At 38.1% G+C, this 57,671-nt stretch carries 53 protein-coding genes and 3 other annotated features (1 of these 56 running past the window's edge); of the genes, 49 read left to right on the plus strand and 4 right to left on the minus strand.

Annotation, left to right across the window (positions count from 1 at the left end):
- The first annotated feature begins 224 nt into the window (after nt 1-224).
- The 8 genes from ACVWXS_RS16380 (at nt 225) to hemL (ending at nt 11,428) form a co-directional block, all read left to right on the plus strand.
- Nucleotides 225-1,676: an S-layer homology domain-containing protein gene (locus ACVWXS_RS16380; RefSeq protein WP_456959115.1), complete on the plus strand. Its 1,452-nt coding sequence runs from the start codon at nt 225-227 to the stop codon at nt 1,674-1,676.
- 17 nt (nt 1,677-1,693) lie between these two features.
- Nucleotides 1,694-4,600 carry a vWA domain-containing protein gene (locus ACVWXS_RS16385; RefSeq protein WP_456959117.1) on the plus strand — a complete coding sequence of 969 codons (2,907 nt, stop codon included), beginning with the start codon at nt 1,694-1,696 and terminating at the stop codon, nt 4,598-4,600.
- Nucleotides 4,601-5,014: 414 nt separating this feature from the next.
- Nucleotides 5,015-6,379, plus strand: a complete 1,365-nt coding sequence (gene hemA, locus ACVWXS_RS16390; RefSeq protein ID WP_456959119.1) for a glutamyl-tRNA reductase — start codon at nt 5,015-5,017, stop codon at nt 6,377-6,379.
- 249 nt (nt 6,380-6,628) lie between these two features.
- Nucleotides 6,629-7,456, plus strand: coding sequence for a cytochrome C assembly family protein (locus ACVWXS_RS16395; RefSeq protein ID WP_368635768.1), 828 nt, complete (start codon nt 6,629-6,631; stop codon nt 7,454-7,456).
- 18 nt (nt 7,457-7,474) lie between these two features.
- Nucleotides 7,475-8,407 (plus strand): hydroxymethylbilane synthase, encoded by a 933-nt coding sequence (gene hemC, locus ACVWXS_RS16400; RefSeq protein WP_368635769.1) that lies wholly within the window; start codon nt 7,475-7,477, stop codon nt 8,405-8,407.
- Nucleotides 8,397-9,158 (plus strand): uroporphyrinogen-III synthase, encoded by a 762-nt coding sequence (locus tag ACVWXS_RS16405; protein ID WP_456959120.1) that lies wholly within the window; start codon nt 8,397-8,399, stop codon nt 9,156-9,158. Before hemC ends, ACVWXS_RS16405 begins: the two co-directional genes overlap by 11 nt.
- Nucleotides 9,155-10,135, plus strand: coding sequence for a porphobilinogen synthase (gene hemB, locus ACVWXS_RS16410; RefSeq protein WP_456959121.1), 981 nt, complete (start codon nt 9,155-9,157; stop codon nt 10,133-10,135). The genes ACVWXS_RS16405 and hemB overlap by 4 nt, the downstream gene beginning before the upstream one ends.
- Nucleotides 10,136-11,428, plus strand: a complete 1,293-nt coding sequence (gene hemL, locus ACVWXS_RS16415; RefSeq protein WP_368635772.1) for a glutamate-1-semialdehyde 2,1-aminomutase — start codon at nt 10,136-10,138, stop codon at nt 11,426-11,428.
- A 415-nt stretch (nt 11,429-11,843) separates the two neighbouring features.
- Here the strand turns inward: hemL and ACVWXS_RS16420 are convergent, their stop codons facing one another.
- A complete protein-coding gene (locus tag ACVWXS_RS16420; RefSeq protein WP_456959122.1) occupies nt 11,844-12,536 on the minus strand; it encodes a VC0807 family protein in 693 nt (230 codons plus the stop codon).
- A gap of 479 nt (nt 12,537-13,015) precedes the next feature.
- Between ACVWXS_RS16420 and ACVWXS_RS16425 the strand changes: the two genes are divergently transcribed.
- The 23 genes from ACVWXS_RS16425 (at nt 13,016) to ACVWXS_RS16535 (ending at nt 34,605) form a co-directional block, all read left to right on the plus strand.
- Entirely contained in the window at nt 13,016-13,462 is a 447-nt protein-coding gene (locus tag ACVWXS_RS16425; protein WP_374965770.1) for a CoxG family protein, read from the plus strand.
- Between the two features lie 242 nt (nt 13,463-13,704).
- Entirely contained in the window at nt 13,705-14,454 is a 750-nt protein-coding gene (locus tag ACVWXS_RS16430; protein ID WP_456959125.1) for a valyl-tRNA synthetase, read from the plus strand.
- Between the two features lie 277 nt (nt 14,455-14,731).
- Nucleotides 14,732-15,020: a binding site (T-box leader), on the plus strand.
- Between the two features lie 127 nt (nt 15,021-15,147).
- Entirely contained in the window at nt 15,148-17,793 is a 2,646-nt protein-coding gene (locus ACVWXS_RS16435; protein ID WP_374965772.1) for a valine--tRNA ligase, read from the plus strand.
- A gap of 403 nt (nt 17,794-18,196) precedes the next feature.
- Nucleotides 18,197-19,486 (plus strand): bifunctional folylpolyglutamate synthase/dihydrofolate synthase, encoded by a 1,290-nt coding sequence (locus ACVWXS_RS16440; protein WP_456959127.1) that lies wholly within the window; start codon nt 18,197-18,199, stop codon nt 19,484-19,486.
- Nucleotides 19,486-20,739 (plus strand): bifunctional folylpolyglutamate synthase/dihydrofolate synthase, encoded by a 1,254-nt coding sequence (locus ACVWXS_RS16445; protein WP_456959129.1) that lies wholly within the window; start codon nt 19,486-19,488, stop codon nt 20,737-20,739. Before ACVWXS_RS16440 ends, ACVWXS_RS16445 begins: the two co-directional genes overlap by 1 nt.
- 530 nt (nt 20,740-21,269) lie before the next feature.
- Complete coding sequence (locus ACVWXS_RS16450) at nt 21,270-21,917, plus strand: hypothetical protein (RefSeq protein WP_456959130.1); 648 nt, start codon at nt 21,270-21,272, stop codon at nt 21,915-21,917.
- A gap of 99 nt (nt 21,918-22,016) precedes the next feature.
- Nucleotides 22,017-22,610 (plus strand): Maf family protein, encoded by a 594-nt coding sequence (locus ACVWXS_RS16455; protein ID WP_456959132.1) that lies wholly within the window; start codon nt 22,017-22,019, stop codon nt 22,608-22,610.
- A gap of 34 nt (nt 22,611-22,644) precedes the next feature.
- Nucleotides 22,645-23,316 carry a RadC family protein gene (gene radC, locus ACVWXS_RS16460; protein ID WP_456959162.1) on the plus strand — a complete coding sequence of 224 codons (672 nt, stop codon included), beginning with the start codon at nt 22,645-22,647 and terminating at the stop codon, nt 23,314-23,316.
- A 656-nt stretch (nt 23,317-23,972) separates the two neighbouring features.
- On the plus strand, nt 23,973-24,992 hold the full coding sequence (locus ACVWXS_RS16465; RefSeq protein ID WP_068983771.1) for a rod shape-determining protein: 1,020 nt from the start codon (nt 23,973-23,975) through the stop codon (nt 24,990-24,992).
- 13 nt (nt 24,993-25,005) lie between these two features.
- The gene (gene mreC, locus ACVWXS_RS16470) at nt 25,006-25,920 is read left to right on the plus strand and encodes a rod shape-determining protein MreC (RefSeq protein WP_368635781.1); all 915 of its coding nucleotides are present in this window, start codon (nt 25,006-25,008) and stop codon (nt 25,918-25,920) included.
- Nucleotides 25,920-26,444 (plus strand): rod shape-determining protein MreD, encoded by a 525-nt coding sequence (mreD, locus tag ACVWXS_RS16475; RefSeq protein WP_068983769.1) that lies wholly within the window; start codon nt 25,920-25,922, stop codon nt 26,442-26,444. Before mreC ends, mreD begins: the two co-directional genes overlap by 1 nt.
- A 27-nt stretch (nt 26,445-26,471) precedes the next feature.
- Nucleotides 26,472-27,140: a septum site-determining protein MinC gene (gene minC, locus ACVWXS_RS16480; protein WP_223553552.1), complete on the plus strand. Its 669-nt coding sequence runs from the start codon at nt 26,472-26,474 to the stop codon at nt 27,138-27,140.
- 1 nt (nt 27,141) lies between these two features.
- Nucleotides 27,142-27,939, plus strand: coding sequence for a septum site-determining protein MinD (minD, locus tag ACVWXS_RS16485; protein ID WP_368635782.1), 798 nt, complete (start codon nt 27,142-27,144; stop codon nt 27,937-27,939).
- A gap of 94 nt (nt 27,940-28,033) precedes the next feature.
- Complete coding sequence (locus ACVWXS_RS16490; protein ID WP_368635783.1) at nt 28,034-28,588, plus strand: peptidoglycan DD-metalloendopeptidase family protein; 555 nt, start codon at nt 28,034-28,036, stop codon at nt 28,586-28,588.
- A complete protein-coding gene (locus tag ACVWXS_RS16495; protein WP_456959135.1) occupies nt 28,578-29,189 on the plus strand; it encodes a stage IV sporulation protein FB in 612 nt (203 codons plus the stop codon). Before ACVWXS_RS16490 ends, ACVWXS_RS16495 begins: the two co-directional genes overlap by 11 nt.
- A 45-nt stretch (nt 29,190-29,234) precedes the next feature.
- Nucleotides 29,235-29,310 (plus strand) — a sequence feature (ribosomal protein L21 leader region).
- A 14-nt stretch (nt 29,311-29,324) separates the two neighbouring features.
- Entirely contained in the window at nt 29,325-29,633 is a 309-nt protein-coding gene (rplU, locus tag ACVWXS_RS16500) for a 50S ribosomal protein L21 (protein WP_049667662.1), read from the plus strand.
- A gap of 16 nt (nt 29,634-29,649) precedes the next feature.
- Nucleotides 29,650-30,006 carry a ribosomal-processing cysteine protease Prp gene (locus ACVWXS_RS16505; protein WP_368635785.1) on the plus strand — a complete coding sequence of 119 codons (357 nt, stop codon included), beginning with the start codon at nt 29,650-29,652 and terminating at the stop codon, nt 30,004-30,006.
- Nucleotides 30,003-30,302: a 50S ribosomal protein L27 gene (rpmA, locus tag ACVWXS_RS16510; protein WP_053484817.1), complete on the plus strand. Its 300-nt coding sequence runs from the start codon at nt 30,003-30,005 to the stop codon at nt 30,300-30,302. The genes ACVWXS_RS16505 and rpmA overlap by 4 nt, the downstream gene beginning before the upstream one ends.
- A 298-nt stretch (nt 30,303-30,600) precedes the next feature.
- Complete coding sequence (locus ACVWXS_RS16515) at nt 30,601-31,128, plus strand: Spo0B domain-containing protein (RefSeq protein WP_456959137.1); 528 nt, start codon at nt 30,601-30,603, stop codon at nt 31,126-31,128.
- A gap of 5 nt (nt 31,129-31,133) precedes the next feature.
- Nucleotides 31,134-32,423 (plus strand): GTPase ObgE, encoded by a 1,290-nt coding sequence (gene obgE / locus ACVWXS_RS16520; RefSeq protein WP_368635786.1) that lies wholly within the window; start codon nt 31,134-31,136, stop codon nt 32,421-32,423.
- Between the two features lie 24 nt (nt 32,424-32,447).
- On the plus strand, nt 32,448-32,903 hold the full coding sequence (locus ACVWXS_RS16525) for an ACT domain-containing protein (protein ID WP_053484814.1): 456 nt from the start codon (nt 32,448-32,450) through the stop codon (nt 32,901-32,903).
- Nucleotides 32,904-33,315: 412 nt separating this feature from the next.
- Nucleotides 33,316-34,191, plus strand: a complete 876-nt coding sequence (pheA, locus tag ACVWXS_RS16530; protein WP_456959139.1) for a prephenate dehydratase — start codon at nt 33,316-33,318, stop codon at nt 34,189-34,191.
- A gap of 24 nt (nt 34,192-34,215) precedes the next feature.
- Complete coding sequence (locus ACVWXS_RS16535; RefSeq protein WP_456959140.1) at nt 34,216-34,605, plus strand: thiol-disulfide oxidoreductase DCC family protein; 390 nt, start codon at nt 34,216-34,218, stop codon at nt 34,603-34,605.
- 293 nt (nt 34,606-34,898) lie between these two features.
- On the opposite strand, the gene ACVWXS_RS16540 is transcribed toward ACVWXS_RS16535, so the two are convergent.
- A complete protein-coding gene (locus ACVWXS_RS16540) occupies nt 34,899-35,432 on the minus strand; it encodes a transcription repressor NadR (RefSeq protein ID WP_368635788.1) in 534 nt (177 codons plus the stop codon).
- 141 nt (nt 35,433-35,573) lie between these two features.
- On the opposite strand from ACVWXS_RS16540, the gene ACVWXS_RS16545 reads away from it, so the two are divergent.
- From ACVWXS_RS16545 to ACVWXS_RS16580, 8 genes are all read left to right on the plus strand, one after another.
- Nucleotides 35,574-36,611: a LysM peptidoglycan-binding domain-containing protein gene (locus ACVWXS_RS16545; RefSeq protein WP_456959142.1), complete on the plus strand. Its 1,038-nt coding sequence runs from the start codon at nt 35,574-35,576 to the stop codon at nt 36,609-36,611.
- Between the two features lie 70 nt (nt 36,612-36,681).
- A complete protein-coding gene (locus ACVWXS_RS16550; protein ID WP_456959143.1) occupies nt 36,682-37,479 on the plus strand; it encodes a phosphotransferase in 798 nt (265 codons plus the stop codon).
- A gap of 114 nt (nt 37,480-37,593) precedes the next feature.
- Nucleotides 37,594-38,214, plus strand: a complete 621-nt coding sequence (gene ruvA / locus ACVWXS_RS16555) for a Holliday junction branch migration protein RuvA (RefSeq protein ID WP_068983756.1) — start codon at nt 37,594-37,596, stop codon at nt 38,212-38,214.
- A gap of 18 nt (nt 38,215-38,232) precedes the next feature.
- The gene (gene ruvB / locus ACVWXS_RS16560) at nt 38,233-39,237 is read left to right on the plus strand and encodes a Holliday junction branch migration DNA helicase RuvB (protein ID WP_456959144.1); all 1,005 of its coding nucleotides are present in this window, start codon (nt 38,233-38,235) and stop codon (nt 39,235-39,237) included.
- A gap of 17 nt (nt 39,238-39,254) precedes the next feature.
- Entirely contained in the window at nt 39,255-40,295 is a 1,041-nt protein-coding gene (queA, locus tag ACVWXS_RS16565; RefSeq protein ID WP_456959145.1) for a tRNA preQ1(34) S-adenosylmethionine ribosyltransferase-isomerase QueA, read from the plus strand.
- A 58-nt stretch (nt 40,296-40,353) separates the two neighbouring features.
- On the plus strand, nt 40,354-41,499 hold the full coding sequence (gene tgt / locus ACVWXS_RS16570; RefSeq protein ID WP_068983753.1) for a tRNA guanosine(34) transglycosylase Tgt: 1,146 nt from the start codon (nt 40,354-40,356) through the stop codon (nt 41,497-41,499).
- Between the two features lie 173 nt (nt 41,500-41,672).
- Nucleotides 41,673-41,933 (plus strand): preprotein translocase subunit YajC, encoded by a 261-nt coding sequence (yajC, locus tag ACVWXS_RS16575; RefSeq protein ID WP_456959146.1) that lies wholly within the window; start codon nt 41,673-41,675, stop codon nt 41,931-41,933.
- A gap of 176 nt (nt 41,934-42,109) precedes the next feature.
- Nucleotides 42,110-42,745, plus strand: a complete 636-nt coding sequence (locus tag ACVWXS_RS16580; protein WP_427519904.1) for a DUF421 domain-containing protein — start codon at nt 42,110-42,112, stop codon at nt 42,743-42,745.
- Here the strand turns inward: ACVWXS_RS16580 and ACVWXS_RS16585 are convergent.
- Entirely contained in the window at nt 42,742-44,259 is a 1,518-nt protein-coding gene (locus ACVWXS_RS16585) for a putative polysaccharide biosynthesis protein (RefSeq protein ID WP_374965787.1), read from the minus strand. The two genes, ACVWXS_RS16580 and ACVWXS_RS16585, sit on opposite strands and share 4 nt — an antisense overlap.
- Before the next feature lie 93 nt (nt 44,260-44,352).
- Here ACVWXS_RS16585 and ACVWXS_RS16590 point away from each other — a divergent pair, with 93 nt between their 5' ends.
- Both ACVWXS_RS16590 and secDF read left to right on the plus strand, forming a co-directional pair.
- Nucleotides 44,353-44,661 (plus strand): post-transcriptional regulator, encoded by a 309-nt coding sequence (locus tag ACVWXS_RS16590; RefSeq protein WP_068983749.1) that lies wholly within the window; start codon nt 44,353-44,355, stop codon nt 44,659-44,661.
- A gap of 346 nt (nt 44,662-45,007) precedes the next feature.
- The gene (secDF, locus tag ACVWXS_RS16595) at nt 45,008-47,275 is read left to right on the plus strand and encodes a protein translocase subunit SecDF (protein ID WP_456959149.1); all 2,268 of its coding nucleotides are present in this window, start codon (nt 45,008-45,010) and stop codon (nt 47,273-47,275) included.
- Between the two features lie 279 nt (nt 47,276-47,554).
- On the opposite strand, the gene ACVWXS_RS16600 is transcribed toward secDF, so the two are convergent.
- Nucleotides 47,555-49,243, minus strand: coding sequence for a methyl-accepting chemotaxis protein (locus ACVWXS_RS16600; RefSeq protein ID WP_456959150.1), 1,689 nt, complete (start codon nt 49,241-49,243; stop codon nt 47,555-47,557).
- A gap of 320 nt (nt 49,244-49,563) precedes the next feature.
- Nucleotides 49,564-49,871, plus strand: a binding site (T-box leader).
- A 282-nt stretch (nt 49,872-50,153) separates the two neighbouring features.
- Here ACVWXS_RS16600 and ACVWXS_RS16605 point away from each other — a divergent pair.
- The 8 genes from ACVWXS_RS16605 to ltrA all read left to right on the plus strand — a co-directional run.
- Nucleotides 50,154-51,500: a chorismate-binding protein gene (locus ACVWXS_RS16605; RefSeq protein WP_456959151.1), complete on the plus strand. Its 1,347-nt coding sequence runs from the start codon at nt 50,154-50,156 to the stop codon at nt 51,498-51,500.
- Nucleotides 51,501-51,502: 2 nt separating this feature from the next.
- Nucleotides 51,503-52,534: an anthranilate phosphoribosyltransferase gene (trpD, locus tag ACVWXS_RS16610; protein WP_456959153.1), complete on the plus strand. Its 1,032-nt coding sequence runs from the start codon at nt 51,503-51,505 to the stop codon at nt 52,532-52,534.
- On the plus strand, nt 52,531-53,322 hold the full coding sequence (gene trpC, locus ACVWXS_RS16615) for an indole-3-glycerol phosphate synthase TrpC (protein WP_374965793.1): 792 nt from the start codon (nt 52,531-52,533) through the stop codon (nt 53,320-53,322). The genes trpD and trpC overlap by 4 nt, the downstream gene beginning before the upstream one ends.
- Entirely contained in the window at nt 53,319-53,933 is a 615-nt protein-coding gene (locus ACVWXS_RS16620; protein ID WP_402984681.1) for a phosphoribosylanthranilate isomerase, read from the plus strand. The genes trpC and ACVWXS_RS16620 overlap by 4 nt, the downstream gene beginning before the upstream one ends.
- Nucleotides 53,933-55,141, plus strand: coding sequence for a tryptophan synthase subunit beta (gene trpB / locus ACVWXS_RS16625; RefSeq protein ID WP_456959154.1), 1,209 nt, complete (start codon nt 53,933-53,935; stop codon nt 55,139-55,141). The genes ACVWXS_RS16620 and trpB overlap by 1 nt, the downstream gene beginning before the upstream one ends.
- Entirely contained in the window at nt 55,141-55,932 is a 792-nt protein-coding gene (gene trpA, locus ACVWXS_RS16630; RefSeq protein WP_456959155.1) for a tryptophan synthase subunit alpha, read from the plus strand. The genes trpB and trpA overlap by 1 nt, the downstream gene beginning before the upstream one ends.
- Nucleotides 55,933-56,076: 144 nt before the next feature.
- Nucleotides 56,077-56,367, plus strand: a complete 291-nt coding sequence (locus tag ACVWXS_RS16635; RefSeq protein WP_456959157.1) for a single-stranded DNA-binding protein — start codon at nt 56,077-56,079, stop codon at nt 56,365-56,367.
- Nucleotides 56,368-57,073: 706 nt separating this feature from the next.
- A protein-coding gene (gene ltrA, locus ACVWXS_RS16640) for a group II intron reverse transcriptase/maturase (protein WP_456959158.1) crosses the window boundary here: on the plus strand, nt 57,074-57,671 show its 5' end (the start). 1,292 nt of this gene lie beyond the right edge of the window; the window shows 598 of its 1,890 coding nt (coding positions 1-598); it begins with the start codon at nt 57,074-57,076; the stop codon falls past the right edge of the window.

Below are 57,671 nucleotides of genomic sequence, written 5' to 3' on the forward strand. Positions count from 1 at the left end.
GAGTGAAGCGGCTCATCGGACGCCCCCAGGAAGCTCTGCTCTGCGCGAAAGCGAAGCGTCAGCGGCAAATGTTTTATCTGTGCGAAAGCGAAGCGGCAGCAACAAAGCGCCCAGTCGGAACGGAAATCAACCACACGTTATGGTGATGAGCCATTTAAATAACAAATTTGACAACTTCATATATGAAGTATGCATTTGAATGAAAGAGAGGGACACAAAAACGAATGCGAAAACATTTATCTAAATTAATGTTAGTTGTTCTTGCTTTTGTAGTTATTGGAGTTACGATCCCAGTAAATGCATCAGCTGCTACATTAGAAACAACAGGTGCAGTAAAAAATGAGTATACATATGAGGAAGCTGTTTTTATTACAGGAACACCTATTATATTTAAAGGCACTAGTAAAGACATTAAAATTTCACAAAAAGAATCTAAAGGTAAGGTAACTGAAACACATAGTTTAAAGCTTACAGCAAGTAATGGTGCTACACTGACACGAAATATTGCATATGAATCTGATGTTGTAGATCATGCTTCGATTGGTCAAAAAACATCGAATGGTGTAGTGAAAAAGTATACAGAGAAAATTGTTGTTGGGAAAATAACATACACATTGGTAGATTACCAATTTTCTCAAGGTACAGTAACGGACAATCGTGCAGCCTCTGATTATTACTCAGGGAATGTGATTTCGAGAAAAACATATGCTTATCAGACTGGGACTGGGAAAAATGCAGTCAAAAATACTGTAACGATTGATACGGATAGTCGACATGCAGGCTATGAAAACTTCTGGGGAGCAACAGAAACGCAAATTACAGAATCTGTATATAATTATAGTGATGGTAAGACAAGTCATGTTAAAAATCGATTATCTACAAGTAAATCACGTGTACTAAACTACGAGGAAAATCTAGGGAGTTTAGGTAGCTTTGATGGAGGCTATGCAGTTGTCAGTAACAAGGATGTAATTTCTGAATATGCGTATGATTTATCCTCTGGACAAAAAGGTACCGTTGACTTAGACAAAGAATATATGCCAACAATTGAACGTTTAATCATTCCTAAGTTCCGTGATTTAACAAATCATTACGCTAAGGGAGCTATTGAAAAATTATACTCATTAGGTATTTACTCTGATGCAAGTAACTTCTTCTCGCCAAATACACCAATGAAGCGAATTGATTTTACAACGGCCATTGGTAAGGCAGTTGACTTGCGCGTTATGGAAGAAAAAAAATCGAAAAAAACAACGGCTACAAGTATCTTTAAAGATGTGAAACCTTCTTCAAAAGATTATGCCTATATTGAATCTGCGGTTAAAAAGGGAATTATTAAAGGTGTGACGCCAGAGTATTTTAAACCAGATAATCCAATTACACGTGCCCAAGCTGCTACGATTTTTGTGCGTGCATTAGGGCTTGAAAACAAAGCACCTGACCCAGGTTATGTAACAAAATTTACGGATGATGCGCAAATCCCATCGTACGCTAAAGACGGTATTTACATTGCAAATGAATTAGGTTTAATGACTGGTGATCCTGTAACAGGTCGTTTTAATCCAAACCAACCGTTAACACGAGCACAAGCATCTTTAGTACTAGAACGTTTCTTAAATTATTTAGAAAACGACTTAAAACAAAACTATCGCGACGATATCTTGTTCTTTAATTAAAGAAAGGACTGAAACAAATGACATATGCTAAAAAAGCATTTCTATCATTGCTTTGTTTCGTACTAGTCTTTGTGACAGCAACTCCAGCGGTTACTCAGGCAGCTACGACAATTAATGATGTACCAACAAATAATAGTAAATACAAAGCTATTTCATGGGCAGTCGATAATGATTTACTTTCATTGAATAGCGCTAATAACTTTTTACCTAGTGAACAGATCACTGAGCGAGAGCTTGTCGTAATGTTTGCAAAGCTTGATCGAAACTATGCATTAACATATAACGACAGTGTAGCTTATAATTTTTATAGTGATTTTTATTTACCTTTTAATGGCGCCTATACTACAGGCAATCGTTCAAAAGCTGTTACACGCGGACAGTTTGCACGTATATATGCTGCTTTTAAAGGCTTAGATTTAGATGAGCCTCAGGCAGTTCAATATTTATACACAAACGATATTTCAACAGGAAGCACTGGTAAAAAGACATTTGCCGATTTTAATCCTTCTACAAAGCTAACTCGTGGAGATATTGCTGAATTTTTATATCGTGCTGTGCAAAGCGGCAACTTTGCTGTACAAGGATTAAAACGTACTGCAGCAGGCCGTGATAACGATAAAATCACTTTACCACCAGGCTTCATGGGCTCAAACAACGCCGACTTTGAAGAGCCGAAGGACAATTCTAATGATTTTACTGGACCAAAGTATGTCAATAATGCACTACAAAGTATCGATATTGAAAAACCAGATTTAATTGCAAATGACCAAGATTCAACGCTAATTACTGTATCTTTAAAGACTTGTAAAGGAGATCCAATTCCTGACGATAAGTCTTACACATTCCGTGTAACTTCATCATATGGTGCAAAAATCGTTGACACATCAGGTGAAGCTGTTCGTAATGTACAATCAGACGGCTCAACTGTATCTGCAATTGTTATTGCACCAAAACTAACAAAATCTGTACGTGATACAATTTCATTTGAGCTTATTAACAACACAGACCCTGCTATGAAATGTCTTGAGGGTGAAAAACTAAATGCACAAGTACGTTATGCGCCTCAGCCAGAAATGCGCATTGATTACCAAGTGTATGATCCGGCAAATACTGATGATAATGGAAGTGTAACGCCTCCATATGTACCGTTTGAAAAATTACCGGAGTTCTTTACAGAAAATATAATTAATGTCCATTGGATTGATCCAGAAGAAAAGCTATTTAGTATTGGACAACAAACAAATGTAACGAATGCTTTAGGAAAAGTTGAAAATGTTTATTTACAATATGGTGGTAGTGATAAAAAATATCCTGCATTAGGTTATAAAAATGCCATTTTACAATTTGAAAACTACAATATTTCAGTCTGGCTATTTGAAACGATTATTCAAAAACGCTTAAAAGATTCTGTTAATGATAAAAAGACGATAGAAATTATGTATATGATTTCAGAGGATGGGCGTCCAATTTATCGTATTCAAGGAATTGATGATGCGATTGCCTCACAGGTTGAGAACATTAACCCAGTTGGTTCTATTATTCAACTTATGAGCTATATGCCAGAGGAAAAACAACTGACGCTAGAGCATTATGATAGTGTGATGAAAATCTATGCTATTTTAACAAGTTTGAGTAATTATGATCGAACAGTATTATTAAAATACCAAGGTGGTAAATTGCTCGGTCAAGTAGAAGCCTATAAAAAACGAGTGGAAGCATTAAAGGAAAGTGCGGATGCGGCGTCAAGACCATCTGGTAAAGATCGTTATACAAAAGTAATGGTTACATTAGTAAGACCAGGTGGAGAACCTATTACTGACTATCAAGGAACAGTAAAAATTAAATTTAACGGTGTTGAGAAAACAGCTTCATTTGTTACAAATACCTCGGATTATCTAGATAAAACAGGGGGACCAGGAACAGCTGTAGCTTACTTCGACTCAGTTATTTATGGGAAATCTAAAGTTGAAGCAACATTAGTGAATAAAATTGATCCTCGTTATGCAACTATATTGAAAGATTTAAAAGATAAAACATTTACTAAGGAAATCTTCACTAATCCTTACTTCAGTAAAAATTCTTCTTCTTTAGCAACGGAGGTCGCATACGTAGTTGATTACTCTGCGTCTATGAAAGCTATTGATCAGTCAAATTACCGTGGTAAGAAAATGATTGACGTCATCGATCAACTCAAAGCTAAAAACAATATTGTTATTGAAACAAATACAAAAGCTACTGTACTTGGAGAAGGTAGTACAGAAAATGTGTTGAAAAAAGATCTTTATAAAGCATCGAAAGAGAAAGGTGCTACAGATATTTTTGCAGGTGTAGAACTAGCACTGTCTAAATTCTCAAATGATACGAAAACTTCGAAAGCTATCATTGTCGTATCAGATGGTAAGACAAGTAAATCGAAGATGACAAAAGTGCTGAACGATGCCAAGAAGCAAGGCGTTAAAGTTTATACAGTGAGTATGGGCAAAAAATCACAAGTGAATGATGTAATTTTAACGCAGTTGGCTGCTGAAACTGGTGGCGCTTATTATCACGCGATTGATAATTTACAATTACATCAAGTATCCCAAAAAATTATTGATTCAATTTTATATAAAACATCGTCTTCAAGTTGCGTAAATCCTGAAGATTTATTTGAAGAAACGACTGTCACATTACGCAAAGGCGATATTACAATGAATGCTAGAATTGATGGTAATTGTGCAAATGTTGCAAAGGTAAATGTACGTTTCTCTTCTCTAAATGGTGATGTACAATTTGAATTGACGAAGCGTAGTGATAATGTCTACATGCTAACAAAACCAGTTCAAACGATGCAGGACTTCAAAGTGAATGATGAAATTGAGTTTGTAGCATATGATAAAGATGGTAAAATTATTGCTTTGAAAACTGCGACAATCACAAATTAAGAGATAAGTACTACTCCTTTTAGCTGAACTAATCCAAACGATTAGTTCAGCTTTTTTTGGCTAATCACCTTAACGTGGGGGTGATTTCCGTTCTGGTTAATATCTTTGAGATAAAGACAAATGAACAAAACTTTATCTTTTTCGAAATATGGTAGTCTGTAGCGGAAATCATTACCTTCCGATTAATGAGGAAATATAAAAATGGTTAATCAATACACCTTGATTCTTTATAAAGATTTACGGTCAAACATTAAATTTGAAACAGGACGTATAATTTGGTACACTTAATTTATAATAATTCTAATGTAGATGACGAATTACAGTTCTTCATGACATGTTCACAAATAATAGATGAACTCTTGTCGAACTGTGCTATAATGAGATTTATGAATTAGAACGTGAGAGGTGTTATTCATGCATGCCATCGTAGTAGGCTTGAATTATAAAACAGCGCCAGTTGAGATTCGTGAAAAGTTATCATTCATAGAGAGTGAACTACCACAGGCAATGGAAGCGCTACAAAAACAAAAAAGTATATTAGAAAATGTGATTGTTTCAACATGTAACCGTACAGAAATTTATGCAGTAGTTGATCAATTGCATACTGGACGTCATTTTGTTAAACATTTTTTAGCAGATTGGTTCGACCTGCCTGTGGAGTCATTTTCTTCGTATTTAACAATTCGGGAAGAAGATGAGGCCATCGAGCATCTATTTAAAGTGACAGCTGGAATTGATTCGATGGTACTTGGCGAAACTCAAATTTTAGGACAAGTAAAGAAAAGCTTCTTAAATGGACAAGAGATTGGAACAACAGGAACGATATACAATCAGCTATTTAAACAAGCGGTGACATTTGCGAAGCGTGCACATAATGAAACGGCTATCGGTGAGAACGCGGTATCAGTCTCTTATGCAGCAGTTGAATTAGCAAAGAAAATATTCGGATCTTTAAAACGTAAACATGTGGCAATTTTAGGTGCAGGAAAAATGGGAGAACTTGCAATTGAGAACCTTTACGGTAGCGGTGTAGGGAAAGTAACCGTTATTAACCGTACGTTCGAAAAAGCAGAAAGTCTAGCAGCTAAATTCCACGGCGAAGCAAAATCTATGAAGGAACTACAATGTTCGTTACTGGAAGCAGATATTTTAATTACATCTACAGGTGCAACAGATTATGTAATTGACTATGAATTGATGCAATTTGTTGAACGTCTGCGTAAAGGTAAACCTTTATTTATGGTAGATATTGCAGTTCCACGTGATATTGATCCACATGTTGGGGATTTACCAAATGTTTTCTTATATGATATAGATGATTTACAAGGCATCGTTGAAGCAAACTTAGCTGAGCGTGAACACGCTGCGGCTGATATTACTTCAATGATTAGTAAAGAGATTGTAGAGTTTAAAGATTGGGTTGCCACTCTTGGTGTTGTCCCTGTCATCTCAGCATTACGTAAAAAAGCGAGTCATATTCAAGAAGAAACAATGATTAGTATTGAAAATAAAATGCCAGATTTAACGGATCGAGAACGTAAAATTTTAAGTAAGCATACAAAGTCTATTATTAATCAATTGTTAAAAGAACCAATTTTACAAGCTAAGGAAATGGCAAATTCATCAAAAGCAAATGAACAGTTACGTTTATTCCAACAAATTTTCGGTATTGAGGACGCTGTGGAAGCTGAAATTGCTGCAATGACAAAGCAAGAGCTTGAACGCAATGAACGATTACAGTCATCACAATCTTCCACTGAACCAAAGTACTCTTTCTAACTTCTTTCAGCAAATCTCTTTTGTAGCGAAAGCAAAGCGTGAGCTACAGAAGTCTCCCACCTCTATAGGTGGTGAGATGAATGCAGGTTAAAGTTACTTTTCAGCGGGTGTCCAAACATCCGCTAAAAGAAGTTAAAGCTAAATGAGGCGTTTTCGTATCTGTATGGTAAACTAAGGATACGAAAACGTTTTTTTTTCTAGGCTAAAGTACACCACTTTAGCACTTTCAATATAAAGAAGGGATGTCTATTGGCTGATTTGACAATGACAAGGCTCTACGAATTGATAATCGTCTTGTACGCGATCAGTCTAGTATTTTACTTTACTGATTACTTTTATAAGCAAGTACGTGCAAGGCGAATTGCTTTTTGGCTTGTTTCATTCGTATGGGTAATTCAAGGTGCCGTTATTATATTAACTTTTGTGGAAACGAAGCGTTTTCCGATTTTATCCTTGTCTGAAGGGATTCTCTTTTATTCCTGGCTGCTCGTAACATTATCTATTATTCTGCACTGTATTGCACGAGTTGATCTTCCGGTGTTCATTATTAATATACTAGGGTTTTTGTTCGCTAGTATTTTTACTTTTATGCCGAAACGACCAACAGGAGCAGTTAGCGATACTTTAATTTCGGAAATGCTTTTTATTCATATATCGTTTGCGATGTTATCGTATGCAGCATTTACGTTAACTTTTGTTTTTGCGATATTGTATTTAGTCGTATATCGTTTGCTTAAAAAGAAAAAATGGTCACATTTATGGACAAGGCTACCATCACTACAACAGACAAGCAGCTGGATGAATGTGTCATTTTTCATTGGGATCCCAGTGCTGTTTATAAGTTTAATTTTAGGGTTTGAATGGGCACTACTAACGCTAGATACTCTTTCGGTTTTTGATGCGAAGATTATTGGGTCCTTTATTATTTTAATTTTGTATTGCTTTATATTGTATGTGAATCGTAAAAGTAAGCTGACAGGGACAACTTATGCGTGGGTACATATATACGCTTATCTTTTAGTTGTTGTTAACTTCTTTTTAGGAAGTAGTTTATCGCGATTCCATTTATGGTATTAGAAGAGAGGTTGGAGACTGTTGAGAAAAATTATTGTAGGTTCTAGAAGAAGTAAGCTAGCTTTAACGCAAACAAATTGGTTTATTAATGAGTTAAAAGCAGCTGGTGCACCATTTGAGTTTGAAGTGAAAGAAATTGTCACGAAAGGCGATCAAATTTTAGACGTGCAGCTATCTAAGGTAGGTGGTAAAGGACTTTTCGTAAAAGAAATTGAACAAGCACTTTACGACAAAGAAATTGACTTTGCTGTTCATTCTATGAAAGACATGCCTGCTATACTGCCAGAAGGATTAGTAATTGGCTGTATCCCACCACGTGAAGATGCACGTGATGCATTTATTTCAAAAGGGCATGTGAAATTTGCCGATCTTCCAGCAGGAGCAGTAGTTGGGACAAGTTCTCTTCGTCGCAGTGCTCAACTTTTAACAGTCCGCCCAGATATAGAAATTAAATGGATTCGTGGAAATGTAGATACACGCTTAGCTAAACTTGAAACGGATGAATACGATGCCATTATTTTAGCGGCGGCTGGACTAAAACGCCTTGGTTGGAGCGATGAAGTAGTTACTGAGTTTTTACCTGTAGAGGATTGTCTACCAGCAGTAGCACAGGGCTCTCTAGGTATTGAATGCCGTGGAGACGATACGGAGCTATTAGTGGAATTAGGCAAGTTAACAGATAGTATTACATGGCAAGAAGCACATGCAGAACGTGCTTTCCTTGCGGCTATGGATGGTGGCTGTCAAGTACCTATTGCAGGATATGCGAAGTCTAATGGGGAAGAAATTACACTAACTGGTCTTGTTGCTGCACCAGATGCCTCAGTTGTTTACAAGGAAACAGTAGTTGGCACTGATGCGGCAGCAGTTGGGAAAGAGCTTGCTGAGATTTTAACGAAGCAAGGTGCTTTTGAATTAATTCAACGAGTAAAGGCAGAGCAAGATGCAAAGTAATTTGCCTTTAGAAGGTAAAATAATTATTTTGACAGGTACATCTAAGACGACAACCATTATAGATGACATCACAGCTTTAGGTGGCCAAGCAGTAATTGCCCCGTTGATTGAAACTTGTGAGCTTATCGATAGAAATGATGATGAGCGTTTAGAGGTTGCGCGTCAATTTGATTGGCTCATTTTTACGAGTCAAAATGCTGTAGATGCATTTGCTAGCAAAATGCAACGCTTTAATTTGAGTACTGAGAATTTTCAAGTGAAGATTGCTTCTATTGGTTCTAAAACTACTTCAGCATTAGAAAACCTAGGCTTCCATGTGAGTTTTATGCCTTCTATATTTAGTGCAGATGTATTTGTCCAAGAATTCCCTAGCGTAGTAGGTAGCAATTCTACTTGTCTATTTATTCGTGGAGAAAAAGCGAAACAGACATTGAAGGAAGGGCTGCCCTTTAAATTGGAGGAATGGACAGTTTATGAAACGATTGAGCGACACGATCAAAAACTAGTAATTATGGATTGTATCCGTAGGAACAGTGACGTCACCGTGATTTTTGCTAGCCCTTCCGCTGTTGATGTCTACGCAAAGGATGTAGCTTCGGTAATTGGTTGGGAGACTGCACGCCTAGCAGCAATCGGTCATATTACAGAAGCAGCTATTTTGAATCACGGTGCTATTGTGGATGTTATGCCGAGCGTATATACAATGCAAGCAGTCATCGAGGAAATAACGAAAGTAGGAGAAAGAAAATGACAAAATTACAATTTCAAAGACATCGTCGTTTGCGTGCAAATGCTGCAATACGATCAATGGTAAAAGAAACATACTTACACAAAGAGGACTTAATTTATCCAATTTTCGTTATTGAAGGCGAAAATATTAAAAACGAAGTATCTTCTATGCCTGGCGTTTTTCAATTTTCGTTAGATAAACTTGAAGCTGAGATTGATGAAGTTGTTGCTTTAGGTATACCTGCTGTTATTTTGTTTGGCTTACCTGCAGAAAAAGATGCAGTCGGAACTGGTGCATTCCATGATCAAGGTATTGTGCAAGAAGCAACACGACTCATTAAAGCTCGCCATCCAGAGCTTTTAGTGATTGCAGATACATGCTTATGTGAATTTACGGATCATGGGCATTGTGGCTTAATTGAAGGTGATCAAATTTTAAACGATTCTTCACTAGATGTTTTAGCACGTACAGCTGTATCACAAGCAAAAGCTGGTGCAGATATCATTGCTCCGTCCAATATGATGGATGGTTTTGTAGCTGCAATTCGTGCAGGCTTAGACGAAGCAGGCTTTGAAAATGTACCGATAATGTCATATGCCGTAAAGTATGCATCTAGCTACTACGGGCCATTCCGTGATGCAGCTGATGGTGCACCGCAATTTGGTGATCGTAAATCATATCAAATGGATCCATCAAATCGTATAGAGGCATTTCGTGAAGCGGAGTCGGATATTGCTGAAGGTGCAGATTTCTTAATTGTTAAGCCAGCTCTAAGCTATTTAGATATTATTCGTGATGTGAAAAATAACTATACATTACCGATTGTTGCATACAACGTTTCTGGTGAATATGCAATGGTCAAAGCAGCAGCTATTAATGGCTGGATTGAAGAGAAAAAAGTAGTGCTTGAAACATTACTTGGTATGAAACGTGCGGGCTCTGATTTAATCATTACGTATCATGCTAAAGATGTAGCACGTTGGTTGGAGGAGAAATAAATGGTGCGTTCTTACGAAAAATCAAAACAAGCATATGCTGAAGCGATTAACTTAATGCCAGGTGGTGTAAGTAGCCCAGTACGTGCGTTCAAATCTGTAAATATGGATCCGATTTTCATGGAGTCTGGTCATGGTGCTATCATTAAAGACATTGATGGCAATGAGTATATTGATTATGTATTATCATGGGGACCTCTTATTTTAGGTCATACGCATCCAGAAGTTGTCAAAGCAATTGCAGAAACGGCGGCGAAGGGATCTTCATTTGGAGCACCAAGTTATACAGAAAACCGATTAGCTAAATTAGTGTTAGATCGACTGCCTGGTATGGAAATGATTCGCTTCGTGTCTTCTGGGACAGAGGCTACGATGTCTGCTTTACGCGTAGCTCGTGGTGTTACAGGGCGCGATAAAATATTAAAATTTGAGGGCTCTTATCATGGTCACGGAGATTCCTTGCTTATTAAGGCTGGCTCTGGTGTAGCTACATTAGGCTTACCTGACAGCCCTGGTGTCCCAGCAGATATTGCACGTAACACATTAACTGTAGCGTACAATGATTTGGAAGGGGCAAAATTAGTATTCGAAAAATTTGGTTCTGAACTTGCTGCAGTAATTGTTGAGCCAGTGGCAGGAAATATGGGTGTTGTACCACCACAACCAGGCTTCCTCCAAGGCTTACGTGAATTAACAAAGGAATATGGAGCACTGTTGATTTTTGATGAAGTGATGACAGGTTTCCGTGTTGACTATGGCTGTGCACAAGGTTATTTTGATGTAACACCAGATATGACAACATTAGGAAAAGTAATTGGCGGTGGACTTCCTGTTGGCGCGTTTGCAGGGAAAAAGGACATTATGGAGCAAGTAGCACCAGCTGGTCCAATCTATCAAGCTGGAACATTGTCAGGGAATCCATTAGCAATGACTGCTGGTTATGAAACATTATCTCGCCTAGATAAAAGCACGTATGAATACTTCAAAAAATTAGGTGATCAATTAGAAGCTGGTTTCCGAGAGGCAGCAACGAAATACAATATTCCACACACTGTTAATCGTGCTGGTTCCATGATCGGTTTCTTCTTTACGAATGACAATGTTATTGATTTTGCTTCAGCAAAAACGTCTGATTTACAATTATTCGCTGAATATTTCCGTCTAATGGCAGAGGAAGGTATTTTCTTACCGCCATCTCAATTTGAAGGATTATTCATTTCTACTGCACATACGGAGGAGCATATCGCAAAAACGGTTGAAGCCTTCCATAAAGTATTTGCGCAATTAGCAAGATAAAAAGAGAGCGAAAATACGTTCCTTTATGGAGTAGTATAATTCTCAATCAATTAACAAATTAGTAACCACTTCTTATCAATTCTAACATTTGATAAGAAGTGGTTTTTTGTATGCTTATAAAATTTGCACATGAGGATTTTATTGCAGATAGACGATTCAACAACACATCTAAAGTAAACGTGCAAAATTATAGGTATATACTCTATCTATTTATTGAACATTGCCTTGATAGGGTGTAATCCATGTTGAGGACGTAACTCATTTACATTTGCGGGAATATCTAAGGCAATACCAAGAGAAAGGGAATAACCCAATATAATCAACTCAATGCTTGTTAGAGCCTTCTATAACTACTTCGTTGATGCCCTATTTTTATTAAACGAAAGCCCCTGTTAGGAGAAGAAGAAAATAAAGCTTATTCAACAGTTGCGTTTGGTTGTTGGAGAGCTAGATTATTATTGTCTTGTAATTGATTTTGTTGCTTAGCAAAAAAGTTTCTTACTGGGACATTTATATAAAAGAACATGCCTATAAGTAAAATCGAGAAAGCCCACCCTGCGATTTGCTTATATATCAACATGCCACCATAACCATCAATTCCGTATTTTTGGAGTAGGTATACTGTTAATCCTGCCATAAAAAGTCCTCTTATGATGAAAATAACCTGAATAAATTGAAACCATTTAAAGATGCCTTTTTGAAAAAATAATGCTCGGCTCTCCATTCGTGCATAACCTTGCAAATATACAAAATCAACAGCAAAATATAAAGAAAGAGGACGCTTAATCATTAGCGTAACAATATAAAGAAATGTATAGAAGAGACTTAGATATACACCATTCCAAATCATTTGCTCTGCTGAACCTGATAGCAAATTAACCGTCGTACCTAGTGCTAGTGAGCTTAAAATTAATAAGCCTGTAATGTTAAATTGCTTATCTAAAACAAAGCGGTAAATGGTATAAACAATTCCAGGAATGGTTGAAATCAGCATTGCTGTATAATCACCTAAAGGCTCTCTACCAAGATTCCATAGAACATAAGGTAATACTGCATAAAAAATCAACTCGAATAAAATTAATATTTTGTTTGAACGTTGTTTTTTCACTATATTTCCCTCCATTTATCTCTATTCAGCTTGCGCCTTTTAATACTTATAGAGGATTAAACTACATAATTTTGCCCAATAGTTGAACAAGCTAAAACATTTTTCTTAAATGAATTGCTGCGTTGTTTTAATGACAGAATAATCGGACATTTCATTCTAGTATACTACATTTATAAATATTGGGTAATATGAACAGGTATGACTAACAAGAAAGATTTACTGTTACAGCAGGGCGAGACGATGAAGTTTAAACCTTCCTCTACGTGAAAGTAGAATGTAAATAGAGAGCAACAACTCAAAGACTCACTTTAATACAGCTAAGGATTTATCTTAAATAGCTTTTCCGATTTTTGTGAATGGGAAGATAATCGTTATTACTGAAATAATTTTTTTGTCAAAATTAAAACTTTAAGCATAGCCAAATTGTGGGCGAAATCGTTTATAATATATCTATTCATAAAAGAAAGTAGTGAATTGATATGGCAACAGGCACACACATAGTCGAAGTACCCGTAGGAATTGAAAATGTATGGGATTTCGTCAGTGATATGGAAAAATGGGCAAAGCTTGTCCCAGGTTATAATGCACATGAAATGATTGATGAAAAACATTCAACATGGACGTTTAAAGGTAACGTCGGTGTTCTGAAAAAAACAGTTGAAGTAGAGATTACTATTTTAGAATGGTTAGCACCTTCGAAAGTAACTTTCGAATTAAAAGGACTTTCTGATAACTTTTCAGGGAACGGTTATTTCCTTGCAGAAAGTATTGATGCAGATCATACAAAAATGACAGGCTATTTAGAAGTAAAGGCAGGAGGATTAGCTGGTCCTGTTTTAAATCCAATCTTTAAGCCAATCGTACCAAAAGCAACACAAATGTTAACAGATCGTGTAGCAAATAAAATTAAATTGGTGAATGTATAATAAAGCTGTTAAACCAACAGTAAAATGGCATGCTAGAAGTATTTTCTAGTATGCCATTTTTAATGCAAAAATAAAATCTACGTGAACTTTTGTAAGCTATTATATTAGTTATCAAGAAGGAATGAGCGTCGAAACACCTTCTTTATCATCAGTACCCTTATTTACTATCTTATAGCATATTAATCTCCGAAGCTTCATATGATGCAAGGGGAGGGATTATTATCGAACACAAAACTTGGAATATGAGTGAAACTTTCTGTTTTCCTGGTTATGGCTGCCCAACAGAAATAGCAGCTGTGCAAATTAAGCCGAGGTGGCAGACAATGCAGCTAGAAGATTCACTACGATTAATGGGTATTTATCACATCACCGCACATGTTCGCTTTGATTTTCGAGACATGCAAGCTTTCATGGATGATGAAGAATTAGTACAAATTGATGCACTTGATATTCAAGGAGATACTGGTTATTTTGAGTATGCAGTTCCTTTAAATGTGGATTTACCTAGGGATTCTGCTATTGAAGATTTAATGGTCAAGGATGTTCGACCTACACTGACTAATCAAATGTGTCAGCTCGAATGGACGGTTACAAGTATTTTTAATGAGCCTGAGCAAACATTTGAAAAAGCTCATGTTTTAGAAGAACAGTCTATCGCTGTAAATGCTTCAGCCCAAATAGAGAAGGTTGCACTTGTAGAAGAACCAGCGCAAGTAAAACAACCTGCAGCTGTAGTTGCTTCGATACAAGAAGAAAAATCAAAAGCTGTAACATTTTCAGCACAAAAGGAAAAGTCTGAAGCTATAGTAGCTTCAGCCAAAAAAGAAAAAACTACATCAGTTGAGCAAAAAAACGTGTTGAGAGAATCCTCAAGTCATATTGTAGTTCGTGAGTCTAGCTCATGGCATGAAGTTCCATCAATGATTTGGGATTTAACGGAAGACTATACGCCGCTAAAGGTTCGTGTTTTAAATAATATCATTCAAAAGTAAATAGCATAGAAGTAGCAGGAGCAATAGGATGATGAAATCACCGGATGTTGGAATGATGATGACACGTATAAATTGAAAAGCGCAAATTGGCATGATTATCGTTCTACAATAAAAACGAACTTGTCGTAGCCATGGTGGTAAAAGCCAAGGATTATACTTACGTCGTCGCATTTGAATTTTCACTTCCTTCTCTACTTACTTTGTAGTGCTTCCTAAAAAATGACTAAATCACTTGAAAAATTGTACGATTCTGCGGTACAATGTGAAAAAGTCGAATATAGATGCTATGACAGGGAAGAGTAAATTAATAGTACATTTTCAGAGAGGAAACGGTAGCTGAAAAGTTTCTATATGTACCTAATTGAATGTAGCCCTCGAGCAGCTTTAGTGAACTAACAGTAGTTAAAGCCGGTTAAACACCGTTACCGAATTGAGAGCCAGTAGTAAAAGGCTTAAGCAAAGTAGTGCATGCTATTTCCTGATGAAATGTGTGTAAAGTTACTGCTTAACTCGCCTCTGCTGGAATTAAAGGTGGTACCGCGAATTTAAACTCCTTCGTCCTTTTTAGACGTTAGGAGTTTTTTTTATTTTCATTAAATCTTCTGGTCAATGTGCCTCGGTATGAGACATAAAACAGAATGATTGGTACGATCTCACATCGGTAAAACTAATGAATCAACAGGAGGAGTCAAAATGACAGAAAACATCTCAATGCCAACAAAATATGATCCGCTGTCCATTGAAGCGGGTCGTTATGAATGGTGGTTACAAGGGAAATTTTTCGAGGCACAGCCTACGAGTGAAAAGGAACCTTATTCAATCGTTATTCCACCACCGAATGTAACAGGTAAACTACATCTTGGTCATGCTTGGGATACAACATTACAAGATATTTTAATTCGCATGAAGCGCATGCAAGGGTATGATGCACTTTGGTTACCTGGAATGGACCATGCAGGTATAGCGACACAAGCAAAAGTAGAGGCTAAACTGCGTGAAGATAATATTACACGTTATGATTTAGGTCGTGAAAAATTCCTCGAAAAAACATGGGAATGGAAAGAAGAGTACGCTAGTCATATTCGCGACCAATGGGCGAAGCTTGGCCTTGCATTAGATTATTCTCGTGAGCGTTTCACACTTGATCAAGGTCTTTCTGATGCAGTTAAAACCGTGTTCATTCAATTATATGAAAAAGGTTTAATCTATCGTGGTGAACGTATTATTAACTGGGACCCTGCTGCGAAAACAGCGTTATCAGATATTGAAGTTATCTATCACGATGTTCAAGGTGCTTTCTATCACATGAAATACCCATTAGCTGATGGCTCAGGATTTGTGGAAGTAGCGACAACACGCCCTGAAACAATGCTAGGTGACTCGGGAGTAGCAGTTCACCCGAATGATGAGCGTTATCAACACTTAATTGGTAAAACAGTTATTTTACCAATTGTTGGTCGTGAAATCCCTATCGTAGCAGATGACTACGTAGATATGGAATTTGGTACTGGAGTTGTAAAAATGACGCCGGCACATGATCCAAACGACTTTGAGGTTGGGAACCGCCACAACTTAGAACGCATTCTTGTAATGCATGAAGATGGTACAATGAACGAGCTTGCTGGCAAGTATAATGGTATGGACCGTTTTGAATGCCGTAAGCAAATTGTAGCTGATCTACAAGAGGCAGGTGTGCTTATTCGCATTGAAGAACATACCCATTCAGTAGGTCACTCTGAACGTTCTGGAGCTGTTGTAGAGCCATATCTTTCAGCACAATGGTTCGTAAAAATGCAACCACTTGCTGATGCTTCACTTGCGCTTCAACAAGATGAAGAAGGAAAAGTAAACTTCGTACCATCTCGTTTTGAAAACACATATTCTCGCTGGATGGAAAATATCCGTGACTGGTGTATCTCTCGCCAATTATGGTGGGGTCATCAAATCCCAGCATGGTATCACAATGAAACAGGTGAGATTTACGTAGGAAAAGAAGCGCCAGCAGATGCAGAGAATTGGACACAAGATGAAGATGTATTAGATACATGGTTCTCTTCAGCGCTATGGCCATTTTCAACAATGGGTTGGCCAGATGAAGCAAATGAAGAATATAAACGTTACTATCCAACAAGCACACTTGTAACTGGTTATGATATTATTTTCTTCTGGGTATCTCGAATGATTTTCCAAGGTCTTGAATTTACAGGTCAGCGCCCATTCAAAGATGTATTAATTCACGGTTTAGTACGTGATGGTGAAGGACGCAAGATGAGTAAATCACTTGGCAATGGTGTAGACCCTATGGACGTTATTGATCAATATGGTGCCGATTCATTACGTTACTTCTTAGCTACTGGATCATCACCTGGTCAAGATTTACGCTATACAACTGAAAAAGTAGAAGCTGTATGGAACTTCTCTAATAAGATTTGGAATGCCTCTCGTTTCGCTTTAATGAACATGGAAGGTATGACATATGATGAAATTGACTTAACTGGTGAAAAATCAGTTGCCGATAAATGGATTCTAACTCGCCTAAATGAAACAATTGAGCGTGTAACATCACTTGCAGAGCGCTACGAATTTGGTGAAGTTGGCCGCGAGCTGTATAACTTTATTTGGGATGATTTCTGTTCTTGGTATATTGAAATGGCGAAATTACCGTTAAATGGTGAAGATGAAGCAGCTAAGAAAACGACTCGTTCTATTTTAGCTTACGTATTAGACCAAACGATGCGTCTATTACATCCATTAATGCCGTTCATTACGGAAGAAATCTGGCAACACTTACCACATGAAGGTGAATCAATTACAGTGGCAGCGTGGCCAACAGTACGTGCGGATCTTCATTTTACAGAGGAAGCAGACAATATGAAGCTCCTAATGGATATTATACGTTCAGTACGTAATATTCGTGCGGAAGTTAATACACCAATGAGCAAAAAAGTACCGCTATATATTTCAGCAAAAGATGCAGTAACGGTTACAGTACTTGAAGCAAATAAAGCATATTTAGAAAAATTCTGTAATCCAGAGTCACTAACAATTGGAGAAAGTTTAGAGGCCCCTAGTCAGTCTATGACAGCAGTAGTAACTGGAGCGGAGCTATTCCTACCACTTGTTGGACTTATTAACCTAGAAGAAGAAATTGCTCGTCTTGAAAAAGAATTAGAAAAATGGGCAAAAGAAGTGAAGCTTGTTACTGGTAAGTTATCGAATGAGAAATTCGTATCCAAAGCGCCAGAAGCATTAGTTAATGCTGAACGTGAAAAATTAGCTGATTACGAAAGTAAACATGCGATTGTATTAAAGCGTTTAGAAGAACTAAAAAATATGTAAATAGGAAACAGCGGATGATGAAAAGTCATCCGCTGTTTTTTATATGCACCATAAGATATATGTTTTATTAGGGAAAAATATATAGATTTTTATAGAATGGTTAGAATACTGTGTTTTTTTAAAAAAAAGTTCATTATGCCTATTTGTGAATACTATTGTTCACTAATTAATTACCAGTCAATGGAAAAATATCTGAATTTCGTAATTATTATAGCGAAAGGTCTTTTTATCTCGCATTAACGGGCAGTAATGTATCGTATCGAAAGCAAAGAGGCAGGTACAAGACGTTCACCTCAAAATTCAGTGAAATGGTGTAGGTAAACAAGAGTTTTTTCGAAATGTATGTGTATTGGGCATCACTTGTACTAAAATAGAGATATTGTAGTAAGAGGGAGTGTTTCTTTTGTTTAAATCGATGAAAGAATGTACAGATTTTATTTTTACGTTAAAGGCAGTTGATCATAAACGGGCACCTCTCGTATTGATGCGAGAGGTACTGGAGATTCTAGGTAACCCACAGGACAAGCTACGCGCTATTCATTTAGCGGGTTCAAATGGTAAGGGTTCAACAGTGAATGCACTAAGAGAAATGCTACAACATGCTGGCTACAAAGTTGGTGCCTTTACTTCACCTCATTTAGAGTGTGTCAATGAACGAATAACTATTAATGGAACTCAAATTTCTGATGCGCAATTTTTACATTATATGAACAAAGTTTCTACTATTATTGAGACACATTATAAAGGTGAATTTCCAAGCTTTTTTGAAGTCGTAACACTTATTATGTTCCAATACTTGGCGGATGAAGAAGTGGATATTGCACTGATTGAAACAGGACTTGGTGGACGTTTAGATGCTACGAATGTCATTACGCCACTTATTTCAATTATTACAACGATTTCACTAGAACATACTGCGTTTTTAGGAGATACATTAGCAAAGGTAGCGTTTGAAAAGGCAGGAATTATTAAAGAAAGTGTACCAGTTGTTGTCGGGGTTAAAAGTGAAGAGGCACTTACTGTTATCCAGGAGATAGCAAATGAGCAACATGCGCCATGCTTTGTTTTAGGAAAAGATTTTACGGTTGAAAACATTGTGCAAAGTGCTAACATACAGCTCTTTAATTACCAAAAAGCAAATGTGGAGATGGTAGATGTCCCAGTAAAAATGGCCGGGCCACATCAGATAGATAATGCAAGTCTAGCGATTACAGCTATCCTCGTGTTAAGAGAGAATGGAGCAATTGACATTTCAGATGAGTCAATTCGTCAAGCATTGGCGATCGCTCAGTGGGCAGGACGTTTTGAGCAATTATCTGGCAATATAGTACTAGATGGAGCGCATAATTCAGAAGGAACAGCTGCACTAATTCAAACACTTAAAACGGTATATCCACATCAAAATTATCGATTTATATATGCAGCATTGTCAGATAAAGATCATGCGAATAGTATTGCTTTAATGGATAGTATTGCTACATCAATAGCATTTACACAAATTGAACTGCCGAATGCTATGCCTGCTGATAAATTAGCTTCATTATCTACAAATACGAACAAATCGTCTAGTGTGGATTGGCGTGAAATGGTTCAAACAGTGCTACATCAAAGAAATGATGAGGATATTATAGTCATTACAGGTTCATTGTATTTCATAGCTGAAATACGACAATGGCTACAGGGGGAACAATGATGATCCCAAAATTTAATAGCTATAAGGAAAAATGGAATGTTTTGAGCGATGATGTTATTAAACCTGGTCTAACTGCAATTGAAGAGGCATTGTCACGAGTAGGTAATCCAGAGAAAAAATTACGAGTCGTGCATTTTGCAGGGACTAATGGTAAAGGCTCGACTCTTACATTTCTAGAATCAATCGCCAAAGAACATGGCTTACGTGTTGGTAAATTTATGTCTCCTTGTATTTTGGACGTACATGACCAAATTCAAGTAGAGGGCAGGGCAATTACGGAAGCGGAAATGAATCGGGTATTCCAACAAATGCAGGCAGCTGGACTTAGTGGAAAATTAACAGATTTTGAACTTTTAACTGTTGCAACATTTTTACATTTTGTTGCGAGTAATGTAGATATTGCCCTTATTGAAGCAGGTATGGGGGGCTTACTTGATAGTACAAATGTGGTTACACCAATTGTGTCAATCATCCCGAGTATCGCATTAGAGCATACGAATTTTTTAGGAGATACGATTGAAAGTATTGCCCGCCATAAAGCCGGAATTATTAAGCCGGATCGTCCAGTTATTATCGGTGAGTTGCCGTTAGAGGCAAAGAATATAGTTTATCAGGAAGCTAAAAAAATACATTCATCCGTTTTTGAGTTAAATCATCAGTTTTATGTGGAGCAGAGGAATGATGGAGAGAGCTATGTGCATAATGATAATGGCTTCCGTATTACAAAGCTCACACGCACAATGAAGGGAGCACATCAGGCGAATAATATGGCACTTGCTATTACAGCCTTTTTTGAAGTGGCAACCACATTTAGGATACAAGTTAGTAAAGAGGCTATTCAAAAAGCTGTGAAAAACGCAACCATTTTAGGACGCTTTGAAGAAATTTTGCCTTATATTTTTTTAGACGGTGCTCATAATCCAGCAAGTGCTGAGAAATTAATAGAAACGATAAAACATGAGTTCCCAGAAGAGCAGATTTCTTTTGTCATTGGCATTCTTGCTGATAAAGCTGTAAAAGAGATATTGCTTCAGTTTGAGCAGGTAAGTGATTATTTTTACTTTGTTGATTTCAGTAATTCTCGTGCGATGGCTGCTCAAAAAATGCTTGAGCTGTCCAATGCCTCTCATAAAGCAGTGTTAGAAGATTATGTTCAATTTTTACAACGACAGTCAGAAAGTAAGTCGAGAACTATTGTATCGGGTTCGTTGTATTTATTAACTGAAGTACGTAGAAGATTAAAAAGTGTATAATATGTAATTTCTAGTGAAAATCAGGTTCTCATTATAAAGTGAGGCCCTGATTTTCTTTTTTATTATGTGAACGGTAGGGCTTTTTTTGTAGATTAGTTATTCCAAGGTCATTGTGACAAATAGGATTCATTATAATCCTCCTATTACTATTAAAATTCTGATATCCTCTCTCGGATTTCCTCAAGCACTTTTTCTTAATATATTTCTATTTCTTCTATTACATTTTGATTGGAGAGTTTTTCTTGGTGAAAGCTAATGGTTGTTTTGTGACTTGCCCGCTTTTCATTAGAGAGGCTATAAACGGTTTTATCTAGTTTGCGTTTCGCAAAAAAGGGGATTCGATGGTAAAAAATTTGGATACAAAATATTTTATTTTTATGATAAACCTCAAAAACCACTACTAAATCAAAATGAAGTAAATTAGCATTTACACATACTTTTATACATATACTTATATCAAATTGTAGTCATAAACAGTCTTGTCTTTTTATAGATAGGCTTTGATACGTGAAGGAAGAGGTGATGGACGAATGAAAATTGTCAGTCAGGTCATGAAAAAACAAATATTTCGTGCGATGTTTATTGGAGGAGTAGTCGGACTTTTTGGTGTAGCTATTTTTTTAGGTGTTCTTCAAGCGAGCACTCAATTTTCTTTGAAAAATAATGGCAGCGATATAGCCAGTAATAGTAATAATAAAAATACAGACGCAGAAACAATCCCGACAGCAGGTGGAGCAATAGATGGAACTATGTTTTTTGCAAGTCAAGCAGGGGTTTATTCAAATTATGAAAGTGCAAGTTCGTTTGTATCTGAACACCCTTCATTAAAAGAGAGTGCCATTGTCGAGGTTGATGGAAAATTTTACGTTTGGACAAGTATGGTAACCGATGAAAGTCAGCTTGTCTTTTTAAAAGATCCTCCCACATTTAAAAAAGCATTTAGTGTAAGTAGTGACAGCTGTAAGGAGGCAACGATTGCAGAGCTACCATCTGTGCTAGCTGACAAAAAGGCAACAAAATTAAATTTTAAGGATAATTCGAAGGACTCTACACTGCCTGCTGATTGGCAATCTATTGGTGCGGCAGCCTCTTCAATTTCAAACGATATTAGCATCATTCGTTTACATGTTTTTGCCCATTACAAATCGAAAAATACTTGTCTTCAAGTGAAATTTTAAGCATGAAAGATGGCAAAATAAGCATTATCTTGATTTTTTGAAAATTTTCAAAACCTAAATTCTCCGTTATGATAACTAATAAGGAGGAATGGTCAGATAATGTTTAATACAAATCACAAGCTAGTGCTTGCTTCTGCTTCACCTAGACGAAAGGAATTGCTCGCAATGCTATCACTTCCATTTGACATAATCACCAGTGAAGTAGAAGAGACAAGTGTCCATGCAACTACAATGCAAGATTATGTAAAAGGTGTAGCTCTATTAAAAACAAGGGATGTGGCAAAAAAAGCGCCAAATGCAACGATTATAGGAGCAGACACTATTGTTGTTTATGATAATAAGCTACTCCATAAACCAAAAGATCGTGAGGAGGCAATTTCTCACTTATTACGTTTATCAGGCAAGCAACATGCGGTCATGACAGCTGTTGCCATTATTGATCCTGACGGTAATGAAACAACATTTGTCGAGGAGACAAATGTTGTCTTTCATCATTTATCGCAGGAGCTGATCGAAGCATATGTAGATTCGGGAGACCCATTTGATAAAGCAGGTGGTTATGGCATTCAAACTGCTGGTACACTTTTAGTTAAGCGAATTGAAGGAGATTATAACAATGTTGTCGGCTTACCACTTGCAGCGTTGTTTACGCATTTGGTAGGTCTCGATATTATCCAATTTGCGAAGGAGTGAGGCTTTTTTGCCAAATGATGTTTTACCAAGAATGATGATACGAGACGTTAATATACAGGATCGACCTCGTGAAAGACTACTGCGACAAGGGGCAATGAGTTTATCGAATCAGGAGCTACTGGCCATTTTACTAAGGACAGGCACTAAAGAAGAGTCTGTACTTGTACTTGCAAATCGCATACTAAGTGTTTTTGAGCGTTTACATTATTTAAAACATGCAACTATAGAAGAAATGGTTGCGATTAAAGGGATTGGTGAGGTTAAAGCCATTCAAATATTAGCAGCTATTGAACTTGGTAGACGTCTTGCTCAGAAACAAAGCGATGAAAAATATACGATACGCTCACCGCAAGATGCCGCCGCCTATTTAATGCCTGATATGACCTCACTGAATCAAGAACATTTTGTAGTTCTTTTTTTAAATATAAAAAATCAAATTATTCATAGGCAGACGATTTTTATAGGCAGTCTAAATGCTTCAATCGTCCATCCTAGGGAGATATATCGCGAGGCTGTAAAGAGATCTGCGGCTTCTATAATTTGTGCGCATAATCATCCTAGCGGCGTGCCGACACCCAGTGAAGAGGATATTGAAGTGACGAAACGAATTTTAGAGGCTGGATATATTATGGGCATTGATTTGATTGATCATCTCATCATCGGTGATCATCAATTTATTAGTTTGAAAGAAAAAGGATATTTTTAACTCTGCAATGTATTTTGCAGAGTTTTTTTATGACTTAATCAATATATTAATAAAAATAGCTGGTTCTATGAAAAGTAAGGGTATTCGCAGGAACATTCAAAAGAAACGGATAGAACACCAAAAAGAGAGAACGTGGAATTTTTTTTGAAATCCATCGCGTTGTTCGCGACTTAACATTTGGTGTTGCTTCAAATCTCTTCGTTACTTTAAAAATAAATATTTTTGTATTTTTTTGCGAAAAACTAAAATGAAAGCGAACCTTTTTTTAAATAAAACGTTATTGTACTCGTAGAAATGTCTATAATATTCACAAAAATTGGTAGCCTAATACACGTTGTCTTACAAGAATAAAAATTATATGCTAATCTATACGTACTATTTTTAGTTTAGGAGGGAATTAAAATAGTATCTTTTCCGCGAGAAGAGCATGTGGCACTATAAATTCTTGCGTTTATCCGTTATAATGAACGGTATGATTTTATCTTTATTCAGAAGAAGCCTCTCACTTCAACAGGTGTGAGATGATTGAGTGTGTAGTTTTTTCAGTAGGTGTTGAACATCGATTGAATGAAGATAAAGCCTCTGTGTGTAATTACGCGCAGGAGTGTAGATGATGTCAACGAAAGTATGGCTTAAATAGAAAGGGAGTACACAAATTGTTTGGATTAGGAAGTAAAGATGTCGGGATTGACCTCGGCACAGCGAATACATTAGTGTTTATTAAAGGGAAGGGAATCGTTTTACGCGAACCTTCAGTCGTAGCAAAAAATACAAAAACTGGAGATATCGTTGCAGTTGGTAATGATGCCAAAAATATGATTGGTCGTACACCTGGTTCAATCGTAGCAATCCGTCCTATGAAAGATGGCGTTATTGCTGACTTTGATATTACTACAGCAATGATAGGATACTATTTAAAAGAAGCTTGCAAAAATTCTGGTGGGAATTGGAAAAAGCCGAATGTTATGATTTGTGTGCCTTACGGTATTACATCAGTTGAACAACGTGCGGTTATTGATGCTGCTCGCCAAGCAGGAGCTAAAGAAGCATTTACAATTGAAGAGCCATTTGCAGCAGCAATCGGTTCTAACTTACCAGTTTGGGATCCAACAGGGTCAATGGTCGTTGATATCGGTGGTGGTACAACAGAGGTAGCTGTTATATCATTAGGTGGTATTGTAACAAGTGAATCCGTGCGTGTTGGTGGGGATGCAATGGACCAATCCATCATTTCGTATATTCGTAAAACATATAATTTAACAATTGGTGAACGTACTGCAGAAGCAGTGAAAATGGAAATTGGTACAGCGTTGGCTGAGGGTCCGGAAAGTAGAATGGACATTAGAGGACGCGATCTTTTAACAGGTTTACCTAAAACAATCGAAATTTCTTCACAAGAAATCTCTGAATCTTTACGTGAAGCGGTATCATCAATTATTGATGGCGTTCGCAAAACACTTGAACAAACACCTCCTGAATTATCTGCAGACGTAATGGAACGCGGAATTGTTTTAACAGGTGGTGGTGCGCTATTAACAAATTTAGACAAAGTTATTAGCCAAGAAACGAATATGCCAGTATTTATCGCAGAAGATCCACTGGACTGTGTTGCTATTGGTACAGGTAAGGCTCTAGAACATATTGATTTAATCCGTTCACAACAAGTTAAAGGGTAAGGAGGTTTAGGCAATGCCACATTTTTTTTTCAATAAGAAATTAATTTTGCTGCTTGTAGGCATGGTTTTTCTTGTGGCATTGATTAGCTTCTCATTACGTGATCGGACGAATGCAACTTTACCAGAGCAAATTATTAAAGATACTGTCGGCGTCGCACAATCTATTGTTGCGAAGCCGGCGAATTATATTGCAGGTGTTTTTAATAATATTGATTCCCTCTTAAACACGTACGAAGAAAATAAACGTTTAAAAGCACGCTTAGAAGAATTTGCAGCTGTACAAGCTGAGGCAACGGAATTAAAATCAGATAATGAAAAGCTTCGTGAGCTTCTCGACAAATCAGAGAGCTTAAAAGAATTTAATCCAATTCATGCCACAGTTATTGCTAGAAATCCTGACCAGTGGGAAGAAAAAATTATTTTAGATAAAGGTTCTTCACACGGTGTAGAAAAAAATATGGCAGTTATGACAGCGAAAGGGTTAGTCGGTAAAGTTACAGTAGTGACACCTTTCACCTCTGAGGTAGAGCTTTTATATACAAGTAATCCAAACTATCGTGTTTCTGCGATGGTTTTAGGAGATACAGAAGCATACGGTTTAATTGAGGGCTTTGATAAAGAACGTAATGAACTTATTATGAAGCGAATCGATTCAAGTTTACCAGTTAAAAAAGGTCAGCAAGTAGTTTCATCAGGACTTGGGGGTATTTTCCCAAAGAATGTGCCAATCGGAGAAATTACTGAAGTAAGTACAGATGATTTTGGCTTAACAAAAATGGCCTATGTAAAACCATCTGCGGATTTTTCAATTTTAGACTATGTTGTTATTGCTAAACGCTCCTCTACTGTGATAGATGGATCTGATGGTAGTGCAACGAACGAGGATTTAACACATCCACCAGAGGCGAGTGAAGAGGAGGAAAAATAATGGTTCGATTTCTCATCCCCTCTGTGGCGGTTTTACTATTTTTACTAGAACCAGAGTTTGCTATGCTTTCACCCATTGAAATCAAAGGGCAAATCTATTATTTAGTGCCAAGATTTTTAATCTTATATTTAATATTTATTTCCATCTATTATAGCCGTCAGCGAGCGGTAATGTATGGACTTTTTTTTGGTGTCTTGTATGATGTCTTTTACATTGATATTATTGGATTATATTCAGTACTGTTTCCGCTTATTTGTTTTTTAGCAGGGTCTATTGTGAAAATTATTCATCAGCACTTAGTTGTGACAACGACGATTTCAGTTGTTTTAGTAGCGATTTTAGAATTTATACTCTATCAATTCTTCTATCTTATCGACTTTACATCGATCCCATTATCGGATTTCTTACGTTCACGACTACTACCAACGATCATTGCTAATGCACTATTTTTAATGATTCTTGGTTGGGCCTTCAAATATCTAATTAATGCGCGTGTCTTACAGAGAGCACGTGAAGTTTCTTAACAAAGAGCAACGTGGGGTGAGGCATTCATGAAAAAACAGTTGGTTAATATGAAGGGAACAAAGGATGGATTTGTTCTTCATTTAGACGATCAATGCGCGTATGTCGATTTAGTAGAAGAGCTTAAAAAGAAAGTGTCAGAAAGCGGTATCGATAGCAAAGTAGATGTACAATTATATTTAGGCTATCGATACTGTTCTGATGAACAAATAAAAGAGCTTATTAAAATTGTTCAAGAAACAGAGCAATTAATCGTTTCAAAGGTGCAAAGTGAAGTACTGACTGTCCATGAGAGCGACCAGAAGAGGATTGAAAGTCAACAAGATACATATTTAGGTGTGGTCAGATCAGGTCAAATTCTGCGTTCGCCAGGCGATATTATTATCGTCGGGAATGTCAATCCGAATGGACGTGTAGAAGCTGGTGGCAATGTGTATGTCCTAGGTAAACTCAAAGGGATTGCACATGCTGGGGTTCATGGTAATAAAGAAGCGATTATTGCAGCATCTCGCCTTGAAGCTACACATATCATGATTGCTGATCAGGTTCAGGTAATGTCAGACGAACATGTAAAAGCAAAAAATCAGGAAGAGATGACTTGTGCATTTATCGGCTATGATGGGCGCATTACGTATGATCAAATTCACGCGTTAAAAAATATTCGACCATTGTTAAATGTGTCTAAGGGAGGAAGCTAGTGTGGGAGAAGCAATCGTCATAACTTCAGGTAAAGGCGGTGTCGGAAAAACAACGACCGCGGCTAACCTTGGAACTGCATTGGCTCTACAAGGTAAAAAAATATGTTTAGTAGATACTGATATTGGTCTACGTAATTTAGACGTAATTTTAGGCCTTGAGAATCGTATTATTTATGATTTAGTAGATGTTATTGAAGGGCGCTGTAAGATTCATCAAGCGTTAATAAAAGATAAACGTGTGGATGAGAAACTATTTTTATTACCTGCTGCTCAAACAACAGATAAAAATGCTGTTAATCCTGAGCAAATGAAGAGCTTAGTAGAGGAATTAAAACGAGACTATGATTATGTCTTAATAGACTGTCCAGCAGGCATTGAACAAGGCTATCGTAATGCTGTTGCTGGTGCAGATCATGCAATTGTCGTAACAACACCAGAAATCTCTGCTGTGCGTGATGCAGATCGAATTATTGGCTTGCTTGAACAGGAAGAAATCACTGCTCCTAAACTAATTATTAACCGCATTCGCCAACATATGATGAGAAGCGGCGATACTTTGGATGTGAATGAAATTACAACACATTTATCTATCGATCTATTAGGGATAATTGTAGATAGTGAAGGGGTTATTTCGTCTTCTAATAAAGGTGAACCTGTAGTAATGGATCCAACTAACAAAGCCTCTCTAGGCTATCGTAATATTGCCCGTCGAATACTTGGGGAATCTGTGCCACTTATGGCAATTGAAGATGAACATAGAGGTGTATTCTCAAAACTTAAAGCGTTATTTTCAAGATGATCTTAAACCTTTTCGTGCATTTGTACGAGAAGGTTTTTTTCTTGTGCATGAATGGACATGCAGCCTCATATAGTGTGAAAAAAAGGATGAGGGCTTGTTTAAGAAATGGAAATGGTTGGTCACGATATTACTTGTGGCTGCAATTATGCTTGTAATTCGTTTAGAGGATCAAGGTATATTGGAAACACCTGTGCGAAAACTTGTTACAACATCAGCAGATTTAACTTATTTAAGCGAGCTCGGACAAAGCTGGCTAAATAAAGAGGAGGAAACAATTTTAGTATCAAGTGATGTTGGGCAAACTGAACTATTAACATTTGCCGACGCGCAAGTTTTTAATGAAGGCTTTTTATTGCAGTATGATGCTGGTCTTCCAGTGTATGCTGGGCAGAATGGTCTTGTTGTTTTCACTGGTCATACAAAATATACTGGTAAAACAATGACGATTAGCTATGATGATGGCACAACAGTTTCCTATGGTATGCTTGATAGTTTAGCGCAACTGCCATATACAACAGTACAGGCAAATGATTTAATCGGCATGAAAGAGGCGGGACAACTCTATATCTCGATTGAAAAGGATAAGACATCTTATAGTTTAGAGCAGGTTGTACAGTGGCTTGAAACAGCGGCGTCCAATGAAAATTAAACTGCATCTTCTATGTATCCCTTTCGTATTTATAATGATTTTTAGTGGTCAAATTGCTTATTATGCTATTATTTTATCTTCGTTACTATGGCATGAAGTCGGTCATTTGTTAGCTGCAATGATTTGTGGTGTTAAGGTGAAATCATGCGTTATCACACCTTATGGAGGGGAAATAGAATTTGAAAATCCAGCGGTTGTGCCAGCTACGTCACTCCTTTGGATTGCCTTAGGGGGACCAATCGCTACAATAATAGGGATTGGCCTTGCTTTTTTTATGCCTGAACTACTTGCTGCAAAGCTCATCGATGTACAACTTGTGCTATTAGCAATCAATGTATTACCGATTATTCCATTGGACGGCGGCAGAATATTTTTAGCGTCTTTATTTTTAGTCTTTCCAAGTGTTCGGGTATTTGAATATTACTACTGGCTTTCTCTTACAATTGCGACTATACTACTCATGATAACTTCATATTACCTCCCACAATCTATTTTTTTAGCAATTCTATGTTTATTTATATGGCTTCAAGCGTTAAAAGAATGGAATTATCGAAAATATCGTTTAGCATTTGAGAAATATGTAATGAATAGATTGACTTAAAATAAATCGTGTGGTAATATCTTAATGTTATTGTTTGTAGCACCTGTGCTACTGCAACCGCACTGGAAAGGTTAAAGTATCCTATGATCACCTTTATAAACAGGCGAGTCTGAGTCTATGAGGAGGTGCAGTAAAATGTACGCAATTATTGAAACTGGTGGTAAACAAATCAAAGTAGAAGCTGGTCAAGAAATCTATATTGAAAAATTAGGTGTAGAAGCTGACGAGGTTGTAACTTTCGATAAAGTTTTATTCGTTGGTGGCGAAAACGTTAAAGTTGGAGCTCCATTAGTAGAAGGCGCTACTGTAACAGCTAAAGTTGTTAAAGAAGGCCGTGCGAAAAAAATCGTTGTTTTCAAATTGAAAGCTAAAAAGAACTACCGTCGTAAACAAGGTCACCGTCAACCTTACACAAAATTAGTTGTTGAAGCGATCAACGCTTAATTGTGAGGTGTAACGAATGATACAAGTTACGATTCATCACGATGAAAATAGACATGTGTCCGCATTCGAATTTTCAGGACATGCTGAATACGATGAATCTGGTAAGGATTTAGTATGTGCAGGAGCATCTACCATTGCCATAGGTACGGTGAATGCTATTTATGCACTATTACAATTACAGCCAGAAGTCGAACAAGCTGCTGAAGGTGGAGGCTACCTTAAGGTAGGTTTACCATCAGATATAGAGCCTGAGATTGATGCAAAACTACAGTTAATTGTCCAAGTAATGACTGCCCAAGTGTATTCTATGGTGCAAAATTACGGACAATACATCCAAATCAACTACAACCAAGTAGGAGGTGGAACACGATGAAATTATTATTAGCATTAGACCTTCAACTTTTCGCATCTAAAAAAGGGGTAGGTTCTACTAAAAACGGACGTGACTCTGAGTCAAAACGACTTGGTGCTAAACGTGCTGATGGCCAATTCGTAACTGGTGGTTCAATTCTTTACCGTCAACGCGGTACAAAAATTTACCCAGGTACAAACGTAGGTCGTGGTGGTGACGATACACTATTTGCTAAAGTTGACGGCGTTGTTAAATTCGAACGCTTAGGTCGCGATCGCAAACAAGTATCTGTTTACCCAGCATCACAAGAAGCTTAATCTTTAAAAAAGATAAACATAAAGCGTAGGACTGCATTTATTGCAGTCCTTTTTTTGGCTAAATTTCAACTACTTTCAGCGGGCGTCCAAACATCCGCTGAAATATGGAACTCAGTCTAAGAACGCCACGTCCTGTGGCATTACCGAAATGACCGACATCGTGTCGGCCCTCGTGTAGGCCTAAGCACAAAGCCGATTCCGGACGCAATTATGCCGAGGCATAATTGATAAAGATTTAAGGGAAAAATACAGCAAAACTTGTTATACTAGTAAGGATAACTTTATTGGAGTGAATGGGATGAACAATCAATCACTAACCATTAGTGAAGTATTACGTTTTGCAAATCATGATTATGTGAATCAGCTCCAGCTTATTCGCATGAATTTAGATTTAGGTAGAATTGATGAATCAAAAAAACTTATTCAAAATTATTCGGAACAATTACAAGCACTTTCTATCCTTAATCGTCTACAATTACCGCAAACAATCGAGTGGCTGCAAACAGCAGGCTGGCGCTATCAATCATTACCAATGAAACTTAGCGGTGATATAAAAAAGCCCGTCACAAATAATATTGATACGGAAATTGTAGATTACTTAAACAAAACAGTTATGCATGTTTATGATACATTAGATCCATTTACAGAGCAGAGCTTAGCGCTCGATGTACGTGTTGACGATCATACATTTGCCGTGACATTCACGCTAAATGGGCTATGGAGTGCTGATGCATTCACCGAAAAAGGTTTGAAACAATTAGACATTCAAACAATTGAACAGACGAATACGTGCTGGCAATATGTATTGAATGCAAATAGGGAGTGAACTAAATGTTTGTCGATCACGTTAAGATTTATGTAAAAGGTGGCGACGGTGGTGACGGAATGGTTGCCTTCCGCCGAGAAAAATATGTACCGAATGGTGGTCCAGCCGGTGGTGACGGTGGACATGGTGGTAACGTAGTATTTCAAGTTGAAGAGGGTTTACGAACATTAATGGATTTTCGCTATAAACGCCACTTCAAGGCTGACCGTGGTGAGCATGGTATGAGTAAAGGAATGCATGGTAAACGTGCAGAGGATTTAATCGTTAAAGTACCACCAGGCACAGTCGTAATGAACGAAGAAACAGGGGCTGTTATTGCCGATTTAGTCGAGCATGGTCAACAAGCGATTATCGCAAAATCTGGCCGAGGTGGCCGAGGAAATTCACGCTTCGCAACACCGGCAAATCCAGCTCCAGAACTTTCTGAAAAAGGTGAGCCAGGACAAGAATTAAATGTTATATTAGAGTTAAAAGTTTTAGCGGATGTGGGACTAGTAGGTTTCCCAAGTGTTGGTAAATCAACGCTTCTATCTGTTGTTTCTGCTGCTAAGCCAAAAATTGGTGCTTATCATTTCACAACGATTGTTCCAAATTTAGGGATGATTGAAACGGATGATCATCGTAGCTTTGCGATGGCAGATTTACCTGGACTTATTGAAGGAGCTCATGAAGGAGTGGGTTTAGGCCATCAGTTTTTACGACATATCGAGCGTACACGTGTTATTGTCCATGTAATTGATATGTCTGGGATGGAAGGTCGAGATCCATACGAGGATTATTTAACGATTAATGAAGAGTTAAAACAATATAATCTTCGTTTAACAGAGCGTCCGCAAATTATTGTGGCAAATAAAATGGATATGCCAGAAGCAGAAGAAAACTTAGAGGAATTCCGCAAAAAAGTGGGAGAAGACATTCAAATTTTCCCGATTTCAGCAATTTCACGTCAAGGCTTAAAAGAGTTACTATTTGCCATTGCTGATTTACTGGAAGTAACGCCTGAATTCCCTCTATACGATGATTTAGAAGAGCAATCAGATGCAACGGTAATGTATAAACATGAAGGAAAAGGTGAAGATTTCGAAATTACTCGTGATGATGATGGTACATTTATCATTAGTGGTTACGCAATTGAACGCCTATTTAAAATGACTGACTTTAGCCGTGAAGATGGTATTCGCCGTTTTGCTCGTCAATTGCGTGCAATGGGCGTGGATGAAGCACTACGCGAACGTGGCGCACAAGATGGCGATATAGTTCGTCTGCAAGAGTTTGAATTTGAATTTGTCGATTAAGACAAGAGTTTTAGGGGGAAGCGTATGAAGAATGTTGCGAATCAGCGATATTATTTAGTTCGTGAAGATGTTTTAACGGATGCTATGCAAAAAACTTTGGAGGCGAAACACTTACTTTCAAGTGGTTCGGTATCTTCCATATGGGATGCGGTAAAGCAGGTGGATTTATCGCGTAGTGCGTTTTACAAATATCGTGATGCTGTATTTCCTTTTCACTCAATTGTGCAGGAACGCATTTTAACAGTCTTTTTACAGCTTCAGGACCGTAAAGGAACACTTGCAAAGCTATTAGAAACAGTGACAATTACGCATTGCAATGTACTGACTATCCATCAAACTATACCGATTCAAGGACGTGCAAATGTTACGTTGTCATTAGATGTAACTAGTATGACATGTGAACTTGATGATTTAATACAACAACTCAAGCGTTTAGATTTTGTAGAGTCAGCGGAAGTAATTAGTTCTGGTGCATTGTAGATATTAAATAATTAAAACCATAATTTCTAAGCAAGCTTGAATTTTTGACCAAGCTAAACAGCCGTGTTTGATTTGCAGATTGAATTCAACTATAAAAGCACTAGCAAATATGTTATGAAGCTCAAAAAGGAGCAGTCCCACATGATGTAATACTGTCTGATGGGACAGCTCCTTATTCTATAACTAAAGAGAAAAAACGTCGTTGTATAGAACAAGCAAAGAGACGGACATTCATAAAGGGTCGGACAGTCGCCGATACGTGTTGAGAAACTTCGCACTTACCTAACATTCAATGTAGTACCTTGAAAAGAATTTTCTAAAAAATAGGAATGTTGAATTTTTACGCGAGTGTTACACACGGTAAATTAAACTCAAACTTTATACTACAATTGTAGTGAGGGAGGTAAAAATCATGACAAAAGAACAATGGGAAAAACGAATTGGCTATTTAGGGCCGGAAGCATCATTTACATACTTAGCAACTAAAGCCACCTTTCCAACTGAGTGGCTTGTCCCTTGTGCTACAATTCCAGAATGTATAGAGGCTGTAGCAAAGGGGAAGGTAGATTTAGCAGTTGTACCACTGGAAAATGCTTTAGAAGGCTCTGTCCCTTTAACGCTCGATTATTTATTTCATGAGGCAACACTATATGTAACAGGAGAGCTTCAGTTGAAAATACAGCAGCATTTAATGGTCAATCAAGAGCAGAAGAACAATTGGGAATCGATTAATGGAGTTTACTCACATCCACATGCGCTAGCACAATGTCATAAATACTTATTTTATCGATTCAGCCATGTTCCGTTACAACAAACAACATCAACAGCAGCAGCGGCAAAATATGTATCCGAAAATCCAAGCGAATGTATTGCGGCAGTTGGTAATGCAGCGGCTGCAGAAAAATATGGCTTAGAAATTGTTCAAGATAATATTCATGATTTCCATTTTAACCATACTCGTTTTTTCGTATTATCTAAGCAAAACATACGATTACCGCAAGAATTATCGGATGGACAGGCAAAAACAACTTTTATGATAACATTGCCAACGGACCGTTCAGGGGCATTACATCAAGTACTATCAGTATTTGCATGGCGACAGCTAAATTTAAGTAAAATCGAATCACGTCCATTAAAAACGGGCTTAGGTGATTATTTCTTTATGATTGATGTATTGGCAGATGAAAAGGAGCCTATGATGCGTGGGGCCATGGAAGAACTAGCTGCACTTGGTTGCAAGGTGAAGTCACTTGGTACATACTTTACATATCTAACGTCAGAAGAGTAATCAAAGTGGCTAGGAGGAATCATTGTGGGCGGCATTATTTTGTTTGACGGAGTATGCAATTTTTGTGACAGTAGTGTGCAATTTATTATCAAACATGATCAGGGAGCCTATTTTCACTTTGCATCGATCCAAAGTGATGCAGGGCAAGCATTACTTGCACAATACGAAGTACCAGAAAATATAGATAGTGTCATATTATTTGAGCATGGGAAGGCGTATTTTGAATCCACAGCTGCACTTAAAATCTGTCGGAGATTAGATAGTTTCTGGCCTGTCTGCTATGTTTTCATCCTGATCCCATCATGTATACGAAATAGGATGTATCGAATATTTGCAAAAAATCGGTATCGCCTTTTCGGTCAAAAAGAAATGTGCTTATTGCCAACACCTTCACAGCGTAAAAGGTTTCTCTAACTTTGAAGCTATCCAATAAAAGTGGATAGCCTTTTTTTTGTTACTATGTTGCTAATATATTTCCGTTTTAACTGATTGTAGCGTAGGGCTACTCGAGTGCTTCTGTTGCTTCGCTGTCGTCGCTGAGCAAAGCTTCCCGCGGGTAAAGTCGCCCGTAGCGGAAATAAGCCTCTTCGAATTAATTCTGTATAAAAATGGTTAATCAATACACCTGATAGTAAATCATTTAAATTCATATAAATAGAAAGCTGCTAGCCTTTGTGAAAGCCAGCAGCTAAGTAAAGATTGTTAAATTATTGATCAACTACTAAATAACCTTTTTTTTGTAATGTAAGCTCAATTAAATCTAAAATTTCAACAGAAGGCGCAGAAATAACATGGAGATGTGTACCACCCGTTAGTTCGGATAAGTAACTTGCCTGTGTATCAGTAACACGTTGAATAAATTTTTTCACTTCATGACGGTTAGAGACCATAATAGATGCAGTAATTTCTCCGTAAATAGGATGTTCTACAATAACATTTTTTACTGTACCACCACAATCAACTATTGTTATAAGTTCATCTTCTGCATCCTCTGAGGTATGGAAGCAAGGGATTGTACGTTCAACAGTTTGATGTAATTGTTCCTGATGCATATAAAGATATCCTTGGCTAGTTGCAATAATAGGTTCATTTCTAGCCTTTAATAATGTCATATCATTGACAATGACTTGTCTAGAAACGTTAGCAAATTTCGCCAAGTCAGTCCCTGTAATAGGTGTGGTGCTTTTTTTTAGCTGTGCGAGAAGTTGCAGTCGGCGTTCTTCGCCTAACATTTTTTTCATAAGAGATCACCTCTGCCTGTAATAAAGGAAGCCGTTTTCCTTAAAACTAGTGTACCATGAAGCCTTTGCAACATGCGTGAAATTTTTGTATCCAAATGAAACATTGAACATATGATACGAAGAGAGGAAGGGAGGAAAAAATTGCGTATTCATATTGTTCAAAAGGGAGATACGTTGTGGAAGATTGCAAAAGAGTATGGTATTTCATTTGAAGATTTAAAACGACTCAATGCCCATCTTGCCAACCCAGATTATATAGTACCGGGCATGGAAATTATTTTGCCTGAAAAAATAAACAAAGAACCGTATAGGGAAGGACACAAGGAAAGACCTATGCATAAGGAGTCACCTACAAGGCCTGTTAAAGAAAGTATCAAAAAAGAGATACAAAGACCGATGCCACCACCTATTGTTGTACCACCACCACCGATGCCAGAACCACAGATGATCCCAATTCCGTATCCAATGCCAATGCCTCAGCAACCGACGTTTGTACCACAGCCTGTAGAGCTTAATTGGCATCAACAAGTAGTCATGCCACAAGTAGAACAAACTCAAATGGTTATACCGCCATCAGTTCAAATTCAACCACCACCGCCTGTAGCACAACCGGAACTACCTCCACAACCAATGCCACAACCGATTTATATCATGCCACAAATGCCACAACCAATGCCACAAATGCCAGTAGTGCCTCATTGTGTAAGCTGTCATCAGCCGATGCATCATCAGCCGATGCATCATCATATGTGGTGTCATATGCCGATGCCAATGCCGATGCCAATGCCAATGCCAATGCCGATGCCAATGCCAATGCCGATGGAACAACAAGTAGAAGCATATACGATGCCGGAGCAACCATCATGTGAGCCATGCAGTAAAGTTGCTGGAATGCCGGATTTCTTAGAATCTAGTACATCTCCATTCTTCCCTATGAAGCCCGGATATGAGCCTATGCAGGAGATGGAAATGAAGCAGTCCTGTGGCTGTAATGCACAACCAATCATGATGCCAAATTGGAAAATGGACGCATGTCACTGTCAACCGCCATGTCCACCACCGTGCCCACCGCCATGTCCAATGCCATATCCATCACAGTGCCCAACGCCGTATTCTTCAACAGGGCCATGGATGTCACCGCACATGTACCCAGGCGGGATGACGCCTTATCGATGGTAAAAAAGCATATATCATTGAAGAAATAAAACCTAATATTTGGAAGTATAAATATCAATCTAATAATTATTTTGTGAAACGTGCAAAGCAGTTAGAAATAGCAGATAAGGTGAGGGTTATCCATCGACAGCTTGGACGACTTGAACCCTCACTGATTTTACCTTTAATGAAAAGTGATGATGAGTACTTAATCGTGCAAGTTTGGCAAGAAGGAAGTCATAGTGCAAATTTTGCACATAAAAAAGATCGGATGGAATCACTTAAGTTATTAAATACCTTACATGATACACATAAGAAAATTGCTTGGCAGCGGATGCCGGGCTTGCATACCTATTCACAGCTTTTAAAATGGCAAATGCGTCATATGCGTTTTAAGAGCAGGCGGAATGAATTTCGTGCTTTTTTAACGAAAGAAGAAATCGATCAAATTTTACACTATAGTGAGAAGTCGTTACAGTTAATCGCACTGGAGGATGTACCTGAAAAAGAAATAACGCTTTTACATGGAGATGTCGTACATCATAATTTTTTATGGTGCTCAGATGGGGAATTGCGATTAATTGATTTTGATTTAGCTCATCTTGGAGAAGCGGATGATGAATATATTTTATGGTTACATCGTGTACTGCCAGCTGTAGATTATGACCTTAGTAAAGTATTTGCAGAGTTACCGGAGCTGAACCGATTAGACAAAAGAAAGCTACATCGTTTAAAATATCCAAATGAGCTTTTACGTGAATGGCTTTTTGCAGTGGATTTACCATTAGATCAACAGCTAGTGTTTTTAGATTATTTAGTGCCGTTTACAAAACGTGCCCTCACATATTGGCCAAAACTGTGGTACGATATTGATAGAATGATGAAGAAATGACCGTCTTTTGGCGGTCATTTTTGTGTGTGAACGATTACTTGTGTTTTTTCTTATAGTCGAGCATTCGTTCGCTATATGCTATAATCGAAGACGATGATTGTGAGGGATTATAGAATGTATGATTATTTAAAAGGACAAATAAAGCGTATTACTCCTGAGTATATTGTGCTTGAGCAACAAGGAATTGGTTGGCAGCTCAATACACCTAATCCATTTGCGTTCAGGACATCTGCACTTGAGCAGCAAATTTTTGTACATTTGCATGTACGTGAGGATGCTCAAGTGTTATATGGCTTTCCAAATTTAGACCAACGAGAGCTGTTTCGAAAGCTTATATTAGTATCAGGAATTGGACCAAAGGGTGCGTTAGCTATTTTAGCTACTGGGAATCCGCAACAGGTGATAGGTGCCATTGAACGAGAGGATGAATCGTTTTTAGTAAAATTCCCGGGTGTTGGCAAGAAAACGGCCCGTCAAATGATTCTGGATTTAAAAGGTAAACTTGGTGGATTAATGGAGACTATCGAGCTACCTAGTTCAGAGGATGAGCTGCCGTTATTTGGTGTGAATCCATTTAAACATGAGCTTGAAGAAGCTATTCTTGCGTTAATGGCACTTGGTTATTCTGAAAAAGAACTTGAAAAAATACGTCCACAGCTTGAGGAAAATGACAAGCTTGAAACAACAGATGCATTTATGAAACAAGCATTACAATTGCTATTAAAGTTAAAATAGTGAAAAGGGGGGAAGTACATGTCTGAACGTATGATGGCTAGTGAGGCAGGTGGCTATGATGAACAGTTTGAATTATCTTTACGTCCACAAAGATTAGCGCAATACATTGGTCAGCATAAGGTAAAAGAGAATTTACAAATTTTCATTGAAGCGGCAAAGCTTCGTCAGGAAAGTTTAGATCATGTGCTGTTATATGGACCACCTGGACTCGGTAAAACGACATTAGCTGCGGTCATTGCTAATGAAATGAATGTTAATGTGCGCATGACTAGTGGCCCTGCAATCGAACGTCCTGGAGATTTAGCGGCGATTTTAAGCTCACTGGAGCCAGGAGATGTGCTATTTATCGATGAAATACATCGCCTGCCTCGTGCAATAGAAGAGGTGCTTTATCCAGCCATGGAGGATTTTTGTTTAGATATAGTTGTTGGTAAAGGCCCAGAAGCGCGTTCTGTACGGCTTGATTTACCGCCATTTACACTCGTTGGTGCAACAACAAGAGCTGGCGCATTATCAGCACCTTTAAGGGATCGCTTTGGCGTATTATTAAGATTGGAGTTTTATGATAATACTTCACTTGCAGAGATTGTAGAGCGTAGTGCACACTTATTTGATGTTGATATTGAACAAGTAGCAGCACTTGAAATGGCGAGACGGTCGCGTGGGACACCCCGTATTGCCAATCGCCTGCTTAAACGGGTGCGAGATTATGCACAGGTGCTTGGAGATGGTATGATAACTGAGGGACTTGCTAAGCAAGCTCTTGAGCTATTACAAGTCGATCCTAGAGGGCTTGACCATATTGATCATAAACTTGTGACCAATATGATTGAGCGCTTCCGTGGTGGCCCTGTAGGCTTAGATACGTTGGCAGCATCTATTGGTGAGGAACGTGTAACAATAGAGGATGTGTACGAGCCGTATTTGATGCAAATAGGCTTTATTCAACGGACGCCACGTGGACGTGTGGCATCACATTTAGCCTACGAACATTTTGGATATGAATATCCCCAACAAACCTAGAAGAAGGAAGTATTTTCATGCGTGTAGAAGATTTTGATTTTGAATTGCCAGAGGAGCTCATTGCACAAACACCACTTATTGATCGTACGGCTAGTCGGTTAATGGTCGTGACACCAGGCTCACAAAATGTTGAGCATCATCATTTCGCTTATATTTTAGAGGAGCTACAAGCAGGAGACTGTCTTGTGTTAAATGATACAAGGGTCTTACCAGCGCGATTAATGGGCGTTAAAGAAGAAACAGGTGCTCATATAGAGGTACTACTATTAAAGCAAATGGCTGGTACGGATGAATGGGAAACACTTGTTAAGCCAGCTAAACGTGTAAAGGTCGGTACAGTTGTAACATTCGGAGATGGTTTATTGACTGCTACTTGTACAGGAGAGCTTGATCATGGTGGGCGTACATTTGAGTTTAAATATAATGGGATTTTTTATGAAATTTTAGAACAACTTGGTGAGATGCCATTGCCTCCGTATATTCGTGAAAAATTAGAGGACAAGGATCGTTACCAAACCGTTTATGCAAAAGAACGTGGCTCAGCAGCAGCACCAACTGCAGGTCTTCATTTTACAGAAGAATTACTAGAGCAAGTTAAAGCAAAAGGGGTCGAAGTTGTATTTATCACTTTACATGTAGGACTAGGAACTTTCCGTCCTGTAAGTGTAGATTCAATTGAAAATCACGAAATGCATGCCGAATTTTACAGTGTAACGGAAGAAGCGGCATCTATTATTAACCGTGTAAAGAGTAATGGTGGAAAGGTGATAGCAGTTGGTACAACCTCTAACCGTACATTGGAAACAATCGGCTCTAAATATGGAGGCGAGGTTCGAGCAGAGCAAGGTTGGACGTCTATTTTCATTTATCCAGGATACGAATTTTCGGTTGTAGATGGTTTAATAACAAACTTCCATTTACCAAAATCAACCCTTGTCATGCTTGTTAGCACACTTGCGACAAGAGAAACAATTTTAAGTGCGTATAAACAAGCTGTAGAAGAAAAATATCGCTTCTTTAGCTTTGGTGATGCTATGTTTATTCGTCCAAAAGGATAAACTAAGGAAAAAATCGAAGTACTGTTTTTACTTTAGATAAGAGAGGAATATTTATTTTATGACACAACCAGCAATTCGTTATGAGCTACTTCATACTTGTAAACAAACAGGAGCACGCCTTGGCATCGTGCATACGCCACATGGCTCTTTTGAAACGCCAGCATTTATGCCTGTTGGTACACAAGCAACTGTAAAAACAATGTCACCTGAGGACTTAAAGGAAATGAATGCAGGTATTATTCTGTCAAATACGTATCATTTATGGCTTCGACCAGGTAATGATATTGTGAAAGAAGCAGGGGGCTTGCATAAATTTATGAACTGGGATCGCCCGATTCTAACAGATTCAGGTGGTTTCCAAGTGTTCTCACTTAGTCAATTCCGTAAAATTGAAGAAGAAGGAGTTCACTTCCGTAATCATTTGAATGGGGATAAACTGTTTTTAAGTCCAGAAAAGGCAATGGAAATTCAAAATGATTTAGGTTCGGATATTATGATGGCATTTGATGAATGTCCACCTTATCCTGCGACATATGACTATATGCTACAATCAGTAGATCGCACAACGCGTTGGGCTAAGCGTTGTAAAGAAGCTCATAACCGTCCAGAAGAACAAGGTCTATTCGGTATCATTCAAGGGGGAGAATACGAGGACTTACGCCGTCGTTCTGCAGAAGCCTTAGTAGAGCTAGATTTCCCAGGTTATGCAATTGGAGGGCTATCTGTTGGGGAGCCTAAAGACGTCATGAACCGAGTTTTAGAGTTTACTACGCCAATGATGCCAGCGAACAAACCGCGCTATTTAATGGGGGTAGGATCGCCGGATTCATTAATTGATGGGGCTATTCGAGGCATTGATATGTTTGACTGTGTACTACCAACACGCATTGCCCGTAATGGTACATTAATGACTTCAGAAGGTCGTTTAGTTGTTAAAAATGCAAAATATGCACGTGATTTTGGGCCGATTGATCCGAACTGTGATTGCTATACATGTAAAAACTATTCACGCGCGTATATTCGCCACCTAATTCGTACTGAAGAAACGTTTGGTATCCGCTTAACGACATACCATAATCTACACTTCTTATTGAAGCTAATGGAGCAAGTACGTGAGGCAATCCGTGAAGATCGTCTTGGCGATTTCCGAGAAGAATTTTTCGAGAAATATGGTTTTAACGGACCTAATGCGAAGAACTTCTAATATTTAGTAAAAAAATCATGTAAATTTGTGTGAATTAAGAATATTATTAGCAAAATATTGTCTATTATAGAAGAAATATTAGTAATATAGAAAAATTTTGGGCTTGGTCATCGCTTTTTTAAGGTGAAATAGTCTATACTAAAAAAGTGAGAATTGGAAAGGGGGCAAGAATCATGGAACAATATTTTGGATTAATACCAATATTACTAATGTTCGTTGCAATGTGGTTTATTTTAATCCGCCCTGCTAAAAAGAGACAGCAGGAAACACAAAATATGCAGAGTAATTTGCAACGTGGAGATAAAGTTATTACAATCGGTGGCTTACACGGAGAGATCGACTCAATTGAGGACACTGCTGTAACATTAAAAATCGCAGACAATGTGCGCGTGAAATTTGATCGTCAAGCAATCGGACGTATTGTAAATAACTAAGATTTTATCTTTATTCAGTAGAAAATTTCTACATTTAAATGTAAAGGCGTTGTCCACATATAGGATGGACAACGCCTTACTCATTATATTTAGATTTGTCAAAATAACCATTTTGATAAGGCTTTTTTGTATAAAAAGTAACTTACACGGTCACCTTGATGATAGGGGGTGACTGCATGGAAGATTATTTAATGATTGTTTTTAGAACATGCTTTTTATATGTGTTTATCCTAATAATTTTTCGTTTAATGGGTAAACGTGAAGTCGGCGAATTATCTGTCATAGATTTAGTCGTATCCATTTTAATGGCTGAAGTTGCAGCATTTGCGCTTGATGACTTTGAAAGTCCTTTATTTAATGTAATTTTACCAATCATCATATTATTTTTCATTCAAATAACAAGTGCGTATCTTTCACTAAAAAGTAAAAAATTCCGTGACCTTGTTGATGGTGATCCAGTATTACTCATAAGAGATGGTGTCCTTTTAGAAAGTGAAATGCGCAAGCAACGCTATAATTTAGATGATTTATGTCAACAACTACGCGAAAATGGTACTGCTTCTGTCACAGATATTGCTTATGCCTATTTAGAGCCTTCAGGCAATCTTTCTGTTTATAAAAAAGATGAAAAGGCATTTGTTTACCCACTTATTACTGATGGTGATATTCAGGATAGACATTTAAAAATATTGCATAAAGATATTGATTGGTTAATGGCAGAGCTCGCTAAAAATAATATTCAAGATAGTAGCACTGTATTTTTTTGTGTTTGGGAGGATAATCGGCTGCATATTCAGTTGAAAGAAAATTAAACTTTCTTGGCCAACTTACGAAGGTAGCGCAAATCTGTTATGCGTAACTGATTGGACAATAGTAAGAATGTAAATAGTAAAAATAAGGTCACACAGCTACTTAAAATGAATGGTAGTGGCAACATTTGCATCAGGAAATACTGGGTAACACAAACAGCAATAAAGCAACTATATGGAACAACAAACATTCTAAATCCGGCACGTAAATTTTTGCGCTGCCTTACTGTTGCGATATGCAAAAACGAAGTTAGTAAAACACCAAAGCCAATTGCTACAACGGCACCTTTTTCCTGTATACCAGGCTGAGAAGCAAGTACGAACATGACAAAGAGCTTTCCAAGACCACCGTAAATGGAGTTCATCATGGCAGCACGGGCTTCACCAATTGCTTGTAAGATTGAATGCAATGGACTTTGAATATAATAAAAATAAAAAATAGGCGCTAATATTTTCACATAACCACGATTTTCATCTAGGTGAAAGAGCTTCACTGCTAATTCATCGCCATGAACGAAAAAGTACGTAGCGGCAACACAGCCCACCAAGGAAGAAAGTCGCAATGATACAGAAATACGTTCCTGTAGGAGCGGTATATGTTGACGGGCAACAGCGTCACTAACAGCCGGTATAAGGACTATCGAAAGTGCTACAGACACAAAAGCTGGGAATAATAATAGAGGGACTAATACACCCGAAATAACCCCATATAAAATTGTCGCTGCTGAAGCAGTTAATCCAGCCATTGTTAAAGCTTTTAAAAAAATGATGGGCTCTAAAAACCAAGTAAAAGATCCGAATAGCTTGCTTCCAGCAGAAGGAAGGGCAATTCGTAACATCGGGGAGGCAGGATAAGCCTCGATTTTGCTTTTTCGTGTCAATAATTTTTTCTTTGAGACAATATAATGCAACCATAAATACAAGAAAGCAACGACTTCAGCTAGAAGCGTAATCCCCATGGCAGAAGCTGCTGTAACGGCAGCATTATTATAGGCAGCCACTAAAGGAAGCGAAAATGTGATAAAACAAATGCGGATAAATTGTTCAATCATTTGAGACCAAGCTGTTGGTGTAATTTTTGCAATGCCTTGTAAATAGGCACGTAATAATCCAGAGCCAACTGACACTGGCACAGCAAAAAGTGCAATCCATAGCGTGAATGTTGTTTGTTCATTATGTAAAAGTGTAGTCGATATATATGGTATTGTAAGTGCAACCATCGGCATAAAGATGATCATTCCAATAAATGACCAAAGAATAGCCGTACGCATAACACCAAAGATGCTTTCACGTTTGTTTTTAGCTAGTAACTCTGCTACAATTTTTGCCACAGCGATAGGTAGTCCAAGTTGAATGAGTGAGATGAAGAAAATGAACGCTGGATAGACGGTCATATAAATGCCGACTGCCTCTTCACCAGCGATACGCATAAATTGCATTCTATAAAAGAAGCCGAAGAGTTTCGATAAAAAAATTACAAACATTAAAAATAGTGTACCTCGTACAAAAGAACTCATGCCATCCGTCCCTTCTCAAGCCGCAAAAATTCATTTACACTATTTGTATGCAAACATGTCTTACGATACAACTTTGATTGGAGATGATTCAAAATGAGTATCCAACATGAGCAACTATTTGAAAAAATTCGTCCGGCAATTGATAGTAAGATAGAAGAGTGTAAATATTATCAATACGATGCGATTACCGCTGAAGAACTATGGCGCTATTGTGTGGAGAAAAAATGGCGCAAAAAAAATATTGAGCAATTACGTTTACATGAAATTATCGCCACTATTTTTGCGATATCACCGTCTGATATCGTCTCATTTAATCAAGTAGAATTTTTACAAAGTAATGATTGGTTTACAGAATTGAATACGGAAGAGTTAAAAATGCTGCTTGGGCCGGTTAAAATTTAAGAAGACTATGTGAAATTTGTCAAATAATAATAGAATACTAAAAGTGTTGAATTGACACCGAGCGCAACGTGTTTCATAATGAGTGTGTTGCGCTTTTTTTATTTGTAAAAATAATTTTACTGAAAACCCTCCTTATGATTCTTAACAGAAGTTGGAGGCTTAACACCTATTCATACAGGGATAAATTTGCGCGTTATGAACGATTGAAATAAGTAGAGTAATCCTTTTGAAGCACAGGCTACATTATTCTAAAGGAAAAGGGGGAATAAACGTTTCAAAAGGAATTGCAATTATACTTGTTTGTAGTGTAAGAACTCTCTTACACCTATTCGAGGAGGATTTATAAATGAAACTAAAAAGTCGTATAGTTGCATTCGTACTGCTTTTGGTGATCTTTACAGCAACCATTGGTACGACTGTAGGCGGCGTCTTAAAGGATATTAAGCTTGGTCTTGACTTACAAGGCGGGTTTGAGGTTCTTTATGAGGTAACAGAATTAAAAGACGGACAAAAAATTACACAGGATGTTATGACAGCAACAGCAACAGCACTTGGTGAACGTGTAAATGCGATCGGGGTAAGTGAACCGAGCATTCAGGTTGAAGACAACAACCGTATTCGTGTGCAATTAGCTGGTGTGGAAGATCAAGAATCAGCACGTAAATTATTGTCGACTTCTGCGAATTTAACAATACGTGATGTCAATGACAATATATTGTTGAATGGTAATGACTTAAAGCCAGGTGGCGCCAAAGATTCCTTTGATCAGCAAAATCGTCCGATTGTATCGCTAACGTTAAAGGATGCGAAAAAATTTGCTGATGTTACAAGTGAAATTGCGGCGAAACCACCAGGTGAAAACTTACTTGTTATATGGTTAGACTTTGAAGAGGGTGTTGATTCATATAAAGCTGAATCACAAAAAGCGAAGCCTCGTTATGCATCTGCTGCACAAGTTACTCAAACATTAAATACAACAGATGTAATGATTAGCGGTAACTTCTCAGTTGATGAAACAAAAAATTTATCAGGTATTTTAAATGCTGGGGCACTTCCTGTTAAGCTTACAGAAATTTATTCTACTTCAGTTGGTGCACAATTCGGTGATGAAGCATTGAAGAGTACAGTCTTCGCAGGTATTGTCGGCGTAGTCATTATCTTCTTATTTATGCTATTCTACTATCGTTTACCTGGCTTTATTTCCATCATTACACTTACTATTTTCACTTTCCTAGTATTAGTTGTGTTTGGCTGGATTAATGCAGTGTTAACACTTCCAGGTATTGCGGCAATCGTGCTTGGTATAGGGATGGCAGTAGACGCGAATATTCTAGCCGCAGAACGTATTCGTGAGGAACTACGTGTCGGTTATTCGGTGAAACAAGCATTCCAAATTGGTTCAAAGCAGTCCCTGTCAGCCATTATCGATGCTCAGCTAACTACATTATTAGCAGCAGCTGTACTATTCCAATTCGGGACAAGTTCAGTTAAAGGGTTTGCAACAACTTTAATTATCAGTATTTTACTCAGCTTCCTAACAGCTGTTTGGGGGTCCCGAGTACTATTAGGATTACTTGTCAACAGTGGATATTTCAACAGTCCAGCATGGTTTGGTATTGCGAAATCTAAACAGCATAGCTTGGATGAAAATATCGGTACATTAGATTTATCAACGAAATTTGATCGTTTTGATTTTGTGCACAACCGTAAGAAATTCTATACATTCTCATTAGCTATTTTAGTGGCTGGTTTAGTGGTCCTTGGTATTTTCCGCTTAAACCTTGGTATTGATTTCTCAAAAGGTACTCGTGTACAAATTGAAGCAGACCATACGTTGACTATAGAAGAAGTATCTAAATATCTAGATAGTATCGACTTCTCATCTGATGATATCGTTCTTACAGGTGAAAAGAGTAACTCTGCGGTTATCCGTTATAAAGAGGACCTATCTCAAGCAGAAGTTTTAAAATTTAAAAAAGAAGCAGGCGAGAAATATGGTTCTGAACCTGGTGTAAGTACAGTATCACCAACTGTCGGTAAAGAGCTTGCTAAAAATGCGATTAAAGCATTAGCAATTGCGGCTATTGGTATCATTATCTATGTAGCAATTCGTTTCGAGTGGCGCATGGGTGTTGGGGCAATTGCCTCGTTAATACATGACGTATTCTTGATTGTTGCTGTATTTAGCTTTATGCGCTTAGAAGTCGATATTACGTTCATTGCTGCTGTACTGACGATTGTCGGTTACTCTATTAATGATACGATTGTTACATTTGACCGAATGCGTGAAAACTTAAATCGATATGATACAATTAAGGACCGCGAAGTATTAGCGGATATCGTTAACAAATCACTTCGTCAAACGATGGGTCGATCTGTTAACACGGTGTTAACGGTTATTATCGTTACAGTGGCACTTCTTATTCTAGGTGCACCATCGATTCAAAACTTCTCAATTGCGTTATTAGTTGGTTTGATCACAGGTATGTATTCTTCAATATGTATCGCTGCACAAATCTGGTATTCATTAAAAGTTCGTGAAATGAAAAAATCAGATGGTCAAATCCACAAAAAAGAGAAAAAACAATGGGGAACTGATGAACCTACTGTTTAACATCAGCTTATAATACGAAACAGGGAAGGAAATATTTCTTTCCCTGTTTTTTTATGGAAAATAATAGAGAGGGAATGAAGAGCTGAAATGGACGGATAGAAAAGGCAAAGTGACGGATAGAAAAGGCAAAGTGACGGATAGAATAGCCCAAAGTGACGGATAGAAGAGTTGAACAGACGGATTACTTCATCCACAACATTTAATGCAGAACCTTTTAAATACAAAAAAAGAAACTGTTTGCTTTCTTCGGAAAAGCAACAGTTTCTTTTGTATGATCTATTAAAGTTTAAATTGCTGTAGTAAAGACTGCAGCTGCTGAGCGTTGTTGCTTAACTCCTCCGCTACCTCATTAACTTGCTGCATGGTTGCTGCCTGCTCATCTACTGCTTCAGCGATGATTTGTGCATTACTCGCAGAAACGCTCGAGCCATTTGCAATTTCTGTTACAGAGGCAGCTACTTCTTCAGCACTTGCTGAAATCTGTTCGGAAGTGGCTGAAATATCCTCGATTTGATCGGTAAATGTTTGAACAGATTCTGTGATGGAATAGAATGCATCTCCTGCTTCGTGAATTTTCGCTACGCCATCCTGGACAGATGCTAATCCTGCATCAACAGCAGCTGCTACATTACGTGTATCCGTTTGAATTTCATTTGTGAGAGCGACAATTTGACCAGCAGATTGATGTGATTCCTCTGCAAGCTTTCGTACCTCATCTGCTACGACCGCGAAGCCTTTGCCATGCTCACCAGCTCGTGCTGCTTCGATGGCAGCATTCAGTGCTAGTAAATTTGTTTGTTCAGTAATCGTAGTAATCACTTTTGTAATTTGTCCAATTTCTTCAGATTGCTTACTTAGCTTCTGCGTTAAATCGGCAATTTGAGTAGTAGTCTCAGAAATTGTATCCATCTGTTCTTTAGCCGTTGTAATCGTTGTGCCTCCTGTATGGGCAAGTTGTGTCATATTCATGGCATTGTGATGCAAAGTTTGTGTAGCTTGAGCGATTCGTTGTACACCAGCAGCTGTTTCGTCCATAGCGATTGCGCTTTGTTGAGAGACACTAGCAGCTGAAGATAAATGATTTGTCGTATCTTGTACACGATGTGCAATGTCATTTGAAGTTGCTGTCACTTCTACTGTGCTTGCAGAAAGCTCTTCGGACGCGGCAGACAAATGTGTAGCATTGTCTTGAACATTGCTTATTAATACAGTTAAGTTTTGTTTTAGTGTATTTACTGCTCCTGCAAGTGTACTAATCTCATCTTTAGCGTTATGTTCAAGTTGAGCAATCGTTAAATCGCCTTGTGCTAATGTATCGGCTGCGTCAATCACTTTAAGCAGCGGTTTGGTGATGGAAGTTTTTACGAAATGCATAAAATAAAAACCAACGATTGCACTTAAAAAAAGTAAGACAATAGAAATAATAATAGCTCGTGCAACTGTTTGAACAACACTTGTTTTGACTTGTTCAAGATTTTTATCATGATAATCTAATAAATCACTAGTTAGAAAGTAAATTTCGTCACTGCTTTTTGAAACTTCCTCATTTATGTATGACAATGCTAAATCTGTATTTCCATTATTGAATGCTTGTCTAGCTTTATCAGAGCTTGTTTGTAAATCTTTCTGTAATTCAGTCACTTGCTTCATAATATCTATTGTGTAATCGGAACGAACAATGCCTGAAAGTTCATTAATCGTTTCGGGCAATACTTTTTCATAATAATCTAAAGTTTCTTTTGTCTCTTCATCCTTATTACTTAGAATATAAGCGTTTAAAAATAGCCCTTGTGAGGCAAGCTCCTGTCGTATTTTCTCTGTTAATCGGATTTGCTCGATTCTGTGATCGAGTACCTCTATTATATCTCCTTCAACCGATTTAAATTGAATGAATGAAATAATACTTGACACTAAAAGTAAACAAGTGAGTGAGATAAAACCGATATTTAATTTTTTACGAACGGACATATTCGTTCCTACTTTCTTTAATTGTATTAGAGAATTCAAGTTCTGAAATTAATATAACTTGATATTTTTTTTAGGTCAATACTTGAAAAATACTCAAAAGTAGGCAGTTTTCATCCTATTTTACGTAAAATGGAAATGAGGAATTCTACCTTTATATAGCGATGGAATTTTTCTAACATTCTCACTTTTTATCTGAATTAATTGACAATTTCAGTAGTATGGCATAAAATAAGGCTAACTTTTTGTTCGGTACAGGCTAGGAGGTCTCGGGAGCGAGATCAGCCTTAGAACAGATGAGCTGAGTTTAGATGAGAATAGCTGAGAAATTGTTGAATAAGAGTAGTAGCATAAGTGTGCAATTTAGAGAGTCAGTGGATGGTGCAAACTGATTTGTAACTTATGTGAATGGACTTATGAGAGTCGCTTAATCAGGATGCAATTACGCCAAAGCGAAATTGATGATAGCGAACGGATTCCCCACGTTATAGGGGGTGCTTCCACTTAGATAAATCTTTTGCCATTAACCCAAAAGATACGTCAATTTAACTGGCGAACTAAGGTTGAGCACATAAGGGAGAGCAAATATGCTCTAATATGAGGTGGCAACGCGGTCTTGATCGTCCTCTGCAATTAGGAAAAATCCTTTTTGCAGGGGGCTTTTTTTATTTTTTCTCAGAGACTCCTGTCGAATAACGGCAAGTTAAGACCTAATAGTGTTTGTGGCAACAAACTGAGGAGTCTTGATAGTCAGTCGGCGGAAAGGCAGGTGCATGAAAGATTGAGAAAGCTACAATATGCCTCGCTCCACATTTGAAGTAGAGCCTTTTATTCAACAAACGTCTATTCAGCGGCTAAACCTTTAAAAGTCTTACATTCTATTTAGGAATATTAAAGAAGGAGCTTGATAATTATGTTATCGACGAGTTCAAGAACAACAATGAAAACCATAAATGCTGATTCTTTAACGCCGATTTTAATTTTTAGACGCTTACAAGGCAATTACAAATTTTTGTTAGAGAGTTCGGCACAGCATGAGGGAGCAGGACGCTATTCTTTTATCGGTGCGAATCCAAGAAAAACATATAAAGGCTTTGGAGATGAGATTCAGGAATATTCATTTAAGACTGGAAAAACGTATACGCATAAAGGCGACCTTTTCGTCTTACTGAAAAGATTAATGCCACGTATATCCAATACGACACAATTCCCGTTTTCCGGTGGAGCTGTAGGCTTTGTTGGTAAGGGGGCAACGTCGGTATTAACTACTGAACAGGATAAAGTGCAGCTACCAGATGTGCACCTCCATGTGTATGAGACAGTCATTGTATTTGATCATATAACAGACGAAGTTACATTAATTCATACGAATATTGATGCAGAAAAGAAAGAACCAAATTTAGAGGAGTTGGCTGAACAACTGTTAAAGGGCAGAGAGGATGAGGATAAAACATGTAGTTATCGGCAGCTCGAAACGACAACGAATGAACAATTTGCGACAACCCTTACATCTATCAAAGCTTCCTTGGATAAAGATATTACAAGGGTCGTACTGTCACAGCGTTTGTTAGCGAATTTACAAGGGGATGCTTTCGCTTTCTATCGTCAATTGCGTAAAAAACATCCTGCTCCCTATATGTATTATGTAGAATTTGAGGATCATATTGTTTTGGGAACATCTCCCGAAAGTCTGATTCGAGTACAAGGTGAGCGTGTAATTGCAACACCAACAGAGGGGACATTTCCTAGAGGTTCCATAAAAAGTGAAGATTTAGAACATGAACGAAAGCTATATAACAACACAGATATTAGGAAGTCACATGCTGTACTTGTATCTGCTGTTCAACAGGAGCTTCAGTCCGTGTGCTTCCGAGATTCCATTCAAGTCATTGAGGCGATGAGAATTGAGCGTTCAAAGCATTCATTACACATGACATCGAGAGTCGAGGGTCAAATTTTACCGATGCTTCATGCTTTGGATGTATTAGCTGCGACGTTACCATCCTTACCATCAACAGGGCTTCCAAAAAAATATCGTCAAACCGTTGAGGTATTAAGAGGAGCTATCGGATTTATTGGTTTTAACGGTCATCTTGATTTTGCTTTACTAGGGAAATCTATTGTCTTCGAAAATGAAACGATGCATATGCAATCAACTGTAACGGTAACCAAATACACAAATGTTAAGGAAGTTTTAAATCAAGTAGAAGAGGACGAACAGGGATTTTTACAATTAGTTGAAAAAGCAGGAGGTCACTAGTAATGGAAGATATTTGTCAAAAAGTACAACAGCGAGAGCATTTAATGTATGAGGAAATGCTGCAGGCAGCAAAATGGATCTTCCATGATGATACACCGAAGGAAGAAATCGCAAGCTTTTTAACGGCACTATCAGTGAAAGGTGAGACTGCACATGAAGTAGCGGCATTAGCAACTATAATGCGTTCGTTTGCACTAGATGTACCAGTAAAAGCAGGCGTATATATGGATAATTGCGGTACTGGTGGCGATGGGCTCAATACATTTAATATTAGCACTGCTTCCGCCTTTGTACTAGCAGGGGCTGGTGTCAAAATGGCGAAGCACGGAAATCGTAAAATTTCTTCAGCATCGGGAAGCGCGGATGTTTTAGAAGCACTTGGGATTCATACGAATATTTCCATTGAACAAACTGTTGATCTGTTAGAGAAAGAAGGAATTGCTTTTTTATATGCTCCAAATGTGCATCCGAAATTAAAGAGAATTGGAGAGGTTCGTCGAGCACTAGGCAAGCCAACTATTTTTAATCTCGTCGGTCCACTTACAAATCCAGTGCCTTTATCAACACAATTTACGGGCATTAATCGTCCTAATTTTGTCATGGAATATGCCTCCGTCTTACAAATGCTTGGGCGGAAACGTGCAATGGTCGTTTCAGGGCCTCAAGGTTTAGATGAGGCGTCATTAGCAGGTCAAAATACGTTTGTCTTAGTAGATAAGGGAGACTTAATTCCATTTTCATTAACCGCAGAGGATGCAGGTCTTAGTTATGCACCGTTAGAGGCTATTCGAGGAGGCAATGCAGATGAAAATGCTGCTATTATGCGTAAATTATTAGCCGGAGAACAAAGTGCTTACTTTGACACAGTTTTATTGAATGTTGGTATAGGGCTGTTCAGTTATGGAGTTGCTGAAACTGTTAAAGAGGGTGTAGAAATGGCGAAGGATAGTATTTTTAGCGGGCGTGCACGCCGAAAATTAGAGGCAGTCGTTGCTTATAGTGAGAACATTAAAGAAGTGGAGGTCCAACAATGAATATTTTAAATAAAATTCTCAAACAAAAAAAAATCGAAGTTAATGCTTTACTTGAACAGCCCGATCCATTAGCAAATTTTACAGAAAAACCGCGTCCATTACTATTTGAGCTATTGCGAAAAGCTGAAACATTGCAGGTTATTTCTGAAATGAAACGTGCTTCACCTTCAAAGGGGTTAATTGCAGAAGGAGCAGATCCAGTTGCACAAGCAAAAATTTATGCACAAGCAGGGGCAGCGGCAATTTCTATTTTAACTGATAAAGAGTTTTTTAAAGGCTCCTTTGATGACTTGGAAGCAGTTGCAAATGCTGTTCAAACGCCACTTCTTTGTAAGGATTTTATAATTGATCGTGTGCAAATTCGATTTGCTAAGGCATCAGGTGCATCTATTATTTTATTAATTGTAGCTGCGTTAACAGATGAGGCATTACGTGACTTGTTTAGCTATGCAAAAAGCTTAGATTTAGAGGTGTTAGTTGAAGTGCATGACCTTGAGGAGCTTGAACGTGCTATTGCAGTAGGAGCTAAGCTAATTGGCGTCAATAACCGAGATTTACGCACTTTTGAGGTGAGCTTAGAACGGACTCGTGAAATTGCTGAAGCTTTCCCGTTCAAAGAGGAGCGGGTATTAATCAGTGAAAGCGGTATTTGGACACAGGAAGATGCCAAAGCAGTGGCATCTATGGGAGCTAGTGGTGTACTTGTCGGTGAAGCATTAATGCGTAGTGGTGATGTTAGAGCTGCTTTACAAAGTTTACAGGTAAATAAGGTGGGAGCAACTGTATGACAAAGGTAAAGATTTGTGGACTGCAGGAACAACACCATGTGCAAGCAGCTATAAAGGCGGGAGCGGATGCAATTGGTTTTGTCTTTGCTCCTAGTAAGCGTCAAGTGACAATTGAACAGGCTCAGCAATTAGCAAAACATGTGCCAGCAGGGATTTTAAAAATTGGTGTTTTTGTCAATCCAAGCGCACAAGAATTAAGAACGGCAGTGGAAAGCGTCCCTTTAGATTACGTGCAATATCACGGGGAGGAAACACCAGACTTTATTCATGAACAAGGCTATCCAGCAATCAAAGCATTGTCCGTACGTTGTGCTGAAGATGTTCGGGTAGCTGCTAATTATGATGTGGACTATTACTTATTCGATGCCCCAGGGACGGATTTCAAAGGAGGTAGTGGTCATACGTTTGATTGGACCCTTCTTGAATTGGTAGGGATTCCGCAAGATAAGTTAATGTTAGCTGGTGGTTTAAAGGTTGAGAATATTGAGGAGGCAGTGTCACTTGTGTCGCCATATATGGTAGATGTTTCGAGTGGTGTGGAGACAGACGGTGTAAAAGATATAACAAAAATTAATGCATTTATTCACGCAGTCAAGAAGGGAAGAGCATAATGGCGAATTCAATTGCAAATAGTGTACCTTCGAAGGAAGGTCGTTACGGAAAATTTGGTGGACAATATGTGCCAGAAACATTAATGACAGCTTTGTTAGAACTGGAGACAGCTTATGATGAGGCAATGAAAGATCCAACATTCACGGATGAGCTTACCTATTATTTACAACAATACGTTGGTCGTGAAACACCATTGTACTACGCTGAAAATTTAACAAAAGAGCTTGACGGAGCAAAGATTTATTTAAAGCGTGAAGATTTAAATCACACTGGAGCTCATAAGATAAATAATGCGATTGGTCAAGCGCTTCTTGCAAAACGAATGGGTAAAAAGAAAATTGTGGCTGAAACAGGTGCAGGGCAACACGGGGTAGCAACGGCTACTGCTTGTGCATTACTAAATCTTGAATGTGTTGTCTTTATGGGGGCCGAGGATATAGAGCGCCAACAGTTAAATGTGTTTCGTATGGAATTGCTTGGAACAAAAGTGGAGTCTGTAGAAACAGGTTCAAAAACATTGAAGGATGCAGTCAATGCAGCACTTCGCTACTGGGTAACAAATGTTGAGGACACTCATTATATTTTGGGATCAGCGTTAGGTCCACATCCGTTCCCAAAGATCGTAAGGGATTTCCAGCGTGTAATTGGTGAAGAAACTAGAAAGCAAATTTTAGAAAAGGAAGGACGTTTACCAGATGCAGTCGTGGCCTGTATAGGTGGTGGCAGTAATGCAATCGGTATGTTTCATCCTTTTGTCGACGATGAGACTGTGGCGCTATATGGAGTAGAGGCTGCGGGAAGTGGCATTGAAACAGGAAAGCATGCAGCGGCAATTGCTGGTGGACAGTTAGGAGTCTTACACGGTGCATACATGTATTTATTACAAGATGAAAATGGCTTTGTGCAGGAGGCACATTCTATTTCAGCCGGGCTAGATTATCCGGGGAAGGGTCCTGAGCATTGTTATTTACATGATATTGGGCGTGCTAAATTTAATTCGATTACAGATAGTGAAGCACTTGAGGGCTTGCAGTTACTAAGTAGAACAGAAGGAATACTACCTGCGCTAGAAAGTTCTCATGCTATTGCCTATACAGCAAAGCTTGCGAAAACAATGTCTACAGATGACATCATTGTTGTATGTTTATCAGGCCGAGGAGATAAGGATGTTCATACTGTCCGTAAAGTGTTAGGAGGAGATAGATAATGACAACATTACAGCAGGCAATTGAACAAACAACAGTCACTGGTAATAAAGCATTTATACCATACATTATGGCAGGTGATGGGGGGCTGGAGACTCTGAAGCCAACAATCCTGCAGCTGCAGCAAATGGAGGTAACGGCGATCGAAGTGGGTATTCCATTCACTGATCCTGTAGCAGACGGTCCAACAATAGAGCAGGCAGGAGAACGAGCTTTAGCAGCTGGCGTAACTTTACGTAAAGTTTTCGAAACACTTGCCTCATTCAAAGAAGAAATTCATGTTCCATTAGTTGTTATGACTTATTTTAATCCTGTTTTAGCTTATGGGTTAGAAGCATTTGCTGAAGCCTGTGTAGCAGGGGGCGTCAAAGGGTTAATCGTCCCTGATGTACCACTAGAGGAAAGTACCATTTTACGTGAAACATTAAATCCTCATGGTATCGATCTTGTCCAGCTTGTATCGTTAACAAGTCCTCCAGAGCGAATTGCACGTATTGCCGCTGCTAGTCAAGGCTTTGTCTATGCTGTGACAGTAAACGGAATTACAGGGGCTCGCACAAAATTTGCTCATGATTTAAAGGAGCATTTTGCACACTTACGTGAAGTTAGTCATATACCTGTGCTTGCTGGCTTTGGAATATCGACTCCTGAGCAGGTGGTAAGCATGGGGGCACTTGGTGATGGTGTCATCGTTGGCAGTGCAATTGTAACAGCTTTACATGAAGGTAATTTAACGAAGATTGAGGCATTAGTGTCCGCTTCAAAAGGTGATCTTGAAAAGTCTACTCTTTAACGGAGTAGGCTTTTTTTGTATGTCGGTTAGAAAGGTATAGATGACGGATTGAATGGAGAATCGGAAGGAAAAAACTATCAATCTGATGGATAGTGCGGACAAGCTAGATTTTCGGTATAATAGCCTTCGTAAGGAAGTGAAAAGATGATTCTATCGAAAAAAAGATGGCAGGTAGAGCGTCCAGACGCAATGCTTGTACAAACATTACAAAATGACCTACAACTTTCTGCGATTGCAGCGAAAATTTTAGCGGCGCGAGGCTGTGAAACAACTGCTGACGCAGAGAGCTTATTAAATATGACAGAAGCAAGTATCCATGACCCGTTTTTAATGCATGGCATGGCAGAAGCTGTGGCACGTATTGAGCAAGCACTTGAAAACGGAGAGAAAATCCTAATTTATGGAGATTACGATGCCGGTGCGACACGTTTCTAAGTGAAAAGCTTAGACACTAGGGAGTCGCTTAATTTCCCTAGGAGAACTGATTTCTTGATAGGTGGAATGATGGAGTAACGCCCTGAAACGCCTACTCTGATACTCCGACATGCTTTAGCTAAGGTTAACTAGTGAAGTATGAAGCTCGGTGAAGTCGGCAGAGAGATACCGTAAGTAAGTTGGATTAGTAACTTACACGAAAGCTGTCCAGCGGTGGATAGTGTATCCTATATGCCGGGAGTCCATAAAGTATCTATGGTTAGAATGTGCTGCACAAGCACTGACGAATCTCTGAATGTACGGGTCTAGACGTAGATGTTACAGAAATGTAATAGGTGGCAGTGCCATCGTATGTGTGGGTGAGTAAAAATCTGCAGTTATGAAACCCCATAATTCGTTACAGGCGAATTCAAGCATACAGGACTATAGGAGAAACCTAAGGATATATGCAAGGATAGAGGAATCGGAACGTGGAAAGCGAAGGATGTGGAGGTATTAACCGACCTATGAAGCAGTTCAGTAAATAAAGGGCATTGACCTACTAAAACTGATTTATCTTCGTGAGAGTGGAGTCATAGTACCTTTGAAACCATGATAATAAATGGTGGAGGGATAGGCTCTAGTCGGAAGTTTCAAAGACTTATAAATGCATAACAGACACAGATTCGAGTATGACTAATAGAATCACCACTTGAGAAAGGTGCTGATGTCTGTGGCAAATTCACGAATCGTACAACATGTTAAAAAGTCCAAGTTAAGAAATGCTGAATATTATAGTATGCAATCAACATTTGACATGCTATATGACCAGAGTAAAAACAATAGTAACTTCAAAAATTTAATGGGGATTATCAGTTCGTCTGAGAACATTAAGTTAGCGTATCGTAATATTAAGAAAAATACTGGCAGTAAAACAGCAGGGGTAGATGGTCGAACAATCGAGCATATATCGAAGCTTACGGAGGAACAATTCATCCTCTATGTCAGAAACAAATTAAGAGATTACAAACCGAAAGCAGTAAGACGAGTTGAAATACCCAAGCCTAATGGTAAAACAAGACCACTAGGAATTCCTGCAATTTGGGATAGAATAGTCCAACAATGTATTTTACAAGTTCTTGAACCTATAGCAGAGGCAAAATTCTCAGGTAGAAGTCATGGATTTAGACCAAACCGTTCAGTAGAAAATGCAATTGCACAAAGTTATCGGTTAATGCAAAATTCTAAAATGTCTTATGTAGTTGACATTGATATTAAAGGATTCTTTGATAACGTATCACATGTAAAATTATTAAAACAAATGT

Source organism: Lysinibacillus sp. TE18511, assembly GCF_054062295.1.

Coding starts and splice junctions, on each gene's coding strand:
- ACVWXS_RS16380 (WP_456959115.1), top strand. CDS start 225: ATGCGAAAACATTTATCTAAATTAATGTTAGTTGTTCTTGCTTTTGTA.
- ACVWXS_RS16385 (WP_456959117.1), top strand. CDS start 1,694: ATGACATATGCTAAAAAAGCATTTCTATCATTGCTTTGTTTCGTACTA.
- hemA (WP_456959119.1), top strand. CDS start 5,015: ATGCATGCCATCGTAGTAGGCTTGAATTATAAAACAGCGCCAGTTGAG.
- ACVWXS_RS16405 (WP_456959120.1), top strand. CDS start 8,397: ATGCAAAGTAATTTGCCTTTAGAAGGTAAAATAATTATTTTGACAGGT.
- hemB (WP_456959121.1), top strand. CDS start 9,155: ATGACAAAATTACAATTTCAAAGACATCGTCGTTTGCGTGCAAATGCT.
- hemL (WP_368635772.1), top strand. CDS start 10,136: ATGGTGCGTTCTTACGAAAAATCAAAACAAGCATATGCTGAAGCGATT.
- ACVWXS_RS16425 (WP_374965770.1), top strand. CDS start 13,016: ATGGCAACAGGCACACACATAGTCGAAGTACCCGTAGGAATTGAAAAT.
- ACVWXS_RS16430 (WP_456959125.1), top strand. CDS start 13,705: ATGAGTGAAACTTTCTGTTTTCCTGGTTATGGCTGCCCAACAGAAATA.
- ACVWXS_RS16435 (WP_374965772.1), top strand. CDS start 15,148: ATGACAGAAAACATCTCAATGCCAACAAAATATGATCCGCTGTCCATT.
- ACVWXS_RS16445 (WP_456959129.1), top strand. CDS start 19,486: ATGATCCCAAAATTTAATAGCTATAAGGAAAAATGGAATGTTTTGAGC.
- ACVWXS_RS16450 (WP_456959130.1), top strand. CDS start 21,270: ATGAAAATTGTCAGTCAGGTCATGAAAAAACAAATATTTCGTGCGATG.
- ACVWXS_RS16455 (WP_456959132.1), top strand. CDS start 22,017: ATGTTTAATACAAATCACAAGCTAGTGCTTGCTTCTGCTTCACCTAGA.
- radC (WP_456959162.1), top strand. CDS start 22,645: ATGATACGAGACGTTAATATACAGGATCGACCTCGTGAAAGACTACTG.
- mreC (WP_368635781.1), top strand. CDS start 25,006: ATGCCACATTTTTTTTTCAATAAGAAATTAATTTTGCTGCTTGTAGGC.
- mreD (WP_068983769.1), top strand. CDS start 25,920: ATGGTTCGATTTCTCATCCCCTCTGTGGCGGTTTTACTATTTTTACTA.
- minC (WP_223553552.1), top strand. CDS start 26,472: ATGAAAAAACAGTTGGTTAATATGAAGGGAACAAAGGATGGATTTGTT.
- ACVWXS_RS16495 (WP_456959135.1), top strand. CDS start 28,578: ATGAAAATTAAACTGCATCTTCTATGTATCCCTTTCGTATTTATAATG.
- rplU (WP_049667662.1), top strand. CDS start 29,325: ATGTACGCAATTATTGAAACTGGTGGTAAACAAATCAAAGTAGAAGCT.
- ACVWXS_RS16505 (WP_368635785.1), top strand. CDS start 29,650: ATGATACAAGTTACGATTCATCACGATGAAAATAGACATGTGTCCGCA.
- rpmA (WP_053484817.1), top strand. CDS start 30,003: ATGAAATTATTATTAGCATTAGACCTTCAACTTTTCGCATCTAAAAAA.
- ACVWXS_RS16515 (WP_456959137.1), top strand. CDS start 30,601: ATGAACAATCAATCACTAACCATTAGTGAAGTATTACGTTTTGCAAAT.
- obgE (WP_368635786.1), top strand. CDS start 31,134: ATGTTTGTCGATCACGTTAAGATTTATGTAAAAGGTGGCGACGGTGGT.
- ACVWXS_RS16525 (WP_053484814.1), top strand. CDS start 32,448: ATGAAGAATGTTGCGAATCAGCGATATTATTTAGTTCGTGAAGATGTT.
- pheA (WP_456959139.1), top strand. CDS start 33,316: ATGACAAAAGAACAATGGGAAAAACGAATTGGCTATTTAGGGCCGGAA.
- ACVWXS_RS16540 (WP_368635788.1), bottom strand. CDS start 35,432: ATGAAAAAAATGTTAGGCGAAGAACGCCGACTGCAACTTCTCGCACAG.
- ruvA (WP_068983756.1), top strand. CDS start 37,594: ATGTATGATTATTTAAAAGGACAAATAAAGCGTATTACTCCTGAGTAT.
- ruvB (WP_456959144.1), top strand. CDS start 38,233: ATGTCTGAACGTATGATGGCTAGTGAGGCAGGTGGCTATGATGAACAG.
- queA (WP_456959145.1), top strand. CDS start 39,255: ATGCGTGTAGAAGATTTTGATTTTGAATTGCCAGAGGAGCTCATTGCA.
- tgt (WP_068983753.1), top strand. CDS start 40,354: ATGACACAACCAGCAATTCGTTATGAGCTACTTCATACTTGTAAACAA.
- yajC (WP_456959146.1), top strand. CDS start 41,673: ATGGAACAATATTTTGGATTAATACCAATATTACTAATGTTCGTTGCA.
- ACVWXS_RS16580 (WP_427519904.1), top strand. CDS start 42,110: ATGGAAGATTATTTAATGATTGTTTTTAGAACATGCTTTTTATATGTG.
- ACVWXS_RS16585 (WP_374965787.1), bottom strand. CDS start 44,259: ATGAGTTCTTTTGTACGAGGTACACTATTTTTAATGTTTGTAATTTTT.
- ACVWXS_RS16590 (WP_068983749.1), top strand. CDS start 44,353: ATGAGTATCCAACATGAGCAACTATTTGAAAAAATTCGTCCGGCAATT.
- secDF (WP_456959149.1), top strand. CDS start 45,008: ATGAAACTAAAAAGTCGTATAGTTGCATTCGTACTGCTTTTGGTGATC.
- ACVWXS_RS16600 (WP_456959150.1), bottom strand. CDS start 49,243: ATGTCCGTTCGTAAAAAATTAAATATCGGTTTTATCTCACTCACTTGT.
- ACVWXS_RS16605 (WP_456959151.1), top strand. CDS start 50,154: ATGTTATCGACGAGTTCAAGAACAACAATGAAAACCATAAATGCTGAT.
- trpD (WP_456959153.1), top strand. CDS start 51,503: ATGGAAGATATTTGTCAAAAAGTACAACAGCGAGAGCATTTAATGTAT.
- trpC (WP_374965793.1), top strand. CDS start 52,531: ATGAATATTTTAAATAAAATTCTCAAACAAAAAAAAATCGAAGTTAAT.
- ACVWXS_RS16620 (WP_402984681.1), top strand. CDS start 53,319: ATGACAAAGGTAAAGATTTGTGGACTGCAGGAACAACACCATGTGCAA.
- trpB (WP_456959154.1), top strand. CDS start 53,933: ATGGCGAATTCAATTGCAAATAGTGTACCTTCGAAGGAAGGTCGTTAC.
- trpA (WP_456959155.1), top strand. CDS start 55,141: ATGACAACATTACAGCAGGCAATTGAACAAACAACAGTCACTGGTAAT.
- ACVWXS_RS16635 (WP_456959157.1), top strand. CDS start 56,077: ATGATTCTATCGAAAAAAAGATGGCAGGTAGAGCGTCCAGACGCAATG.